Annotated in this window: 50 protein-coding genes (1 of these 50 running past the window's edge); 36 read left to right on the top strand and 14 right to left on the bottom strand. The window is 32.9% G+C overall.

Going from position 1 to position 57,671, the window contains the following annotated elements:
- The 7 genes from uxuA to C7954_RS05775 form a co-directional block, all read left to right on the top strand.
- Window positions 1-583, top strand: partial view of a mannonate dehydratase gene (gene uxuA, locus C7954_RS05805; protein ID WP_073158006.1) — the 3' portion only. The gene continues 458 nt to the left of window position 1, outside the view; 583 of the gene's 1,041 nt are visible here — the last part of the coding sequence; its start codon lies off the left edge, out of view; its stop codon occupies window positions 581-583.
- A gap of 108 nt (window positions 584-691) precedes the next feature.
- Window positions 692-2,311, top strand: coding sequence for a mannitol dehydrogenase family protein (locus C7954_RS05800; RefSeq protein WP_073158008.1), 1,620 nt, complete (start codon window positions 692-694; stop codon window positions 2,309-2,311).
- Between the two features lie 170 nt (window positions 2,312-2,481).
- Window positions 2,482-2,808, top strand: coding sequence for a hypothetical protein (locus tag C7954_RS05795; RefSeq protein WP_089723136.1), 327 nt, complete (start codon window positions 2,482-2,484; stop codon window positions 2,806-2,808).
- A gap of 60 nt (window positions 2,809-2,868) precedes the next feature.
- On the top strand, window positions 2,869-3,795 hold the full coding sequence (locus C7954_RS05790) for an AEC family transporter (RefSeq protein WP_073158013.1): 927 nt from the start codon (window positions 2,869-2,871) through the stop codon (window positions 3,793-3,795).
- 49 nt (window positions 3,796-3,844) lie between these two features.
- On the top strand, window positions 3,845-4,864 hold the full coding sequence (locus C7954_RS05785) for a LacI family DNA-binding transcriptional regulator (protein WP_073158015.1): 1,020 nt from the start codon (window positions 3,845-3,847) through the stop codon (window positions 4,862-4,864).
- A gap of 65 nt (window positions 4,865-4,929) precedes the next feature.
- Entirely contained in the window at window positions 4,930-5,391 is a 462-nt protein-coding gene (locus tag C7954_RS05780) for a universal stress protein (protein ID WP_073158017.1), read from the top strand.
- A gap of 118 nt (window positions 5,392-5,509) precedes the next feature.
- A complete protein-coding gene (locus tag C7954_RS05775; protein ID WP_073158019.1) occupies window positions 5,510-6,490 on the top strand; it encodes a Gfo/Idh/MocA family protein in 981 nt (326 codons plus the stop codon).
- 196 nt (window positions 6,491-6,686) lie between these two features.
- Here the strand turns inward: C7954_RS05775 and C7954_RS05770 are convergent, their stop codons facing one another.
- A complete protein-coding gene (locus C7954_RS05770; RefSeq protein ID WP_134059069.1) occupies window positions 6,687-7,127 on the bottom strand; it encodes a hypothetical protein in 441 nt (146 codons plus the stop codon).
- A 69-nt stretch (window positions 7,128-7,196) separates the two neighbouring features.
- Between C7954_RS05770 and mntA (C7954_RS05765) the strand changes: the two genes are divergently transcribed.
- From mntA (C7954_RS05765) to C7954_RS05755, 3 genes are read left to right on the top strand one after another with little or no spacing between them, the layout of a single operon-like run.
- Complete coding sequence (gene mntA / locus C7954_RS05765; RefSeq protein ID WP_081374541.1) at window positions 7,197-7,604, top strand: type VII toxin-antitoxin system MntA family adenylyltransferase antitoxin; 408 nt, start codon at window positions 7,197-7,199, stop codon at window positions 7,602-7,604.
- Window positions 7,597-8,013 (top strand): type VII toxin-antitoxin system HepT family RNase toxin, encoded by a 417-nt coding sequence (hepT, locus tag C7954_RS05760; protein WP_073158026.1) that lies wholly within the window; start codon window positions 7,597-7,599, stop codon window positions 8,011-8,013. Before mntA (C7954_RS05765) ends, hepT (C7954_RS05760) begins: the two co-directional genes overlap by 8 nt.
- Window positions 8,014-8,031: 18 nt before the next feature.
- Window positions 8,032-8,337 carry a PspC domain-containing protein gene (locus C7954_RS05755; RefSeq protein WP_073158029.1) on the top strand — a complete coding sequence of 102 codons (306 nt, stop codon included), beginning with the start codon at window positions 8,032-8,034 and terminating at the stop codon, window positions 8,335-8,337.
- A 19-nt stretch (window positions 8,338-8,356) separates the two neighbouring features.
- Here the strand turns inward: C7954_RS05755 and hepT (C7954_RS05750) are convergent, their stop codons facing one another.
- From hepT (C7954_RS05750) to C7954_RS05725, 6 genes are read right to left on the bottom strand one after another with little or no spacing between them, the layout of a single operon-like run.
- On the bottom strand, window positions 8,357-8,794 hold the full coding sequence (gene hepT / locus C7954_RS05750) for a type VII toxin-antitoxin system HepT family RNase toxin (RefSeq protein ID WP_089723137.1): 438 nt from the start codon (window positions 8,792-8,794) through the stop codon (window positions 8,357-8,359).
- Complete coding sequence (gene mntA, locus C7954_RS05745) at window positions 8,757-9,200, bottom strand: type VII toxin-antitoxin system MntA family adenylyltransferase antitoxin (RefSeq protein ID WP_134059066.1); 444 nt, start codon at window positions 9,198-9,200, stop codon at window positions 8,757-8,759. The genes hepT (C7954_RS05750) and mntA (C7954_RS05745) overlap by 38 nt, the downstream gene beginning before the upstream one ends.
- A 60-nt stretch (window positions 9,201-9,260) precedes the next feature.
- Window positions 9,261-9,455, bottom strand: coding sequence for a hypothetical protein (locus C7954_RS05740; protein ID WP_073158037.1), 195 nt, complete (start codon window positions 9,453-9,455; stop codon window positions 9,261-9,263).
- A complete protein-coding gene (locus tag C7954_RS05735) occupies window positions 9,448-10,830 on the bottom strand; it encodes a replicative DNA helicase (RefSeq protein ID WP_073158040.1) in 1,383 nt (460 codons plus the stop codon). The genes C7954_RS05740 and C7954_RS05735 overlap by 8 nt, the downstream gene beginning before the upstream one ends.
- A gap of 2 nt (window positions 10,831-10,832) precedes the next feature.
- On the bottom strand, window positions 10,833-11,855 hold the full coding sequence (locus C7954_RS05730) for an ATP-binding protein (protein WP_073158043.1): 1,023 nt from the start codon (window positions 11,853-11,855) through the stop codon (window positions 10,833-10,835).
- Window positions 11,856-11,883: 28 nt separating this feature from the next.
- Window positions 11,884-13,002: a DnaD domain protein gene (locus C7954_RS05725; RefSeq protein WP_089723139.1), complete on the bottom strand. Its 1,119-nt coding sequence runs from the start codon at window positions 13,000-13,002 to the stop codon at window positions 11,884-11,886.
- Between the two features lie 306 nt (window positions 13,003-13,308).
- Here C7954_RS05725 and purB point away from each other — a divergent pair, with 306 nt between their 5' ends.
- The 5 genes from purB (at window position 13,309) to C7954_RS05700 (ending at window position 19,447) form a co-directional block, all read left to right on the top strand.
- Window positions 13,309-14,607 (top strand): adenylosuccinate lyase, encoded by a 1,299-nt coding sequence (purB, locus tag C7954_RS05720; protein ID WP_089716908.1) that lies wholly within the window; start codon window positions 13,309-13,311, stop codon window positions 14,605-14,607.
- An 81-nt stretch (window positions 14,608-14,688) separates the two neighbouring features.
- Window positions 14,689-15,960 (top strand): adenylosuccinate synthase, encoded by a 1,272-nt coding sequence (locus C7954_RS05715; RefSeq protein WP_089716909.1) that lies wholly within the window; start codon window positions 14,689-14,691, stop codon window positions 15,958-15,960.
- 25 nt (window positions 15,961-15,985) lie between these two features.
- Window positions 15,986-17,278, top strand: a complete 1,293-nt coding sequence (gene purD / locus C7954_RS05710; RefSeq protein ID WP_073158054.1) for a phosphoribosylamine--glycine ligase — start codon at window positions 15,986-15,988, stop codon at window positions 17,276-17,278.
- 132 nt (window positions 17,279-17,410) lie between these two features.
- Complete coding sequence (gene cysE, locus C7954_RS05705) at window positions 17,411-18,067, top strand: serine O-acetyltransferase (RefSeq protein WP_073158057.1); 657 nt, start codon at window positions 17,411-17,413, stop codon at window positions 18,065-18,067.
- Between the two features lie 261 nt (window positions 18,068-18,328).
- Window positions 18,329-19,447, top strand: coding sequence for an aldo/keto reductase (locus C7954_RS05700; protein ID WP_133505707.1), 1,119 nt, complete (start codon window positions 18,329-18,331; stop codon window positions 19,445-19,447).
- 89 nt (window positions 19,448-19,536) lie between these two features.
- Here C7954_RS05700 and C7954_RS05695 read toward each other — a convergent pair whose 3' ends face one another.
- The gene (locus tag C7954_RS05695; RefSeq protein ID WP_134059063.1) at window positions 19,537-20,640 is read right to left on the bottom strand and encodes a DUF362 domain-containing protein; all 1,104 of its coding nucleotides are present in this window, start codon (window positions 20,638-20,640) and stop codon (window positions 19,537-19,539) included.
- 268 nt (window positions 20,641-20,908) lie between these two features.
- Window positions 20,909-21,820 carry a cysteine synthase A gene (cysK, locus tag C7954_RS05690; RefSeq protein ID WP_073158066.1) on the bottom strand — a complete coding sequence of 304 codons (912 nt, stop codon included), beginning with the start codon at window positions 21,818-21,820 and terminating at the stop codon, window positions 20,909-20,911.
- 259 nt (window positions 21,821-22,079) lie between these two features.
- On the opposite strand from cysK, the gene C7954_RS05685 reads away from it, so the two are divergent.
- The 3 genes from C7954_RS05685 to C7954_RS05675 all read left to right on the top strand — a co-directional run bounded on the left by C7954_RS05685 (window position 22,080) and on the right by C7954_RS05675 (window position 24,433).
- Window positions 22,080-22,421, top strand: a complete 342-nt coding sequence (locus tag C7954_RS05685; RefSeq protein ID WP_073158069.1) for a phage holin family protein — start codon at window positions 22,080-22,082, stop codon at window positions 22,419-22,421.
- A 45-nt stretch (window positions 22,422-22,466) separates the two neighbouring features.
- Window positions 22,467-23,099: a hypothetical protein gene (locus C7954_RS05680; RefSeq protein WP_073158071.1), complete on the top strand. Its 633-nt coding sequence runs from the start codon at window positions 22,467-22,469 to the stop codon at window positions 23,097-23,099.
- A 92-nt stretch (window positions 23,100-23,191) separates the two neighbouring features.
- Window positions 23,192-24,433 carry a GumC family protein gene (locus C7954_RS05675; protein WP_134059061.1) on the top strand — a complete coding sequence of 414 codons (1,242 nt, stop codon included), beginning with the start codon at window positions 23,192-23,194 and terminating at the stop codon, window positions 24,431-24,433.
- Window positions 24,434-24,498: 65 nt separating this feature from the next.
- Here C7954_RS05675 and C7954_RS05670 read toward each other — a convergent pair whose 3' ends face one another.
- Complete coding sequence (locus C7954_RS05670) at window positions 24,499-25,761, bottom strand: glutamate--cysteine ligase (protein ID WP_073158079.1); 1,263 nt, start codon at window positions 25,759-25,761, stop codon at window positions 24,499-24,501.
- Window positions 25,762-26,003: 242 nt separating this feature from the next.
- Here C7954_RS05670 and C7954_RS05665 point away from each other — a divergent pair, with 242 nt between their 5' ends.
- Window positions 26,004-27,170, top strand: coding sequence for a nucleotide sugar dehydrogenase (locus tag C7954_RS05665; protein WP_073158082.1), 1,167 nt, complete (start codon window positions 26,004-26,006; stop codon window positions 27,168-27,170).
- A 90-nt stretch (window positions 27,171-27,260) separates the two neighbouring features.
- Here the strand turns inward: C7954_RS05665 and C7954_RS05660 are convergent, their stop codons facing one another.
- On the bottom strand, window positions 27,261-28,604 hold the full coding sequence (locus tag C7954_RS05660; RefSeq protein ID WP_073158085.1) for a DUF2330 domain-containing protein: 1,344 nt from the start codon (window positions 28,602-28,604) through the stop codon (window positions 27,261-27,263).
- Window positions 28,605-28,915: 311 nt separating this feature from the next.
- On the opposite strand from C7954_RS05660, the gene nifJ reads away from it, so the two are divergent.
- The 5 genes from nifJ to cls all read left to right on the top strand — a co-directional run bounded on the left by nifJ (window position 28,916) and on the right by cls (window position 36,825).
- Complete coding sequence (nifJ, locus tag C7954_RS05655) at window positions 28,916-32,449, top strand: pyruvate:ferredoxin (flavodoxin) oxidoreductase (protein ID WP_134059059.1); 3,534 nt, start codon at window positions 28,916-28,918, stop codon at window positions 32,447-32,449.
- Between the two features lie 237 nt (window positions 32,450-32,686).
- A complete protein-coding gene (locus tag C7954_RS05650) occupies window positions 32,687-33,232 on the top strand; it encodes a transposase (RefSeq protein ID WP_073158091.1) in 546 nt (181 codons plus the stop codon).
- Between the two features lie 207 nt (window positions 33,233-33,439).
- Window positions 33,440-33,868: an MgtC/SapB family protein gene (locus C7954_RS05645; protein ID WP_073158094.1), complete on the top strand. Its 429-nt coding sequence runs from the start codon at window positions 33,440-33,442 to the stop codon at window positions 33,866-33,868.
- Between the two features lie 2 nt (window positions 33,869-33,870).
- The gene (gene lnt, locus C7954_RS05640) at window positions 33,871-35,322 is read left to right on the top strand and encodes an apolipoprotein N-acyltransferase (protein ID WP_089719945.1); all 1,452 of its coding nucleotides are present in this window, start codon (window positions 33,871-33,873) and stop codon (window positions 35,320-35,322) included.
- A gap of 87 nt (window positions 35,323-35,409) precedes the next feature.
- Window positions 35,410-36,825: a cardiolipin synthase gene (gene cls, locus C7954_RS05635; protein WP_073158099.1), complete on the top strand. Its 1,416-nt coding sequence runs from the start codon at window positions 35,410-35,412 to the stop codon at window positions 36,823-36,825.
- A gap of 64 nt (window positions 36,826-36,889) precedes the next feature.
- Here the strand turns inward: cls and C7954_RS05630 are convergent, their stop codons facing one another.
- Window positions 36,890-37,711, bottom strand: a complete 822-nt coding sequence (locus C7954_RS05630; protein ID WP_134059056.1) for a nitroreductase family protein — start codon at window positions 37,709-37,711, stop codon at window positions 36,890-36,892.
- A gap of 311 nt (window positions 37,712-38,022) precedes the next feature.
- Between C7954_RS05630 and C7954_RS05625 the strand changes: the two genes are divergently transcribed.
- Window positions 38,023-38,367 carry a hypothetical protein gene (locus C7954_RS05625; RefSeq protein ID WP_073158104.1) on the top strand — a complete coding sequence of 115 codons (345 nt, stop codon included), beginning with the start codon at window positions 38,023-38,025 and terminating at the stop codon, window positions 38,365-38,367.
- Between the two features lie 83 nt (window positions 38,368-38,450).
- Here the strand turns inward: C7954_RS05625 and C7954_RS05620 are convergent, their stop codons facing one another.
- Complete coding sequence (locus tag C7954_RS05620; RefSeq protein WP_089719941.1) at window positions 38,451-41,477, bottom strand: ankyrin repeat domain-containing protein; 3,027 nt, start codon at window positions 41,475-41,477, stop codon at window positions 38,451-38,453.
- Window positions 41,478-41,678: 201 nt separating this feature from the next.
- Between C7954_RS05620 and C7954_RS05615 the strand changes: the two genes are divergently transcribed.
- Window positions 41,679-43,298: a sensor domain-containing diguanylate cyclase gene (locus tag C7954_RS05615; protein ID WP_134059053.1), complete on the top strand. Its 1,620-nt coding sequence runs from the start codon at window positions 41,679-41,681 to the stop codon at window positions 43,296-43,298.
- Window positions 43,292-43,486: a hypothetical protein gene (locus C7954_RS13625; protein WP_208320673.1), complete on the top strand. Its 195-nt coding sequence runs from the start codon at window positions 43,292-43,294 to the stop codon at window positions 43,484-43,486. Before C7954_RS05615 ends, C7954_RS13625 begins: the two co-directional genes overlap by 7 nt.
- A gap of 137 nt (window positions 43,487-43,623) precedes the next feature.
- On the opposite strand, the gene C7954_RS05610 is transcribed toward C7954_RS13625, so the two are convergent.
- Window positions 43,624-43,809, bottom strand: coding sequence for a helix-turn-helix domain-containing protein (locus C7954_RS05610; RefSeq protein ID WP_134059050.1), 186 nt, complete (start codon window positions 43,807-43,809; stop codon window positions 43,624-43,626).
- Between the two features lie 664 nt (window positions 43,810-44,473).
- Here C7954_RS05610 and C7954_RS05605 point away from each other — a divergent pair.
- The 9 genes from C7954_RS05605 to C7954_RS05565 all read left to right on the top strand — a co-directional run bounded on the left by C7954_RS05605 (window position 44,474) and on the right by C7954_RS05565 (window position 57,605).
- Window positions 44,474-46,060, top strand: coding sequence for a hypothetical protein (locus C7954_RS05605; protein ID WP_134059047.1), 1,587 nt, complete (start codon window positions 44,474-44,476; stop codon window positions 46,058-46,060).
- 14 nt (window positions 46,061-46,074) lie between these two features.
- Complete coding sequence (locus C7954_RS05600) at window positions 46,075-47,454, top strand: molybdopterin-binding protein (RefSeq protein ID WP_134059044.1); 1,380 nt, start codon at window positions 46,075-46,077, stop codon at window positions 47,452-47,454.
- A 187-nt stretch (window positions 47,455-47,641) separates the two neighbouring features.
- A complete protein-coding gene (locus tag C7954_RS05595; protein WP_134059041.1) occupies window positions 47,642-51,568 on the top strand; it encodes a hypothetical protein in 3,927 nt (1,308 codons plus the stop codon).
- A 702-nt stretch (window positions 51,569-52,270) separates the two neighbouring features.
- A complete protein-coding gene (locus tag C7954_RS05590; RefSeq protein ID WP_134059038.1) occupies window positions 52,271-53,218 on the top strand; it encodes a tyrosine-type recombinase/integrase in 948 nt (315 codons plus the stop codon).
- Between the two features lie 290 nt (window positions 53,219-53,508).
- Window positions 53,509-54,327, top strand: coding sequence for a winged helix-turn-helix domain-containing protein (locus C7954_RS05585; protein WP_134059035.1), 819 nt, complete (start codon window positions 53,509-53,511; stop codon window positions 54,325-54,327).
- A gap of 1 nt (window position 54,328) precedes the next feature.
- Window positions 54,329-55,177 carry a hypothetical protein gene (locus C7954_RS05580; protein ID WP_134059033.1) on the top strand — a complete coding sequence of 283 codons (849 nt, stop codon included), beginning with the start codon at window positions 54,329-54,331 and terminating at the stop codon, window positions 55,175-55,177.
- A gap of 501 nt (window positions 55,178-55,678) precedes the next feature.
- Complete coding sequence (locus C7954_RS05575; protein ID WP_134059030.1) at window positions 55,679-56,155, top strand: hypothetical protein; 477 nt, start codon at window positions 55,679-55,681, stop codon at window positions 56,153-56,155.
- Between the two features lie 19 nt (window positions 56,156-56,174).
- Window positions 56,175-56,633, top strand: a complete 459-nt coding sequence (locus C7954_RS05570) for a hypothetical protein (RefSeq protein WP_134059027.1) — start codon at window positions 56,175-56,177, stop codon at window positions 56,631-56,633.
- A gap of 63 nt (window positions 56,634-56,696) precedes the next feature.
- Entirely contained in the window at window positions 56,697-57,605 is a 909-nt protein-coding gene (locus C7954_RS05565; protein ID WP_134059024.1) for a hypothetical protein, read from the top strand.
- Window positions 57,606-57,671 lie beyond the last annotated feature (66 nt).

Raw genomic sequence — 57,671 nt, 5'->3', positions numbered from 1 at the left:
TACAAAAGATGAATTAAATGATTTAATGACAGCTTATCAAGAAATTGATGAGGAAGATCTCTGGGATAATTTAGAGTATTTCTTAAAAGAAATTATTCCAGTAGCAGAAGAAGAAAATATCAAAATGGCAATCCATCCTGATGATCCACCATGGTCTATTTTTGGTCTGCCGCGAGTTGTAGTTGGCAAAGAAAATCTGCGCCGACTCCTAAATCTTGTTGATTCTCCAGCAAATGGACTTGATCTTTGTTCTGGTTCCCTGGGAGTTAATCCTGATAATGACATACCCGATATTATCAGAGAATTTGGAGACAGAATTCATTTTGCTCATGTAAGAAATGTTAAAATCACAGGAGAAGAGAGCTTTGAAGAATCAGCTCATTTAAGTGAAAAAGGTTCACTTGATATTTACGAAATTATGAAAGCCTACTATGATGTAGGTTTTGAGGGACCACTGCGTCCAGACCACGGCCGTATGATCTGGGGAGAAACAGGTAAACCAGGCTATGGTTTATATGATCGTGCTTTAGGAGCAACTTATTTGAATGGTCTTTGGGAAGCAATAAAAAAAAGCAGTAAATAAGATAAAATAAGAATCCTCTTTTAGCCTGTTTGAATTAAAAGAGGGTTCTTTTTTTAAGATTTTAATATTTTGAGTTAATTTTAGAATTTAAATGAAAGGAGTTTTACCATGTTAAAACTTAAAAAAGAAGAATTAAAAGATCAAGCTCAGTGGGAAGAAGCTGGAATAACCCCACCTCAGTTTGATTATCAAAACTTAGTTGATAACACAAAGGAAAACCCTGAATGGGTACATTTTGGTGCTGGCAATATCTTCAGAGCTTTTATTGCCCGCCTGCAGCAGGAACTGTTAAATGAGGGTGAGATTGAAACAGGAATTATAGCTGCTGAAGGCTTTGATTATGAGATTATAGATAAGGTCTACAAGCCAGCTGATAACTTAAGTCTGGTGGTTAAGATGTTTGCTGATGGCAAGTTAGAAAAAACTCTGCTGGCCAGTATTACAGAAGGACTAAAGGCTGATTCCAGCTTTGAAAAAGACTGGGCAGAGCTGAAAGAAATTTTTAGAAAACCCAGCCTGAAAATGGCCAGCTTTACTGTAACCGAAAAAGGTTACAGCCTGGATAATATGGAGGGCGAATTTTTCCCCTTTGTTCTTGAAGATTTTAAAGCTGGACCTGAAGGAGAGTTGAACCATTTAATGGCTAAAGTAACTGCCTTAGCTTATGAGCGCTTTAAAGCAGGTGCTTATCCTTTTGCTTTTGCCAGCATGGATAACTGTTCTCATAACGGCCAGAAACTGAAAGATGCTGTAATAACTATGGCAGAAAAATGGCTAGAAAACGATCTGGTTGAAGAAGGTTTTCTGGGATATTTAAATGATCAATCCAAAGTTGGATTTCCCTGGTCAATGATCGATAAAATAACACCAGGACCTGCAGCAGATGTGCAGCAGAAACTAAAAGAGATCGGTTTTAAAAACACAGAGATTGTAAAAACTAATAAAAACACAGAGATTGCGGCTTTTGTAAATTCAGAAGCACCGGAATATTTAGTAATAGAAGACAGCTTTCCCAATGGCAAAATTCCTCTAGATAAAGCAGGAGCAATCTATACAGACAGAGATACAGTTAATCAGGTAGAAACTATGAAAGTAACGACCTGCCTCAATCCACTGCATACAGCAATGGCAGTTTACGGCTGTCTCTTAGGCCACACATCAATTGCAGAAGAGATGGAAGATCAAGAAATTAGAGCCTTAGTTGAGCAGATAGGTTACAAAGAAGGTCTGCCGGTTGTTGTAGATCCGGGAGTACTTGATCCAAAAGATTTTATTGATGAGGTAGTTAACGAAAGATTAGTTAACCCCTATATTCCAGATACACCTCAAAGAATAGCTAAAGATACTTCACAAAAGGTGGCAATTCGCTTTGGAGAAACAATTAAATCTTACCGAAATGCTGAAGACTTAGATCCAGCAGATTTGGTTGTAGTACCCCTGGCAATTGCAGGCTGGTTACGATATCTTCTCGCAGTAGATGATCAAGGTAATGAAATGCCTTTAAGCTCAGACCCGATGCTGGATGAGCTAACACCGCAGTTAGAGGGAATTGAGATCGGCAATCCAGAAACTGTAGGAGATAAGCTGAAGTCTATCCTAAGTAATGAGAATTTAATGGGATTAGACTTATATGAAGTAGGTCTGGGAGAAAAAATAGAAAAATACTTTAAAGAGATGATAGCAGAAGAGGGAGCAGTTAGAGCTACTTTGAACAAATATCTTCTTTAAATCTTTTTAATTGAATAAAATAGGAGAGCCTGGTCATATTTGGTCAGGCTTTTTCTGATTTTTTGCTTTGCCTTAAGATTTAATTTCTGATATGCTATATTTAACTTTAACTGATAATTTTAGTTAATAAGAGGTGTATAAGGTGAATAAACATATTTTTAAATGATAAATTGCTTAACCGAAAAGAATTTCAAGAAGCTGGCAGAGAAACTATTTATTTTATTAATAAGTATTCTGCTGTTAATCCCAAAAAAGATCCACTTGGGATTTTTAAATTCAACAAACAGGGAGAAGAGGAAAATAAGTCGACAGTTTTTCCAGAAATGACAGTAGCTGAAAATATATTTTTTGGTAGAGAACCCTTAAAAAAATTTTTATTTTTTAAATCAATAGATAACCAAAAAATAATTGAACAAACAGCAGAACTGCTTAAACTAATTGATCTAGAGTTATATCCAACCCAGAAAATGCTGGAACTGACATCATTAGAAAAATAGTTAGTAGAACTCTTAAAAGCAGTCTTTTTTAATTTTATCAAAAATGGAGGAGTTTGATTAATGACAGATCTTTATCCAGTTTTAGAACAACTACTATTAATGGGGGTTTTAATTGCCCTTGGATTTTATTTAAATAAATCTGGGAAAATTAAACAGGCAGCAGAAAAAGGAATTGCTGAGCTGACAATAGATATTGCCTTTCCCGCTTTAATCTTCACAAATATTATTAAAGATTTTGATTTAAATATGTTGAAACAGTACCTAATTGTTCCTGTTTCAGCCCTAATAATAACGGTTATTTCAATCGCAATTATTTTTTTGATTAGTAATTTATTTGGTTATTCTAAAAAAGAAAAAGAAGAATTTACCTTTGTTACAGTTTTTAGTAATAATATTTTTGTTGGGGCACCTATTTGTTATGCACTTTTTGGGCCTCAAGGCTTGATCTTAGCGATCTTGTATGATTTTGGAATGCAGCTTATCTTATGGACTGTTGGAATTTGGATTTTGAAAGACAGCAGCCAAAATTCAGAAAGCAACTTTTTTGCTAATATATTTTCTCCACCGATTATCGGGCTTTTATTAGGTTTAACAGTAGTTTTTAGCGGCATTAGTTTACCAGGTGCTATTTCTAATATTACGGAAAGTATTGGAGGGATAACTGTTCCCCTGGCTATGATTTTTATTGGGCTACAGCTTGCTAAAAGTACAATTTCTGAAGTGATGGGCAACAAAAAAATTTATCTGCTTTCAGTATTGCGGCTTTTAGTTTTTCCAGGAATAGTTTATTTTTCTTTGTCGTTATTTCCCATTCAGGCTTTATTGCGGGGGGTAATGACTATTCTAGCGGCAATGCCAGTTTTTGCTAGCTCTTCTGTTATAATGGAAAAGTATGGTCATAAAAGTGATTTTGCTTCTGCAGCAATTTTTGCCACCATAGTTTTTATGGGATTTACTTTACCAATATTTATTTGGTTAACTGTATAATTTGAAAACACTTTCCAAAACAAATATAATTAGATTGAGGTGAAGAACAGTGGTTTCAATAAATGATGTAGCAGCAAGAGCAAATGTATCAATATCTACAGTATCAAGAGTAATTAATCAAAATGCAAATGTTTCACGTGAAAAGGAAGAAGCAGTCTTAAGAGCTGTTGATGAACTTGATTATATACCAAATGGGCTGGCTCAGGGACTAGTAACTAAAAAAAGCAAGTCAATTGGAGTTTTAATAGCGGATGTAGCTAATTTATATTATTCATATCTTGTGAAAAGTATAGAAAAAGAACTGAGAACAGCTGGTTATTATGCTGTTATTGGAAATACAGAATGGGAGGCTAAAAGAGAAAAAGAATACATCAGACACTTGATTCAAAGACAGGTAGATGGCTTTATTTTAGCCTCAACTTCTTTAAGTGAAAAATATATTAATCAACTGGCTGAAAAAGATATACCAATAATTGTTTTAGATAGAGAAATTAAATCAGATAAAATTGATATAATTCGGATTAATGATTATAAAGGTGGTTACCAGGCAGCTGAACATTTAATTGAATGTGGTTATGAATATTTTATTCATCTAAAAGGGCCTGGCTTTACAGTTACAGCCGCTGATAGATCAAGAGGTTTTAAGGATTGTATGCAGGAACATTTAATTAATGGTCAAAACTATGTAATGCTTTCTTCTTCTTTTGTTGAAGAAGAATCAGCTAAAAAGATGGCATCTTTTTTAGAAAAAAATAATTATAAAAATAAAAAAATCGGAATTTTTGCCGCTAATGATGCTTCAGCTTTTGGAGTTTTAAAAGAATTGAAAAGAAGAAGAATTAAAGTGCCAGAAGAAGCTGGTGTGGTTGGTTTTGACAATGTTAATTTTGCTGAATACTCCAGCCCGGCCTTAACAACTATCAATCGTTCTATTGCTGATGTAGGTAAACTTTCAGCAGAAATTCTTTTAGAAAATTTAAATAAAGATGAAAATGATGTTGTCAAGGCTCAAAATAAAAATTTAGATGTTGAATTGATAATAAGAGAAAGCACTGCCCAGGTTAATTAAACCCCCCCAAAAAAAGGATTTTTTTAAGCAATAGAGAACTATATATTTACAGGGAGGTCGATATTATGAAAAAAATTCTGGTAGCCGTAGATGGTTCTAAAAGTGCACAAAAGGCTGCACAAAAAGGTGCAGAGCTTGCTGAAAGTTTAGAGGCTGAGGTAACATTAATTCATGTTTACAAAGAGGCTGCTCAAATTCCAGTCAACCAGTTTAATGAAGTGGCCTCTTATCTATCTGCTGAAACTCTAGAAAATATTATGAAACAGCAGGAAGATACGATTAAAGAAAAAAGACAGAAAATACTTGATCAGGATGCAGAATTTTTTAAAAGAAAAGGTATAGAACCCGAAAAAGTATTACTTCATGGTGATCCTGCAGATGAAGTTTGTGAATATGCAGAGGAAAATGATTTTGATTTAATTATTGTTGCAGACAAGGGCCATGGAAAAGTTGAAAGATTTTTGCTTGGAAGTATTAGTGATAAGATTGTTAGACACTCTAGAAGAACAGTTATGGTTGTAAAATAATTATTTTTAGAGTAAAGATAATTAAAGATTTTATTAAAGCTCCCTTAAAAGGGAGCTTTTTTAAAAGAAATTAGGGGTAAATTAAAAAATTATTTATAACACGATAGGAGGAGTAAAAATGGACAAAATTTGTTGGGGTATTATTGGCTGTGGGGATGTAACTGAAAAGAAAAGTGGTCCAGCTCTGCAAAAAATTGAGGATTCTTCACTGGTGGCAGTTATGAGGCGTACTGGAGAACTAGCAAAAGATTATGCTGAGAGGCATAATGTTCCACGTTGGTATGATCAGGCAGCGGAATTAATAAATGATCCTGAAGTAAATGCAGTTTACATAGCTACTCCGCCGTCAACACATAAAAAATATACAATTATGGCAGCTGAGGCCGGTCTGCCGGTATATGTTGAAAAACCAATGGCTAGAAATCACAAAGAGGCTCAAGAAATGATTAGAGTTTGTGAGGAAAATGGAGTCCAGCTGCATGTTGCATATTATCGAAGAGCTATGCCTAGATTTCTGAAAATTAAAGAGTTAATAGATTCCGGTGCAGTTGGTGAAGTTAGAACAATAAATATCAGATTGACTCAACCAGTTAGAGAAGATGAAAAAAATGAAAATGATTTGCCGTGGCGGGTAATTCCAGAAATTGCAGGTGGGGGGAAGTTTTTAGATTTAGCATCACATACACTTGATTTATTTGATTACTATTTTGGCCCAATTGAATCAGCATCTGGTTTTGCAGTTAATCAGGGAGATTTTTATCCTGCTGAAGATAATGTTGTAATGAGCTTTAGTTTTGAAAATGGAATACAGGGAATTGGAAGCTGGACTTTTAATGCTTATCATGAGTTGGACCAGAATGAAATTATAGGAAGTAAAGGTAGACTTCTGTTTTCTTCTTTTAGTGAAGAAGCAATTATTATTGAAAATGAAGGTGGTAGGCAGGAGATTGAATTTGCTTATCCAGAACATGTTCAGCAGCCTCTTTTAACAAAAGTAGTAGCAAGTTTATTAGGCGAAGGGAAATCACCTTCTACCGGAAAGACTGCTGCCAGAACTACAGCTGTAATGGATAAAATTATAGCGGCTTACTATAATTAATTAGTATATTAAGATAAATTTTTAATAAAAGCTCCTTTTGATTTACAGCTTTTATGCTCACAGATTTTTCAGTCAGCACTGAAGAAGAGCTGGTCAGAATGAAGGCCTGGAGAGTCGAAGCAAAAAAAGAGTTCCAATTGACCAATCTCAGCCGAGAATTAACTGAAGGAAGGAGAGTAAAGCTCTCGAAATGACTTTAAGTTATCTGATATATTTTTTTAGTTATAATAAAACCAAGTGGCAGCAGTAAAGCCAGCTGAATAACAGGAACTAAAGCAATTGAAGTTCCATAAACAAGCGGCATAGTATCCTGATATTTCCAGCGACCAAGTTGTAGGGCATGGGCTTCAAAATAAAAAGCTGCTAAGGCCGAATATAAAGTTGAAATTATATAATCTTTTCGTTCCCAATTTTTCAAAAACCAACTGAATGAGTGATTAACAAAAGCGAGCATCAAAAAGAGTCCGAGTGCAATAAAAACATCACCAATTGTTGCTTGAATCATTAGTAATTGATGTTCAATAAACCCCTGGCCTTCCATTGAATAAAGGAAACCACAGGCGGTATATTCCCAAATTCCGTGTAAAACGAGTTCAACGGTTGAAAAAAGCGAAATTAATCTAAATGTTTTTGACAAAATATATTTCCCCCTCTGTTAATTTCTTGTGATTTGTTTTATAATTAAATTAGATAGGAGTTGATAATAATGAAACAGCAGGTAATTGACAAAATAATAAAAATAATAAAGGGCTATAATATTATTGAGGCTGTTTATCTTTTTGGCTCCCAGGCTAGAAATGGCTCTAAGGAAAATAGTGATATAGATATTGCACTACTTATTGAAGATAATTATACAGGAAGTTTCGGAGAAATAAAAGTAAAACTATATGAAGATTTAACAAAAAATGGTTTAGATAATATTGATTTAGTTATTTTAAATCAAGCCTCTGCTCTTTTGAAATATGAAGTTGTAAAAGAAAATTGTTTAATTTATAAAAAAAATAAATTTGATGCTGCTTCATATCAATCTTTAACAATTAGAAAATATCTTGATTTTGAATATTATTTGAAGAAAAATCAACAAAAATTTAAGGAGAGACTTTTACATGGTTAAAAAAGAGATAATACTCGAAAGATCTCAAAAATGTAATGAATACCTCAGTCAGCTGGAAGAAATTATTGAAGGTGTAGAATTTGATGACTTTAATAGTAAGCCATTATTATATGGAAGTGCTGAGAGGTTTTTACACTTGTCAATTGAAGCTTTAATTGATATAGGAAATCATATAATATCAGATAATAATTTAGGTAGGGTTAATGTGTATAAAGATATTGCATTAATTTTGGCAGAAAATGGCTATTTAACTGAAGAAGAAAAAAAATTATTTATTAAAATAATTGCCTTTAGAAATATTTTAGTTCATGACTATATGGATTTAGATCGAGATGTGATTTTTAATTTATTAAAAAATAATTTAAAAGACATAAGAGGAATTTTGAAATCATATTTAAAATTAATTTAAATAAAGAGGTGAAATTTTATGAAAAAACTATACCGCTCACGCGAAAATAGAAAAGTTGGTGGTGTCTGTGGTGGAATAGCTGAATATTTTAGTTTTGATCCTACTTTGGTTCGTTTGGGTGCAGTTATTTTAATTTTTATTTGGGGAGCTGGACTTTTAGCTTATGTTGTAGCCTGGGCCATCATTCCCGAAAGGCCAGCACATATAGATGTTGATTATGATGTCAGCTCAGAGCCTGTTTATGAAGATCAGAGCAAAGAAGATAGCAAAACTGACCAGAGCAAAAATGGTAGTGATGATGATCCTAAATATTATGATATTTAGCAGCAAAAAAAACTCCAGCTTAGCGGCTGGAGTTTTCTATGTTTTTGAGGTGTTTTTCAATTTTTCTAATATATTTATTGTAACTCTCAATAGTTTTTTGAATACTTTGATAGACTATTTGATCATCAATTTCTTCATATTCATGGACAAGTCTGTTTCTCAATCCAGCAGAAGGTGCGATCTCTTCAGCAAATTTTTGATCTACTATCTGACAATCACTTAATTTAATAAAAGAAGTGTAATAATCCACAGGAGGTTTATGGCCTGAGCTAATTATCAGATGTCCATTTATATCTGTGGCATTTTCAACTATTAGTTGGATTAATCTTTCTGCAGTCCGTTTAACAAAAAAGTTATCAAGATAATTTTCCATTGTATATTGATTGACTTCTTTCAGCTGTCCCAGATATTCGATCATCTTATTTAATTTTCGGCGCACGATGAGAGGATCGGTCATTAGTCGGGCTCCTTTCTAAAAAATTTTCAATAAAGTTTTGGTCAAGCTGATAAAATTTTTGGGCATCATTATGTTCAGCTGCTGCTCTCACCTGAAATTTCTCAAAGAGGCCTTTTTCATTTTGATAAAGCAGTTTACCCTCTAAAGCAACTTTAAATTTAATTAGGGGATCAGCGTGATTTAATAAGACCAGATCAACAGGATGGTGTTCAAATAATACAGAAAGTTGATTTAAAATCTGAACCTGATTCTCTTTAAGGTTTTTACAGTGACTGACTTTTACAGCCAGGTCGATATCACTATTTTTAGTAAAATTTTCTTCTTCGTAAGACCCAAATAAGATAAGCAGCTGCAGATCATAATCGTTTAGAATTTCTTTGATTTTATCAATTTTTTCTTTTTTCATAAAAGAGCCTCCTATTTGACAAAAAACGACAAAACCCGGGTGGTACACGGCACCTGTACGTTAAAAATCACTTTCTGGGAAAATTTCCTGCAGACGCCCTTTAAATTCATCTGGAGCATAATTCTGATAATTTTCGACTAAAGTCATAACCTTTTTTAACTGTTGATCACTGATCTCACCTTTTTCATTGAGCCGGCGGTAAGCATTAGCAAAGGAGAGCACCAGCTTTAAATCTAAACTATCAAGATTAGCCATGTGGAATCGTTCCTTCCAGTGATAGATTTTCAGGGTCAACAAAACGAATAAATTCTTCTTCGAAAAAAAGTGTAATTGATCCAGTTTGACCTGTACGCTGTTTAGCAATTATAATATTTGTATCACTTTCTGTACCTTCAGCTTCAGCCTCTTCTCTTGCTTTAGCAGAAGTGTGGGCATGACGGTAAAGGAAGATAACACCATCTGCTACCTCCTCGATATTACCGGAGTCTCTCAAATCAGATAAAACTGGTCTTTTATCTGTTCTGCTGGTAAAACTACGTGAAATCTGAGAAATTAAGATTACTGGAATATTAAGCTCAGAAGCTAAATTTCTAAGCTGCAGTACAATTTGACCAACTGCACGCGAAGTGTTTTGTGCATGTTCTTCCGGCAGCTGAATCATCTGCAGATAGTCGACAATTGCTAAATCAAGGCCATCCATTTGGGCCTTAAATTTCCTGAGGCGAGCTCTTATTTGAGCTGTATTAAGGCCGCGTTCATCAGAAATCATTAAGGGCAGTTCATGTAGGTTATCTAAAGCCTTGGAAATCCGCTGATCCTCTTCATCATTTGTTTCTCCCTGGGTATACTTCCAGGCATTAACCTGTGATTCCTGGATAACCATTCTGTCTACAACCTCAGCTGCATCCATCTCAAGCGAAATCATAGCAACTTTAGCCTTTCTTTTTAAAACATTTTTAGCAATATTAATTGCAAAGGCTGTTTTTCCCATTGAAGTTGAAGCAGCAATAACATTCAGGTGGCCTCTTTTAAAGCCGCCAATCAGATTGTCCAGAGAGATAAAGCCACTCCGCAGTCCAACATCAGCTTTTTTATGTTTGCGGTCCATATAGTTGGAAAAAGATTCCATTAAAACTTCTTCCATATTATAAATATGCTTTTCTAAATCACTGCTTTCATTTGTTGCCTGGAAAATTATTTCTTGAGCTCTAGCCTGATAATCGTCAATTGTTAAATTATTGGCCTGGGTTAATTCCTGCAGTTTATTTGATGCTCTTTGTAAAAGCGAGCGCTGGTAATCCTTTTTAATTAAATCAATGGTAGGATCAAGTTCATCTATAGTATTAAACCCTGAAGTAAGCCTTTCTATAATTTCCTCTGCCTGATCTACATAGTTTTGATTCTGAAGGTCAATTAACAGTTTTGTTCGTGATATTTGATTATCCTGTTGGTATTGTTTAAGCAGCAGATCAAAAATTATTTGAGCCTGTGGATCTAAAAAGTGTTTAACCTCTAGTAAATCGGCTACTTCATCAATTTTATCAGGATACTGCAGCAGGATGCCCAAAAGCTGGTATTCATTTTTATTATATCGATCATCTTTTTTAACATTGTTTAGTTCTGCTGACATAATTAGGCCTCCTGTCGTTCTTCAATTTTTTTAACTCTGACGTTACCGGCAAGTTCTAAATACTTATTCATTTCTAAAAGGCGCTGAAAAATGCGCTCTCCCATAACCGGAAAACGATTTTTTAAATTTTTGATTGAATAATTAGTTGATAAAATAATTGGTTTTTCTTCGCGATAGCGGTGATCGATTATTTGATACAGAGTAGAAGAGGCAAATTCCGTAGCCTTTTCAGTCCCAAGATCATCAATTAAAAGCACTGGTATTTGCTGAACAGTATTTAGAATTTGTTTTTCATCAGCTTCAGGACTGTCCTGGTTATAAGTACTTCTAATTTGCTGTAATAAATCTGAATAGACTATATAGCGAAAATGAATCCCTCGATCAATTAGAGCATTAGCAATACAGCCTAAAAGATATGATTTTCCACTTCCAATTGGGCCTTCGATAATTAAGCCCTGGCTAATTGCATCTGAATTGTATTTTTGGACAAAAGATGAAGCCAGACTATAAATTTTTTGAGCATTTTCACGGTAGTTCATACCACTTCCAGTTACCAAATCAGCTTCATAGTAGTTAAGATTGGCATTAGCAAAGGTCGCGCTGTGCAGATGCTGAGGAAGATTACCATTTTTTTGTTTGCGTTTTCTCAAATCATTTTTGGCACAGCTGCAGACCAAATACTGATTATTTCTATAAATTCTGCCTGTGTCATGACATTTTTCGCAATCCCAGGTTGGTTCTTTATAATCCAGCGGAATATTATGATTTTTTAAAAGTTCATGGTAATGGTCTTCCAGCTGTTTAATTTCTTTTTTTAATTCTTCCGCAGTATTTTCATTATCTTTTTCTCGGTTGAATAAGCTGACTTTTAGCATTTTATATTCTCTTTTGAGGGAGTTCAAATAACTATATGCCTGCTCAACATCAGGATATTGGTTATGAATTTTTTTTATTCTTTTTTCAGCTTCCATATATTTCTCTCGGGCCTTACCCTGAGACTTATTTGAATTAAATTGTAATGGCATAATTTATCCCCTTTCCAAATGGTGAACGTTACTCCTTATATTTATCGAAATCAATGAAAAAATCTTTCCATTTATAACTATCATTATCTTCATCTGCTTTATTCATTTTAGATTTTCCTGATTTATTTTTCTTTTTATTTTCATTTTCACTTTTAGAATCACTTTGATCACGAGTATCAGCTTCAGCTGCTTTGCCGTCCATTTCTTTCTGCAGCCAACGTCTAAAATCAGCTAGATTGCTGATCCCAAGTTCTTTAATTGGGTTAATAAAATTATCTTCAACATATTTTAAAGATGGCTGACCATCTCTTTTGCGGTGTACAGCTTCTCTAATAGCAGCCAGTGCCAGTTCTTTGCTTAAAGCCTGCTCTCCGGTTAACCAACTTTGAAAAGTTTTAAGCTGAGCAGTGTTAGAGGAAAATGATCTAATTCCATAAGCTCGGGCCAGCTCTTTAGTTTCTCGGTGCAGTTTATCCTGCTGCTGCAATTTTTCATAACTTGTAATTTCTTCCTGATACCAGTTATCAATAATTGCCTTTAAATAAGCATAAGCACCCTGCAGGTGGTCACTACCGCCCTGGCGTTTGAGCCATTTATCAACTCTCCGCACTAGTTCTTTTAACATTTGATTTTCAAAATCATTAAGCCAGCTCTTTATTTCTTCCCGCCGATGAATATTTCTGTTGGCAGGTGGTAAAAAAGAAATTAAAGCAGCAGCAATCTCGTTTTCAGAAGCTGAATTGCTGTTAATTAACTGCTGTCTGATTTCAGAACCGGTTGTAGAAGAATCGTTTTTTACTCGAGCTTTTTCTTTTTTCTTAATGATAGCATCTAAGTTTAAATAAGAATTAAAAAAGTTTTCTCCTTCAGCTGTCCTGCGGTTTATAACTCCCAGATTAGTCAGATTAGAAATTAGCTTCCGCAAATTTTCAATTTTAAGCCCCAGAGCACCAGCAGCTAGTGGAAGTTCAATCTCTATCTCATTACCCTGTTTAAGGTGTGTTAGAAGATAGAGTAAAACCTTAGTTTCATCACCAGAAAACTGTCGCAAAAAACCTTTTTCAATTAAGCTGTCACCTAAAGTTAAAAGCTGTCTGCTTTCATTTTCACTTAAATCAATACTTTTTTTATAATAATTATGTTCCATTATATCACCATTAACCCTTCAGAAATTTAACATCTGTTTTTATTATATCAGATTTGAAAGATTTTTTAAGAAGAATCTATAAATTTATCAGCTGCAGTTAATAATTATATGTGTTATTGCCTTAAAATTCAACTCCAACTGGCCTCGTATCTTGACAGCACCAACTGCATCTGCTAATATTAAACTGAAAAAAAGAGAATAGCTGAATTTATGGCTTATCAGCATTAAAAACGCTGAAATAAGCCTAATATTTATTTTAGAAGAAATATAATTTAAATATGGGGAAAAGAAAGGAAGATTATTTATATGCTTTCAAGATACAGCCGCGCAGAAATGGAAAAAGTATGGAGTGAGGAGCAGAAATATGAGATCTGGCTTGAAATCGAACTAGCTATTTTAAAAGCTAGAGCTGAATTGGGTGAAATACCAATCGAAGCAGCCGAAAAAATTGAGCAGGAAGCTGAAGTTGATCTCAAAAGAATAAAAGAAATCGAAGCGAAAACTCGACATGATATGATTGCCTTTATTGAGGGGATTTCAGAGAATTTAGGCGAAGAATCACGTTTCATTCATGAGGGAGTTACTTCTTCTGATATTAAAGATACAGCTCGTTCTATGCAGATGAAGCAGGCCTGTAAAATAATTTTAGAAGATTTAGAAGATTTACATCAAATTTTAGCTGAAAAAGCTTTAGCTGACAAAGATACAATAATGGTTGGTAGAACTCATGGAGTACACGCGGAGCCGATTACCTGGGGTCTCAAACTTTTAAATTGGTATCAAGAAATCGGAAGACAGATAACACGATTCAAACAGCTGCAGGAGGTAGTTGCTGTTGGTCAAATATCAGGAGCAGTAGGAACTTTTGCAACTATTAATCCAGAAGTGGAAAAAAGAGTCTGCGAAATTTTGGGTTTAAAAAATGCCTTGGTTAGCTCACAAATTTTACAGAGAGACCGTCATGCTGATTTTATCGAAAGAATTGCTCTGGCAGCTGCCTCAATCGAAAAATTTGCTACAGAAATAAGGAATCTGCAGCGGACTGATATTTTAGAGGTGGAAGAAGGCTTTCGCAAAGGTCAAAAGGGATCTTCGGCAATGCCGCACAAGAAAAACCCGATTGTTTGTGAGCGTTTAAGCGGGCTGGCCCGGGTTGTTCGAGGGAATGTAGTTCCGGCTCTAGAAAATATAAGCCTCTGGCACGAAAGAGATTTGACTCATTCATCAGTTGAGAGGGTAATTTTGCCTGATAGTGCAATTTTGTTAGATTATATGCTTGTTAAGTTCCAAGGAGTTATTGAGGAACTGGTAGTTAATGAAGATAATATGAAATTAAATTTAGAAAAAACATTAGGTCTAACTTTTTCGCAGCGTTTAATGCTGGCTTTGGTCGAAAAGGGTCTTCGTCGGGAAGAAGCCTATGAGCTGGCCCAGAGAAATGCAATGACTGCCTGGGAAAAAAAGACAGATTACAGAAAATTAGTGACTGCTGATCAAGAAATAAGTAAATATTTAAGTGAAGAAGAAATGGAAAGAATTTTTGACTGGCAGGCTTACTTAAAAAATATTGATCAAATTTTTAAAAGAAACGGGCTTTCAGAATAAGATAAATAAGAAAAGATGCACTTTACTAAAATCTTTGTTAAACTATAGTTAAGAGATAATAAATATGTGAGGAGAATTCAAATGTCTAATAAAATAGTTGTTGGTGCACAGTGGGGAGACGAAGGCAAGGGTAAAATCACTGATATGCTTGCTCAAACTGCTGATTTAGTAGTTCGCTATGGTGGTGGAAATAATGCAGGCCACACTGTAATAGTTGGTGAAAAAAAGTATGAGCTGCATTTGATTCCATCTGGAATTTTATATGAAGACAAGAAATCTGTACTTGGTGGAGGAGTAGTAATAGATCCTAAAGCAATGGTTGAAGAAATGGAAGGTTTAGAAAAGAGAGGAATTTCTCTAGCAAACCTCTATATCTCTGAAACAGCACATGTTATTCTGCCGTATCACAGAATGCTTGATGCTTTAGAAGAAAAACGCAAAGGTGACAGTAAGATCGGCACCACTGGTAAAGGAATTGGTCCCTGCTATACTGATAAAACAGCCCGCCGCGGCATCAGAATTGCGGATCTATTGGATGAAGGAAGATTTAGAGCCAAATTAGAAAAAGCTCTGGATTATCACAATGTGCTGCTAAAAAATGTTTATGGTGCTAAAAAATTAAAGGTGGAAGAAATAATCAAGGAATATCAGCCCTATATAGAAAAATTAAGACCATATGTAACTAACACTTCTTTACTTTTAAACGAAGCCCATAAAAATAATAAAAAAATATTTTTTGAAGGTGCTCAGGGAACATTACTTGATATAGATTATGGTACATATCCTTTTGTAACTTCTTCAAATCCAACAGCTGGTGGTGTTTGCACCGGCAGTGGGATGGGACCAACAACTATTGATGATGTGATTGGTGTGACTAAAGCCTATCTAACCAGGGTTGGAGCTGGACCTTTTCCTACAGAATTAGATAATGAGTGGGGAGAATATTTACGAGAAAAAGGACATGAATATGGTGTAACTACAGGTCGACCACGCAGATGTGGGTGGCTTGATATACCAATTTTAAAGCATGCAGTTAGAGTTAATGGATTAACAGAAATAGCTTTAACTAAAATAGATGTTTTAACCGGTCTTGATGAAATCAAAGTCTGTACTGCTTATAAGCATGGAGAAGAAATTGTAGAAGAATTTCCACCTTATTTAGAAAGTGAAATACCTTATGAGCCGGTTTATGAAAAATGGCCCGGATGGGAAGAAGACATTACAGAAATAAGAGATTATGATCAGCTTCCTGAAAATGCAAAAAAATATATAGAAAGAATTGAAGATTTAATTGGAGTTTCAGCCAAAATAATAAGTGTTGGACCAGGTCGTGAACAAGCAATCATTAGATAAATATATTATACGAGGAGGATCGGTTATGAAAGTATTAATAGTAGGGAATGGAGGCAGAGAGCATGCCTTAGCCTGGAAACTTTATCAGAGCGATCATGTAGATAAAATTTATGCAGCACCAGGTAATGATGGGATGTTTGAAATTGCAGAAAGAGTAGATATAGATTCAAATGACATAGAAAATTTAGCGAAATTTGCTCAGGAAAATGAAATCGGAATGACTGTGGTTGGCCCTGAAGAAGCACTTGTAGCAGGAATTGTTGATTACTTTGTCGAAAGAAAAATACCGATCTTTGGTCCTAAAAAACAGGCAGCACTGCTGGAAGGAAGCAGAGCTTTTGCGAAAGAAATTTTAAATAAATATAATATACCTACAGGTGAGTATGAGGTTTTTACTGATCCAGATACAGCACTTAATTATTTAAAAAATGCAGATTATCCACTTGTAGTGAAAGCTAATGGTCTGGCTGGGGGCAAAGGTGTCATAGTTGCTTCCAATTATCAAGATTCCCAGGACGCAGTGGCCAGAATTATGGAAGATAAGACCTTTGGGGATGCGGGAGATAGAATTGTAGTTGAAAATTTTATTGAGGGAGAAGATATTTCAATTTTTGCTCTAACTGATGGCCAGACAATATTACCAGTTACCAGTACAAAAGAGCATAAGGCTGTTTTTGAAGGAGAAGAAGGCCCAAATACCGGTGGAATGGGATCTTATTCACCTTCACCTTATGTTGACCAACAAATGATGGATCAGATCTGTAGAGAAATTTTAAGACCAACTCTGCATGCCTTAAATAGTGAAGGAATAGATTACAGAGGTGTAATGCATGTTGGGATAATTTTAACCGAAAGTGGTCCTAAAGTAATTGACTATAATGCCCGTTTTGGCGATCCTGAAACTCAGGTGATTATGCCCCTGCTGGCTGAGGACTTACTTGAACTGATGCAGAGAACTAATGATGTTAAACTAAAGTATAAAAAAGAGATTGAGATTTATGATAATGATGCAGTTTGTGTTGTTCTTGCTTCAGCTGGTTATCCTTTAACTTATAAAACAGGTTATGAAATTAAAGGTCTTGAAAATCTAAAACAGCATGATGACTTAATTGTATTTCATTCTGGAACTAAACTTGAGGATGGTAAGTACATTACCAACAGCGGTAGGGTACTTGGAATGACAGTGGTTGGTGAAGGCATTTTGAGTGTTATTGATACTGTCTATGATTATATTAATGAGGTAGAATTTAAAGACATGCATTATAGAACAGACATTGGTTTTACAATTTCTAATGTTCCTCAAGCTTCAGTTGAATAAAAGAGAAGCAAAATGAATAAATAAATTTGCATTTAACAGCTGGACTTTATATAATTAACTTGAGTAAATAACTTTGCTTTTAGGTCAGCATTAACTGTAAATGACTTTGGTGTGATTTTAGGGGGTAAATAAATGTTTAAAACACTTAAATGTGATATTAACGCAATATTTGATAGAGATCCAGCTGCTAATAATTTATTTGAGGTAATTTTAAGCTATTCAGGTCTGCATGCACTCTTGTTTCATCGTTTTTCTCACTGGTTATATAAAAGAGGTCTGCATACGATTCCTCGCTTGATTTCACAGCTGGCCCGCTTTTTGACTGGAATTGAAATTCATCCAGGAGCAGAAATTGGCTGTGGTTTTTTCATCGATCACGGTATGGGAGTTGTAATTGGTGAGACTACTGAAGTGGGAGATAATGTAACACTTTACCAAGGAGTAACCTTAGGTGGAACTGGTAAAGAAAGAGGAAAAAGACATCCGACTATTGGCAATAATGTAGTTGTTGGAGCCGGAGCTAAAGTTTTAGGTTCAATAACCATTGGTGATGATGCTAAAATTGGAGCAGGATCTGTAGTTTTAAAAGATGTTGAAGAAAATTCTACAGTAGTTGGAATTCCGGGCCGAGTTGTCAGCCGTGATGGACGCCGAGTCCATCCAGAACGGGACCTTGAACATGCTGATTTACCTGACCCAATTAAAGATAAATTAAGTGAATTGGAAACCGAGTTTTTAAAATTAAAAAAAGAAATTTTAACTAAAGATTCGTTTGAAGATGCAGGTTAAAAGTTAGACTAAAAATTTTATTTGATTTATTATAAATTAATGGCGGCTTTTTCAGAAGAGAAGAGCTGTCATTTTTTTCTTGATTTGATAGAGTAAAAGTCTGCCTGCAAACCTCGAGGGCTTGCCCCGAGGAGAGTCAAAGAAAGATGGGGAGGCAGACTGCAGCTTAGGTTCTCTTAAGTTCTGGTGAATCTTTAGTTAGACAGTTTCTATGTGGAAAGCAGTTTATAAGTTTAAATAATAGAATGAGAGGAATCGACTATGAAAAAAAGAGTACTCGGAAAAACTGGATTAGAAGTCAGTTTGATTGGTTTTGGAGGATTTCATTTAATAGAAATTCCAGCTGATAAGGCGGCACAATTATTGAATAAATATCTCAATCAGGGTGGAAATTATTTAGAAACTGCTGCTTCTTATGGTGATGGGGAATCTGAAAAAAAGATTGGCCAAATAGTAAAAGATAGAAGAGATCAGGTTGTTCTGGCAAGTAAAACTGGTGTTAGAGATGCCGAAGGAGCAATGGCAGAGATTGACCGAAGTCTAAAAAACTTGCAGACTGACCACCTTGATATAATTTTTATGCATGGAGTCCGAAATCAAGCCGATTTAAAAGAAATATTAAAGCCGGGAGGCTCATTAGAAGCAGCTAAAAAAGCAAAGGAAATGGGAAAGGTAAATCATATCGGAATTACTGCTCATGGACAGCCTGATGTATTAATTGAAGCATTAAAAACAGGCGAGTTTGAGGTGATGATGACTCATTTCAATTATTTTGATAAGTTTAATTTTCCAAAGCTAGAAGATGAACTTCTGCCTTTAGTTAAGGAAAAAAATATTGGTACACTTTGCATGAAGCCTCTGGCTGATGGATTTCTTTGGAAAAATGTAGAAGCAGCTTTTCGCTATGTTTTATCTCTGCCGATAGATGCTGTTGTTACAGGAATGAATAATCAGGAAATGTTGAAAATGGATTTAAAACTGATCGAAGAATATAAACCAATGTCAGATGAAGAAAAAGAGCAGCTTTTTTCTAATGCAGAAGAATTAGGAGATTATATCTGCCGTCAATGTGATAACTGCACTGTCTCTGAAAAATATGGGGAAAATATAAAGAATCTATTCAAAATTGAGGGCTATTATGACCGTCAGATGTATGATGGTAGGCCTAGAAATCCTGCTGATTATGCTTTGAGAGATCGTCTCCGATTCTGGTTTGGTAACAAAGAAATAGCAGGAGAAAGATATAAAAAATTAGAGATTAAAGCTGCTGATTTATTGAAAAGAGCTGCTGATTTTAAGGCTTGTAAATATGGGATTGATGTAAAAAATAAATTAAAGATTGTGGACTATAAATTAGGTGAAAGTGATGTTATGCAGTAGACTAAATTAAGGTAAAGTAATATTGATTTAAAAAGGCTCAGCAAAAATGCTGAGCCTTTAATTTGTTCAATTTTTCAGTTTTCATAATTCTATAAATCGATTAATTCGTATTCTCGGCTGCCCATTCCAATTTCAGCAGCATATTCTATTTGTTTAACTCCACCATCAGTACTGGGATGTACAGCTTTAAACTTATTGTCTCCAGGTTTTAAGTCTTTACCTGCAAGCATACCTTTTGCTTCAGCCTGATTAACTAAATCTAGAGAAGCTTGTTCTAAAGCTACCGGATCTTTAGAAGCCAAAATACCAATATCATTTACTATTGGTCGATCACTCCAGCCAGCACAGTCACAGTCAGGGGAAACATTGGTAATGAAATTGATATATATATTTTTTCTATCTTTAACAATTCCATATGTAAATTCAACCTGACGTTCTCCCATCCCTTCACTGGTAGATTCCCACTCAACAGAAATTGCATCTGTTGGACAGGTTACAACACATTCTCCACAGCCAATACAAATTTCATGGTTGATATAACTTTTATTTTTATTAATAGTTATACAATCTTCCGGACAATGTTTAACACACTGCATGCATTTAATACATTCTGATTCAGTTATCTCTGGTAATACTGCTGAATGCATCATCTGTTTCCCGGCTCTGCTGCCGAGTCCCATACCAATATTTTTAAATGTTCCACCAAAGCCTGACAGCTCATGTCCTTTAAAATGAGCCAGACTAATTAAGACATCAGCTTCCAGAATTTCTGAAGCAATTCGAACTTTGTCAAAATGTTTTAGATTAACTTCAACTTCAGTTGATCCTTTACCTTTCAGTCCATCGGCAATAATAATTGGTGCCTGGACAGTAGCATATGAAAAACCATTTGCTATAGCTGCATTCAAATGATCGACGGAGTTAGAACGCTCTCCTGTATACAGAGTGTTGGCATCAGTTAAAAAAGGTTTCCCTTTTAATTTTTTTGCTATTTTAACAATTTCTCTGGTAAATACGGGTCGAATGAAAGCTGTATTTCCTGGTTCTCCAAAGTGCTGCTTGATTGCCACAAAATCATCTTCAGCAATTAATTCCTGAAAACCTGCTTTATAGAATAATTTTCCTAACTTTTTAACAAGACTTTCACTATCCGATGAAGCCTTCATATCTGCTCTAAAAACTTTAGCTGTCATAATAATCTCCCCTTTTTTTGCTAAAATATTTTAAAATGTATTTTAATTATATGTTATTTTTTTTATAATAACAAGTTATGTTCATTTATGTTTACATACTGGTAGGTGAACATAAATGAACATAACTAAACATAGGAATAGCCCGGTAGGTTGGGGGTCCTCCGGGCCTTTCACAGGGGAAATTATTCTATATCAAATTATCATGGAAAACTTTTATTAAAAATATAAAAATCAAATAAAATTGCCTGTATACCAAAAAGAGGCATGTTTAGGCAAAAACACCAGTAGATAGGTAGCGCTCACCTGTATCTGGGGCAATGACTACTATTCTCTGTTCTTGATCAAGCTCTTTAGCTAATCTAAGTGCAGCGGCAACTGCAGCCCCAGTGGAAATACCGGCAAAGATACCTTCTTTAACAGCTAAATCTTTTGTTGTTTGAAAAGCTTCTTCATTTTTGACTTTTTCTACTCGGTCAATAACGTCAGTATTCAAGACCCCAGGGATAAAACCAGCACCAATTCCCTGAATCTTATGTGGTCCAGCTTCTTCTCCAGAAATAACAGCTGAATTTTCTGGCTCAACTGCTACTACTTTAAGATTATTAATGATTTCTTTTAATTTTTCTCCAGTTCCAGTGATAGTTCCACCGGTACCAACACCTGCTACAAAATAATCAATTTTACCATGAGTTTCAGTAATTATTTCTTCAGCAGTAGTTTTTCGGTGAATATCTGGATTTGCTGGATTATCAAATTGAGACGGAATGAAGCCGTTTCTCTCAGCTGAAATTTCTTTTGCTTTTGAAATTGCACCCTTCATACCTTCTGAGGCAGGTGTCAAGACTAATTCTGCACCATATGCTTTCAGCATTTTTTTTCTTTCTTCACTCATTGATTCTGGCATTGTCAAGATTACTTTATAACCTTTAGCTGCACCTACCATTGCAATTCCAATTCCTGTATTACCGCTGGTTGGTTCAACTAAAACACCACCTGGTTCAATTTCACCAGATTTTTCAGCTTCAGAAATCATATTAAAAGCTATTCTATCTTTGATACTGCCTCCAGGATTAAAACTTTCCAGTTTTAAAACAACTTCAGCATCTGTATCAGAAACTAAACTGTTTAACCTAACTAAAGGAGTATTACCAATTAATTCAGTTACATTATTAAAAATCATTAAAATTCCTCCTAAATTTCAAACGATTTTAAAGTTGATTACTTTACTTTGAATTATATTATAATATAGTATTTTAAAACTGTCAACTATATTTAGAAAAAAGAATATAAATTATATTTTTTAGCTGTAAAACTAAATTTTTAAAGGAAATCTTTCATTATTAGAAATAAAAAGGTATAATATAATTACTGTAGAATTAAATAAAATAAGAAAGTAATGAAATTTATAATTTATAGTATGAGATAAGGGGGGAATTTTAATGACTTACTTTTTTGCTAAAGTATTTTCAACAATGGTTGCTCTATTGGTAGCTGCTTATCTATTACCGGGAATAACTGTAGCAGGTATCTGGACAGGTTTTTTTGCAGCAGTTGTTTTAGGTTTTGTTAATGGTTTTATTAGACCTATTTTTACAATTTTGACTATACCTTTTACTATTTTAACCTTTGGACTTTTTTTGCTGGTGATTAATGCAATTATGATATCTTTAACTTCAGTACTTGTTCCGGGGTTTATGGTAAATGGATTTTTTTCTGCTTTACTGGCTTCAATAATTGTTAGTTTTGTTTCTAGTATTCTACACAGTATGTTCGAGGAATAATTAATTCAAAATCAATGGGATTTTTTGTTTAAGGGGGATTATAAAATGAGAAATAATAATTTTTTAATATTAACTCTGCTTTTTATATTAGTGTTTACAATGTCTGTCTCTGCAGATCAACTTAACTTGCAGAATGGACAGTCTTTAAGAGGAACTATTGAAAATAATAACGTTGAGATTAGAACTCCTTATGCTGAAATTAAAGTCCAGAGCCGTTTTCTTAAAAGCATAAAGAATAAAAATGGAGGCTTTGTGTTTAGATTATCTGAAAACAACCGTTTTACTGGTGAGTTGTTGAACAATATAACTATAGCATCTGATTCAGGAGAGAGAACTTTTAGTCCTGCTGAAATTGAGGTGGTTAGCTTTTCAAATACAAGTAGTTTTAAAAATAATAGAGGGGTTAATATAACAGCTACAAATGGTGATTTTTTCTTTGCCAATACTGTAGAGGACAGTGTTAGTATCAAAACATCACTGGGAAGTCCACTAAATATAAGGTATAGTAATATAGTCAGCATTGAATATCTTAAAAATGAAGACTTATATCTGATTAACAGAAAAAATGCTTCAGAGGTTAAAGCTAACTTTTCTCAACAAAGATTAATACTCTGGCCATCTGCTGGAGAAATTTTTGAGATGGATTTAAATTATCTGCAAAAATTAATTGTTAATTAGAGATAAAATTTGGAATTTAATCTTGAATTTGTATTTATAATAAGTTAGAATAAATTATGTTAAATTGTTTATATATTTTGGAGGGATAGTTGATGAGTCAAGAGTTTGGGAATAATGGGCCGGAGTATTACGATGAATATGAGATAGATTTACGAGAATATATAATATTATTGTGGAATAATAAACTCTTTATTGGAGCAATAGTTGTTTTAGCAGTAATTGCTGCTTTTGTTATATCTTCATTTGTGCTTTCACCTCAGTATGAAAGTGAGGCCAATATTATAGCTCCTAATTTTCAATTATTAAATGGTAATGTTGTTTCTAATGAAGATTATATAGCTGTTTTAACTGGTGATATGGTAATGAAAGAGATACTAGACATAGTCAACCAGGAGAGAAGTAAAGATAATGAAATTAAAATACAAGGATTATTAGATCGACTAAATTATAGTATGAGCGAAAATACTGACCAAATAAATTTTAAATTTAATTTTAACGATCCCGAAAAAACTCAGTCAATTCTAAAACAATGGATTAATATTTTTATTAATAGAATAGAAGAGTTTTTAGTTAATGAGAACAATTCTTATTATAAAAACATTGAAAATAAGGCTAATGCTGATTATAAAAAATATCAAACTGCATTAGAAAAATTAACTAATTTTAGAAGTGAAAATAATCTAAATTTTTTAAGAAAAAATTTAGATAATAAAGAAAGTAAAGTTATAAAATTAAATTTAAATATTATGGATTTAAAAAATGTTTTAGAAGCAGAAAAAAAAGAACTTGAATATATAACTTCAAGACTGGAAAATACTGAAAGATATTTAGTTCGTAAAAATTTGATAAGCGATGAATTTTTACAGAAACTTCAGGCTGTTAATTCTCAAACGAGTTTAATTAATTTACTAAATACAGAAGAAGAATTTTTGAATCCTGAATTTGAAAATTTAATTAATCGTGAGATTAATTTATCAACCAGGATTACATCAAAAGAGAATAATTTAGAAAATTATATTGAAGATCGAGAAAAATTAAATCAAGAAATTTCAGAACTACAGAAGAAAATTTCTGTTTTATCTAAAGAAAAAACAATAATTCAAGATGAATTAACGAATAGTGAAAAATCATATAATATTTCTAATGAAAAAATAAGATCACTAGATCAAGCTTTAGCTGAAAGAGAATTTAATTTTATAGTATTATCAACACCTAATCTACCTGAAGATCCAGTCAGTCCCAACACAAAACTAAATGTTGCTATTGCGGCAGTGCTTGGATTAATGTTGGCTGTCTTTATAGTTTTCTTTAAAGAATTTATGAAAGAAGAATAATTAAATATCAATAAAAAATCCCAGAAGGTTTCAACTATCAAAGTGAAATCCTCTGGGTTTTATTTTTAGTTTAAGAAACACCATTCCAGTGCTTTTTCTTTCCCCTTTTCTAAATTAGCTAGGGTTTTAAATTTAAGCGGTCCATATTTTAAATAAGTTTTTTCAAATTTATTTAAATACTTTAATTCAGATTTTGACGCATTATTTTTTGCTCTTTTTAAGATTTCTGCTATCAGCTTGCTTCTTTGATTATTTTTTTTATCATTAATCATTTTGTTATTAAAATTTAAGAAATCTTCCTGATTGTAGTTTAAAGAAAGCTGATATAAATAATCTAAATTTTCCTGGTTATAAAAAATATTCTTTAATAAAGCCACAAAAGAGAAGTTATAGGGATAAGGGAGAGCATCAGCAGCTCTGATTTCAATATATTTTTTTGTTCGAACATCCGGAAAAACCATTGAAAGAAAATGATCTATTTCTTCTGGATTATCATTTTCCATGACATTTTTTAGCGTTTTATTTCCGGTATAAATCAATTCATTGTCTTTTTTTCTGATAATTGGTTCTGTATTCAATAGATATGCTGCATAATCACTGTAGCCAAACTCTTTATTGAAAATTCCATTGATAGTTCCAGAACGCTGCTGGTCACATTTAGTCCAGATATCTTCTCTAATACTGGCATTAGCTGCTTTTTCACCTTCAAAAAAAGGTGTGTTATCAAAAAGGTAATAAATTAAAGGAGACAAAAAGTAGCCAACCCTCATTTTTTTAATATAATCTTTTTCATTGATATAATCAATGCTCATCTGGACTGAAGCAGTCCCTTTCATCATATTATGAGCATATTTGCCCTTATCTTTAAAATATTTATACATAAAATCATAGCGTTTTTTCGGTAATAAAGGAATATCCTTAATTTTACTTGCTGGCTGATATCCTAAAACAGCTATTTTTTTATCCCATTTGTTTAAAATAGATTTAAGCTCATCGATAAAATCAAGGTAAATTTTTTCTATTTGCTTTAAGTCAGAAAAGGGGATAATGCTTAACTCTAGCTGTCCACCTGGTTCAAGGGTAACAGCCTTATGCTCACTATTTAGTCCAACTAAGTGTTCTCCTTCATAAATTTCTTCCCAGGCATTATTTTTTGCTAATTCTTCCAGTAATTCTTCTATACCCATCTTTTCAAAATAAGAAAGAGCTGTTAAATCAGCATTTAAAATTAAATGTTCAAACTCTACTCCAATTTTATGACATTCTTTTTTGCTTTCAGCATTTTCAAAATAATTTACATATGTATTAATCTGGCTTTTATAATTCATAATCTGTCCTTTCTAAGATAATTTAGATGTTTTAAATTAGATTAAAGTTGATAAAATTACTTATATATTATTATATTATAAATAAATCAGCTATTTCCTGCTTTTGTAATGAAATTTTATCAGTTTGGGCTTTAAATAGCAAAATATGTCGAGTTTTTTGTTTGAATATCAAGGATATTTATAATAAAATTAGATTGGGAAATTATTCATCAATAAAATTTATATACAGGGAGAATGATAAAATGAAAATCACGGTTGCAGGCGCTGGTTATGTTGGTCTTTCAAATGCAGTTTTACTTGCTCAAAACCATGAAGTAACTGCAGTAGATGTAGTAGAAGAAAAAGTGGAGATGATTAATCGTAGAGAATCTCCAATTGTTGATGCTGAACTTGAAGATTATTTGACCAATAAAGAACTTGATTTAAAAGCAACAACTGATTCATTAAAAGCTTATAGAGAAGCAGATTATGTTGTGATTGCAACACCTACTAATTATGATCCAGATCAAAATTATTTTAATACAAGGACAGTTGAGGCTGTTGTAGCAAATGTGCTTTCTTTTAACGAAAATGCAGTAATGATTATCAAATCTACGGTGCCGGTAGGTTATACGGAAGAGTTGAGGGAAAAATTTGATACAGAGAATATTATTTTTTCACCAGAATTCTTAAGAGAGGGTAAAGCGCTTTATGATAATCTATACCCTTCCCGTATTATTGTAGGAGAACAGTCTGGTAGAGCAGAAGAATTTGCTAACCTTTTGATTGAAGGTGCAGAAAAAGAAGATATACCTGTTTTATATACAGATTCAACAGAAGCTGAGGCAATTAAATTATTCGCCAACACTTATCTGGCAATGCGGGTGGCTTTTTTTAATGAGCTTGACACTTATGCCGAGGTCAGAGATTTAGATAGCCGACAAATTATAGAAGGTGTTGGTTTAGATCCAAGAATTGGTGATCATTATAATAATCCTTCTTTTGGTTATGGAGGTTATTGTCTGCCAAAAGACACTAAACAGCTGCTTGCTAATTATCAAGATGTGCCAAACAATATTATGCAGGCTATTGTAGATGCCAATAGAACTAGAAAAGATCATATCGCTGAAATGATTATTAAACAGCAGCCGAAAAAGGTTGGGGTTTATCGCTTAACAATGAAGAAAAACTCTGATAACTTCAGACAATCTTCTGTCCAAGGTGTGATGAAGAGAATTAAAGCTAAGGGAATTGAGGTAGTTATTTACGAACCAACCCTCGAAGAAAATGAATTTTATAGATCAAAAGTGATTAAAGATTTGGATGAATTTAAAACAGAATCAGAAATTATTGTGGCAAATAGGATGGCTGCAGAGCTAGAAGATGTAAAAGAAAAAGTTTATACTAGAGATTTATTCAACAATAATTAGTTTAAAATGAGCAAGCATCTTCCTTTTTGCAAAAAGGAAGATGCTTTTTAAAATTCAACTCCATAGCTAAATTTTAGAGCTTGTTAAACTTTATTTATTTTTTAACCAAAAACGGCTTCTTTCATTATTTAATTTACCATCACTGCTGATTGCAATACCAGTATATGGAGTCCAGCCAACTATTTCTGTTACATAAAAAACATCACTAATATTTATTAGTACTGGCATTTTGTCTATGGGATCTCTCATTGTAATTTGCCCATCTTTACTGCTGTAACCTTTAACTGTAATCTTTTCTCCTTCAGCATCAAAGTTATTAACTATTCTATTTGTGTGGGCATTAAATAATGCTTTACCATTAATTGAAGGAGCTAACCAGGGGTGCATTCTACTTCCCATTCTCATTTCTACTACACCTGAGATAGATTCCATTTCTTTTTCACTTGGATAAGGATAATTAGCTTCAGCCTGGGAATCTATAAAAGTTGTGCCTTGATAAATAACCTCATTTTTAAGCAGCCCTTCTAATTTGCTGTCAACCAGCAGATCAGAATTAAAGTTTGCTAAATCATCTTTTATTGACCAGTTTAAAAGTTGAATGGTGGAACTATATGTTAACAGATCGTCATTTTTTTTGATGAATAGATCATGAATATCTGATGAAATGTATTCAACATCAAAGAGATTTAATTCAACAGTAGGATTTTTTTCATTAACTCTATTTTTGGCAATTCCACCATAGTTAATTAGGTTCTGATTTGTCAAAACAAGCAAGCTGATCTCACTGACGCCATGATCTGATTTGGTTATTTCTAAAGGATAATAGAGTTCATCAGTTTTAAATTTATAAGAGATTGCCTCATTTATTTCTGGATCAGGACTGACCTCAATTGTATCAAAAACAAAATAGTTATAACCGCGATTAATATAGTTATTGATTGTACTCTTTAGACTGTCCGAAATTTGAGGAGTCTTTTCCCCTTTTTCTTCTAGATGATTATTGACCCAGCTAACAAAGTAATCTTGATTTAAAACTTTAACTACAAGGATATCATGTGATCCGATAACTACCTCTTCTTTAATTTCAGCAGCAGGAGTTTTTGATATTTCGCTTCTAAAAACTGGCTGCCGTAAATTATCAAAAAATTTCTGAATAACAAATTCATTGGCTCTCCTTAGAACATCGCGGCTTGACTTTTTAACCTCAGGTTCAGCTGGTAGAGGCAAAACCTGTAAAATTTTAGTTGCTTCTGAAGCATATAATTCTGTAGATAAAATTAGAATTTCCTCTTCACCATTCCAGGCAATTAGAGCATCCTGACTTGGTTCAAAAATTCTGACTTCTGGAATATATGGTATTGATCCCCTGTCTGCAGAAGCAGCTGTTGGTAAAATCAGCAAAAATACCACCAATAACAAAATAGTTTTCTTCAATTTAATCCCCTCCCCATTTTATTGTGATATTATATAATTCTGCATCTGTCTATTTTATTCCTGCCTGAAACTTGGACAGCTAATAAAAAAAAAGAAGAATCAAGTTATCTTAATTATGGGTAAAAAAGCATGAAACTATTAAACAACACGCGAATATCAAGAATAAACTAATTTAAATAATTCTAATAATTTAGAATACAGATTAAAGCCAATAAAAGATGTTGAAAAATTTGACAGTAGAATTGTAAAGTATTATACTTAAAGAGGAAATATCAATATAAATTTAACTTATAATAGGAGGGAAAGTTATAATGGCAAAACAAATGAAAACGATGGATGGAAACACTGCTGCAGCTCATGTAGCATATGCTTTTACAGATGTAGCAGCAATCTATCCTATTACTCCTTCATCTCCAATGGCTGAATTAGTTGACTCATGGAGTGCAAATGGTCGTAAAAATATTTTTGACCAAGAAGTGAAATTAACTGAAATGCAGTCTGAGGGAGGGGCATCTGGTGCAGTACATGGGTCCCTAGCGGCAGGAGCTTTAACAACTACTTTCACAGCTTCTCAGGGATTATTATTAATGCTGCCTAATATGTACAAAATTGCTGGTGAACAATTACCTGGCGTTTTTCATGTTAGTGCACGTACTGTTGCTACACATGCTCTATCAATTTTTGGTGATCACTCTGATGTGATGGCTACTCGTCAGACTGGTACAGCTATGTTAGCTTCCGGTAGTGTGCAGGAAGTTATGGATTTAGCTGGTGTTGCACATCTTGCATCAATTAAATCAAGCATTCCTTTTGTACATTTCTTTGATGGATTTAGAACATCTCATGAGTACCAAAAAATAGAAGTTTTAGATTATGATGATCTAGCAGAATTGGTTGACTATGGTAAAGTTAGCGAATTTAGACATAGAGCATTAAATCCTGAGCGTCCTAAAACTATTGGAACAGCTCAAAACCCTGATATTTTCTTCCAGGCACGTGAAGCTTGTAATAGTTTCTACGAACCAATACCTGATATTGTAGAAGATTATATGCAGGAAATCTCTGAACTGACAGGTAGAGAGTATCATCCATTTAACTATGTAGGTGCAGAAGATGCTAAATATATTATTGTTGCTATGGGTTCTGCAACTGATACTATTGAAGAAACAGTTAAATACTTAGTTGACCAGGGAGAAAAAGTTGGTCTGATTAAAGTTAGGCTATATCGTCCTTTCTCTGAAAAATATTTCATGAAGGCTCTTCCAGAAACTGCTGAGAAGATTGCTGTATTAGATAGAACTAAAGAACCTGGTGCATTAGGAGAACCACTTTATGAAGATGTAAGATCTTTATTTTACGATCATGAAAAACGTCCTGTAATTGTTGGTGGACGTTATGGTTTAAGTTCAAAAGATACAACACCTACTCACTTTAAGGCTGTATTTGATAACCTTAAAGAGGATAAACCTAAAAATGGCTTTACACTTGCTATTAATGATGATGTTACACATACTAGCCTTGAACCAAAAGAACATATTAATACTTCTCCAGAAGGTACAGTTCGCTGCAAGTTTTGGGGTCTTGGTTCTGACGGTACTGTTGGAGCTAACAAGAATGCAATTAAGATTATTGGTGATAATACAGATAAGTATGCTCAGGCATATTTCTCTTATGACTCTAAAAAATCAGGTGGTGTTACAGTATCCCACTTGCGATTTGGAGACCAGCCAATTAAATCAACTTATTTAATTGACGAAGCTGATTATGTGGCCTGTCACAACGAATCATATGTAGATAAATTTGATATGGTACAGGACTTACACGATGGTGGAAGCTTTGTGCTAAACTGTACCTGGTCCAAAGATCAATTAGCTAAGAATATTCCAGCAAAAATGAAGAAGTATATAGCTGATCATGATATTAACTTCTATACAATTAATGCTGTAGATATTGCTCAGGAAGTTGGCTTAGGTCAGCGAATCAACATGGTTATGCAGACTGCCTTCTTTGAAGTAGCAGATATCATTCCTGTTGATGAAGCAATTGAATACTTAAAAGAAGCTATTCAGAAATCTTACGGCCATAAAGGTGATAAGATTGTTGAAATGAATTATAAAGCTGTAGACAAAGCTATGGACGCTTTAGTTAAGATTGATGTACCTGCTGAATGGTCCAGCGCAGAAGCTGCAGAAAAGGAAGAGGAAGAAGACGTGCCAGCATTTGTTAAAGATGTACTGAGAGTTGTTAATGCTCAAAAAGGTGATCAGTTACCTGTTAGTACATTTGTCGGCCGTGAAGATGGACACTTCCCTCCAGGACTATCTAAATACGAAAAACGTGGAATCGCAGTTAATGTACCTAACTGGTTAAGCGACAAGTGTATTCAGTGTAACCAGTGTTCATTAGCCTGTCCACATGCTGTAATTAGACCTTTCTTACTGGATGAAGAAGAAGCTGCAAATGCTCCAGAAGGATTTGAAACTCTGGATGCTCGCGGTAAGCAGTTAGAAGGCTTACAGTATAAGATTCAGGTAAGTCCTTATGATTGTACAGGTTGTGGAGTTTGTGCTGATGTCTGTCCTGTTGATGCATTAGAAATGACTTCATTTGCAGAAATGGCAGCCAAAGAAGCAGACAACTGGGATTATGCTATTGACGAAATTTCTATTAAGGATGACTTAATGGATCCTGTTAATATCAAAGGTAGTCAGTTCCAGGAACCACTACTTGAGTTCCACGGTGCCTGTGCCGGTTGTGGAGAAACAGCTTATGCTAAGCTTGTAACTCAGTTATTTGGAGACAGAATGTTAATTGCTAACGCTACAGGTTGTTCTTCAATCTGGGGTGGATCTGCTCCTGTATCTGTTTACTCTACTAACCCAGAAGGACACGGACCAGCCTGGGCTAACTCCTTATTCGAGGATAACGCTGAGTATGGTTACGGTATGTTCTTAGCTAATCAGCAGATTAGAGCTAAGATTGCTGACCTGATGGAAGAAGCAATTGAGCTTGACTTAGATGCTGAATTAACAGAACTAATGCAGGAAATGTTAGATAACTATAATGACGGCGAGAAAACTAAAGAAATCAAGAAGAAAATGATGCCTTTACTCGCTAAGTACAGCGAAAACGAAGTAATTGCTGAGATCGTGGACCGCAAAGAGTTCATTACTAAGAAATCTCAGTGGATCTTCGGTGGAGACGGCTGGGCTTATGATATCGGTTATGGTGGCTTAGACCATGTTATCGCTTCTGGTGATGATGTAAATGTATTAATCTTTGATACAGAGGTATACTCCAACACCGGTGGACAGTCCTCTAAAGCTACTCCAACTGCTGCAGCTGCTAAGTTTGCTGCTTCAGGTAAGAAGATCAAGAAGAAAGACTTAGGCCAGATGGCTATGACTTATGGTTATGTTTATGTAGCTCAGATTTCTATGGGAGCTAATATGAACCAGGCTATTAAAGCTATCGCAGAAGCTGAAGCATATGATGGACCTTCCATTGTAATTGCTTACGCTCCCTGTATTTCACATGGTCTGAAAAAAGGTATGGGCTGTAGTGTTAGCCAGGAGAAAGATGCTGTTAAGGCAGGATACTGGCACTTATTCCGCTTCAACCCAGAACTCAAAGAGCAAGGAAAGAATCCATTTAGCATGGATTCCAAAGAGCCTACAGAAAGCTTCAGAGACTTCATTCTTAGCGAGGTACGTTTCTCCTCCCTACAGAAGACATTCCCTGATCTTGCTGAGGAACTCTTTGAAAGATCAGAACAGGATGCAAAAGAGCGCTATCAGTCCTACAAGAGACTGGAAGAAGCTTATGCTCCTGAAGATGAAGAGTAATTCTAAAGAAAAAATAGCTTAAAAATAAATATAAAGAGCAAGGATAAAAGACCAGCGGGACGCCGCTGGTCTTTTTGCTTTTAAACGTACAGGTGCCGTGTACCACCCGGATTATGTCTTTTTGTGTCGAAAAATAAAATGATTTAAATTTTATTTTTATTGTAAAAATATTGAAATTATACAAATAAAAGTATATAATAAAATTAAAATGAACTAAAAAAATGGAGGGTGTATTAAATGGTTCGTAAAAAGAGAATCTGGTATCCCGGGGCAAAATATCACATAATAAGCCGGGGGAATAAAAAGAAAAATATTTTTTTAGATAAAGTTGATTATCAAATCTTTTTAGATATTCTAAAAGAAATGAATAGAAAACAACCCTTTACAATTATTAGTTACTGTTTAATGCCGAACCATACTCACCTTCAGGTAAGAACTTTTGATGTTGAGATCTGGAAAATCATGAAAGGAATCAACTGGCGTTATGCAAGATATTTTAATGAGCGATACAGCACAGTAGGTCACGTTTTTCAGGGGCGTTATGTTTCCAAAATAATAGAAAATAATTACTACAACTTAATTGTAAATCGCTATATCCACCTTAATCCGGTTAAAGATAAGCTGGCCTTAACCCCCAAAGATTATCGTTGGAGCAGTTATAGGACCTATTTAGGAGAAGAAAAAAGTGATTTAGTTGAAGAAAAAGAAATTCTGGACTATTTTGGTGGTGAAAGAAGTTTATACAATAAATTTATAATGCGATTTGTTCAAGACTTCAAATAATTTTTATAAAGTCTTTCTTATTTAAAATATAAGATGTTTAATTGGTGTCTGTCCAATACTTTTAGGGGGCGTTACAATTAAATTAAATAATCGAACAATTTGTAATGAGTTTTACTAAAATTAATCTAATTATAATGGAATTATTAAAGGATTGGTATTGATTACGAAGAATATTATATGTATAGAAATATTGTGGAGGTGAGGCAGTTGATTTTGAATTGGACAGGAATTTTTAGACTTGTATTAACGGCTTTTCTGGCAGCATTAATTGGTTATGATAGAGAAAAGCAGAATAAAGCGGCAGGTATTAGAACAAATGTTATTGTTGCTGTTATTTCGTGTGTGATTATGATTTTGTCAGTGGAAGTCGCTAAAACTGGAATTGGAAGCAGTGGAGTTGAAGGTGACCCTGCTCGCCTGGCTGCTCAGGTTGTAAGTGGAATTGGTTTTCTAGGTGCAGGTACAATTATTAAACAGGAAGATAAGGTTGAAGGTTTGACAACTGCGGCCAGCCTCTGGGGAGTAGCGGGATTAGGTCTGGCGGTAGGATATGGTTTATACGATTTATCAATTGCTGCAGCTTTGATTATTTTGATTAGCTTACAGGTAGCTCCTTTTTTAAAGAAACGAGTTTAGCAATGTTAGTTATTTTAACAATTTTATCAGCAGCGCTGTTAACAGCAGCCAATTATTATCCTGATTTATATTTTTTGAGCTGGATTGGTTTTTTTCCTTTCTTATATTTTATTTTTATCTTAAACAAGAATGAGCTAAATTATAAGCGAGCTTTTTTAGCCGGCTGGAATCTCGGCTTTTGGATTTTAATCTTTTCTTCAAATTTTCTTTATCATTCAATCGAGATCTATACAGAGGCTTCATTTTTTTTAATAATATTTATTTTAATCTTATTATTTTCATTACTTGCCTTTGTTTATGCAGTGTTCTTTATGATTTATTTTTATTTTCAGCAAAAATTATTTGCAGGTAATCAATTTAATCCATTTTTATTCGCAATTGTTTGGACTGTAATGGAAGTTGTTCGCTATTACTTATTTTATTTCTTTCCCCTTGCAAATCTCGCTTATACACAAGTTGAATTTTTATCTTTTATTCAGTTGGCTGAAATTGGTGGAATTTGGATTTTAACTTTTATTATGGTTTTAGTAAATGCCTTGATTTTTAAACTCATTTTTTATAGGCAAGCCAAAAATGCTTTTGTTATAGTTTTAATATTTTTGTTTATTTTTATTTTTGCTAATTATAGAGCAGAAATAGTTTCTGAAAATACAGGTCAATTTTTAGCTGATCAAAATTTTAAAATAGGAATTATTACAAGTAGAATTGATCAAAATAGAAAATGGAATTTAAGCCAGCTTGAACAAAATCTTAATCTAACCTTAGATGCTGCTTCAAATTTGGTGGGAGCAGAATTAATAATTGCTCCTGAAACAAATATAACCTTTGATTTCCATGCTAATCAAAAGTATAGAGAAAAATTTTTGAATAAAATAGCAGCAGAATTTAAAAAACCAGTTCAAATTGGATCGTTAGCAGGCAGAGATTCAATTAGTGGTCGCTTTAATAGTTCATTTTTAATTTCACCTGCCGGAAAAATCATTTCTCGTTACGATAAGAATTTACTCCTCTATTTTGGAGAAAGATTTCCTTTTGAGGATACTCTGAATAAATATATTCCTTATAATTTTTCTTCACTTAATGCCGGTCAGCAGCAGCATATTTTTAAATATAAGAATTTTAAATGGAAAACTGTAATCTGTTCTGAAATATTATATCCAGATTATGTCAAAGATGGCTCCAAAAATGTAGATTTTATAGTAAATCAAACTAATGAAGCCTGGTTTAAAGAGAGCCGACTGTTGAAGAATTTAATGTGGCAGGCAGCAGTTTTGCGGGCAGTTGAGAATAGAACTGTAGTCGTTAAAACAGGAAATTATTCACATAATGGAATAATTTATCCTTTGGGAAATTATGAAAAGACGATCTCAGGTCAAAATTATCATTTATTAAATTTAAATCAAGCTTCTAGAAAAGCTTTTAAAAAGCCATTCTTTTCTGATATAATCAATTAAGACAACGTTCAAAGAATCAAAAACACAAAAATAATCAGCCGAGCTATAAAAATATTATAATAAATAACCAAAATATTAGGAGTGCTTATGAATTTTCTATCATTTTTACCTACAGCAATAATAATTTTAAATATTATTTTTATTATTCTATTGATTTTTTTTGAAAGAAAAGATCCTACCGCTACCTGGGCCTGGCTTCTGATTTTAACTTTAATTCCAGTTTTAGGTTTTATACTTTATCTTTTTTTTGGTCTTACACCAAAAAAAAGAAAGCTTTATCAAAAAAAACAGCAGGAAGATGAGCTAAATAATAGAATAAAAGATGGCAATTGTCCACTAGAAGATCAAAAACTTAATTTTGGTCATTTAGAACAGAGTATAATGCGGATAGGATTTAAAAATGAAATTCCAGCAGAAATTGGATATAATGATTTAAAAATTTACAGCAGCGGTCAGGAAAAATTCAAAGATCTTTTTCAGGATTTAAGAGATGCAGAGAAATTTATTCATGCTAATTATTACATTATAAATGATGATGAACTGGGTAATAAATTTATAAGAATTCTATCAGAGAAAGCAGAAGCAGGGATAGAAGTGAGGCTTCTCTATGATAAAATGGGCTGTAGAGAGCTCTCCCGTTATTCGATTTTCAATTTAGAGGACGCTGGGGTTGAAGTCGTTTCTTTCGCTCCGTTTGTACTGGACATAAATTACAGAAATCATCGTAAAAATGTGATTATTGATGGCAAAATTGGTTATCTTGGAGGTATTAATATTGGTGATGAGTATCTAGGTTGTTCTGATCACTTTGGAGATTGGCGGGATACACATCTTAAAATCCAGGGAGAAAGTGTTAATAGTCAGCAGTACCGTTTTTTACTTGATTGGAAATTTGCTTCAGGTAATGATCTTTTAAAAGAGGAAAAGTACTTTCCAAAAAATAAAGTTAAAGGAAGATCTGCAGTTCAGATTGTAAGTAGTGGTCCTGATTCTAGGGAGGCAGAAATCAAGGCGATGTTTTTGAAGATGATTTATGAGGCTGAGAAGTCAATTTATATTCAAACCCCTTATTTTATTCCAGATCAATCAATGCTGGAGGCTTTAAAGATCGCAACAAGTTCCGGGGTTGATGTAAAAATAATGATTCCTGACCGGGGAGACCATCCTTTTGTATATGCAGCTAACAATTCTTTTGTAGGGCAGCTCCTGGAAGCTGGGGCCCGCTGTTATCGTTATACCAGAGGCTTTCTGCACAGTAAAACAATTTGTATTGACAGCAGAGTGCTTTCTATAGGTACCACAAATATGGATGTCCGGAGTTTTAAATTAAACTTTGAAATTAATGCCTTTATTTATGATAAAGAAAAGGCACGCTGGCATGATAATTTATTTGAAGAAGACTTAAAATTTTCTTCTGAGATAACTAGAGAAGAATTTAAAAATAGAGGTTGGACAATGAAATTAAGGGAATCTGTTTCCAGATTGCTTTCTCCAATTTTGTAATTTTATAGTTTTAATATAATTAAGGGACAGCAGAGCTGCTGTCCCTTAAAATAATTATAGATACTTATTTCCAGCTGATATCAGCTTTTTTTCTGGGAACTGTTCTAAAATATTTAACATCAGGATACCCAATAATTAATACAGTAACTAGTTCTTTCTCAGCTTCAATTTTAAGGAAGTTCCTAATCTTTTTGTCATCTTTAGCAGCTCTTAGAGTAAATCCACTGAATAATACACCTAGTTCAAGGGTATTGGCTAATAACTCCATATTTGCAGAAGCTAAACCAGCGTTTATATTTGATTTAGCAGATACTAAAATAACTGTTGGAGCATTAAAAAATAAGCGGTCACTGGTTTTAGTTTGATTTTTGAAATCCTGGTACATTTCAAGCCACATTTCCGCATACCTCTTAACCTTTATTGTTTCTGAATTTAAATTATTAAGTATATATTTTCCTTTTTCATTTAATTTTTCTAGGATTAGTTCCTTGAATTTATTAATATTTTTATCAACAACTGTAAAGGAAAGATCCTGCTGGTTGCCGGCGGTAGGAGTAAAGCGTGCTGCTTCTATAATTTTAAGTATTTTATTTTTTTCTACTTTTTTATCTTTAAATTGCCTAATGCTTCTTCTGAATTTGATAAAATTCAAAAGGTTGTCTGTTGAAATTGAAAATTCATCTTCATTATATTCTTTAACATCATCTAGATCATATTCATCAGTCGATACTGCATCTACAGGACAGACAGCAATACAATGACAACATTTAAAACAAGCTTCATTCTTTATTTTAGCTTTCCCATTTATCAACATAATATCGTCAACAAAACAATCTTTTATGCATTCACCACAACCGATACATCTATCTCTGTTTACTTTCATCATTAAAAAAAACTCCCTTTATATAAATAATTTATGTTAATTTGCATAATTGAGTATATAAATACCGATAGATTTTGTCAAATATTAAATAAAAAATGGAGGAAGGCTTTTTATTTTAAAAATTAATTTTTTATCATTCTTTAAACCATAAAAAAGCTTTAAAAAAATAATGAAAATAAAGGAATTAATTAAGTTATGTAGAATTAAATTATTATAAAAATAAAACAGGAAGAAAAGAATAATTTATAAGGCGGCTGCTTTTAAGGCTTTCGGGAGTTTTTTAATTATATTAATTTAAAAGAAGGGTGATTTTGATGAAAAAGTATCTATTAATTTTAATTTTATTTTTTGTTACTCTGAGTATATTTAGTAGTGCAGCAGTAGCAGCTGAAGGGGATATGTACTTTTTAAGGTATGATAAGGCTCAATTAATATCAGTTAACTTTAATACAAACTTAATTGGACGTTATTCAAAAAATGGTGATCAATATGATCCCTACTTAGCTTATGAAATAAAAAGTTTGACAAAAGATAATGGTTATAACATTGTTACTTTTTATACATCTTCTGCTAAAACAGCAACTGGAAAATATGTTTTTAACAGTAACTGGACAGAATTAAATATAAGTGGAAATATCTATGAGCGGGTATACTGGTAATTTTTATTATAAATTACTTAAGAGCAGGTCTTTAAAGACCTGCTCTATTTTTTGAGCTGTTAAAATAAGCTAGATATCTGCAGTTATTCTAAATAAGGATCTGCTGCCTCTCCCTGAATAAAATTACCATTTAAATCAACAAAACTCAGTTTAACTTTTTCCCATTTTTTAACTTCTGCTAATTCTTCCTCTGCAGCTCCAGTAAAGTAAGCAAGTTTAGCTCGGTCGACAAATAGTGGTGCTAATAATTCTGCAGTTACCGGGAATTTAAAGTATCCCTGGAAATTTTGGTGCAGTTTTGCTCCGTCTAGACCTTCCAGGAGATAATTATAAGCATCACTGCTGTTATTTAGAGCTTTTATCAATGTTTCTAAAAGAATAACTGCATCATTGTTGAACTTTTCAGTACTTTTATTATAATCAGCAGGATATTTTTCTGGCAAATCTTTTAATTTCTGGATACTCTTTTGAGCCAGATTAATATGTCCACTTCTGATTGCAAGCAGTCCATAATCAAATAATCTGGTAGAAAGGCTGGGTGCAGCAATATTATATTCAAATCCTGCAGCAGTTTTAAAGTAAGTATCTTCTTTATAATCTCCACCTGCATCTACACTGATAAAAGTCAGTCCAATCTGATCACCAGGTGATTTATCCTGTAGATACCAGAATAAATCATCATTATTATCTAAATATTCACCATCAAACAAGAGAATATGATCACCAACTTCCATTTCAGCTTCAGCAGCTGGAGTTTCAGCAAAAACTGCTTTTATTATCCATTGATTATTTTCTAAAACAGGAATAAAACCTAATTTGGTCTGTTTTTCCATATTCGAAATTTCTTCCTGTTGAGTCCGGAAAATATCTGCCAGCTGATAAACTTCAATAGTCCCCAAAAGATTATACAGCTGGTTAGTTTTTGGAATATTTTTTGCAGAAATTGGATCTGTTTTAATCGCTTCTAAATATTTATTATATCCCTGTTCAACAAAACCAATATTCATCAGTTCAAATCCTTCTTGATATAGAGCCTCTGCTTTTTCTCTTTTTTTCTGTCTGGCAGTGATCATTTCCTCTAATCTTTCGGCTCTATTTTCTGCCTGGGCTTTTTCTGCAGCGGCGGCTTTTTGCTCAGCTTCATAATCTTCTTTATTTGTCGCTTCAACATAATGCAGGCCTTTTTTGGAAAGTATGACCCACTCATCAGTTTGTTTTAAATAGCTTATTCCATAAATATTTCCCAAATTGATTTCCTGTCTTAAAATACCTTTTACCGGTTGATCTACATTATCTATTTCATCAATTATAAACTCATAGAATTTATCATCCTCATAAAGTCCAACCAGAAAGTTCTGATGGATTGCTCCTCCAACCAAATTGTTCATAGACCAGAAACTTTTAAATTCATCAAACTCTATATCTTTTAACTGATTATTTTTTAGATCATAAAGCTTGCCTTGTTCATTGCTGTGAAAGAAAGCATAACTGCTCAAGCCATCAAAATATAAATCATAATCATTATCTGCTAAAGTAAAAGCTTTTTGTGCTGCACCAAAATCATTAATCACTTCTAGAGTTTGAGTATTTACTAAAGTTACCACACTAGCATCCTTAGGAAAATCTATTAATCTCCCCTTAATTATAAAATATCTTCCATTAGGAGAATATTTTATTCTTCCATAAGAAAAGTCACCTTCAGAATTATTTTGAATCAGATTAATTTTTTCTAATTCTGTGATTCTTTTTTTAGTGTTTATTGACCACTGATCAATATAAGTTCCGTATCGATTATTAACTAAAATTGAAAAATAATTATTATCCGGACTGATAGCAAAATATCTGGCACTATAATCTCTGCCTGTATAAATGTTAGGTAGAGTTATGGTAGAATATAATTTTAAATTAGCTGTTTTATATATTTCAATTTTATTTCCTTTACGTAATGCAATTAGACTTCCATCAGGTGATAGTGCTAGATCGTCATTAGGTCGATAAGTAAAGCCCATTGTATCTACAAAAGTATTAAAATCATAGCTATCTTTTGCTTTATAAACACCATTTTCAAGCTGATAAAAACTAAATTTATGATAATCTCTTGCCTTCCCATTTGATTTTCCTCGATCATAATTTTCAATCAAAACAAGAGTTTCCCCATTTTGACTGAACAGAGCACCATCAAAACCACCCCGTCTTATATCTATATACTTATTATTTTCCAGATCATATAATTTTTCTATATCTTCTTTAGTTACAATTTCGATAATTTTATTCTCTTCTTTTTTTCTCTCTTCTCTAATTTTTGTAGTAACTGCAATTTTTTTAGTTTTATTTTTAGCACTGCTGTTAGATTGTCCATTTTTATCAGAATTACCAGTATCAGCAGCTAAAGTCTCTCCAGTTTCTTCTTCCCATTTACTTTTAGCCTTATATAATTCTGCCAGCAGCAGAGGACTAACTTCATTTTCCTGTGCTATTTGGTAGGCATTTCGTCCCTTAGAATCTGTAATAGAAATATCTGCTCCATTATCCAAAAGTAGTTCCACTACATCTTTTCTATTTGCTAGAGCAGCAGTAAGCAGTGGATATAAGTAATCTTCTCCCAGTAACTTTTCTGCTGCTTCAGCCTTGAAGTCTTGATTAGAACTTTTACGCTCATTAATAAAATTCTGATTAAAATTTACCATTGGATCTGTTATTTTATCAACTAAAACTTTATCGTTAAGATTAGGCACCGACTCGACTAATAATTCAAGCACCTCAATTTCTGCCCCATAAAGTATAAATTCTACCAGATTAGCACTTTCTACCTCTGCTCCATAATCTAAAAGAAGCTGAATAATCTCTTTATCCCGCTTATATCTTGCTGCAAAACTTAAGGCATCTCCTCGATAAGCGACCATCGAATTTGGATCTGCTCCCATCTCTAAATACTCTTTGATTAAATCATAATCCCCCTCTGTTTCAATAGAATCAATAAATTTCATTTGGACCATATAAGGGTCTGGATTCTCTTCTGCTAAACTACTGCTTGTAATCAAAATTAAAAATAAAAAGGTTAAAAACACTGTTCTAAAAAATAAATAATCACTGTTTTTCTGTTTCACCATTTGTTTTCCTCCTCAAAAAATATTATATATATTAATTCAAGATTTATTAAAATAATCCTTTATTATTATTTTAATAATAGACCATCTGGAATTTATCTTAAATAAGCTCAATTTAAAGAAATAAATACAGGGTTTTAAAAGTTAATGTAGAATCAATAATATAAGTATTATTACTAAAATGATGTCTGAGATGAGAAAACTATGGAAAGAGATGATCAATTAATGAAGAATTTAATAAATAAATTATCAATTGGAGTTGTAATTGCTGACCAACAGGGCCAGTTTTTATTTACTAACCAGACTATTAGAGAGATGACTGGATATACAGAAGCTGAAATTAAAACAATGAAAGACTGGTACAAAAAAGCTTATCCAGATCCGAAATCTAGAGAGAAAGCAAAAAGATATTTTGAGTATGATCTAGAAAATAATATTCAGGATCGAACATATAAAATTACAACTGCTGCTGGTGATTATAAATATTTTAATTTCCGTTATTCACAATTAGATGAAGAAAAAATGCTTTTTGAGATTATAGATATTTCTCACCGCATACAGCAAAAGCAGGAGTTAAAAAATCAGAATATAATTTTTGAGAATTTCTTTACTAACTCATTGGAAGGAATCATTTTACTGAACTCAGAATTTAGGATATTGGATGCCAATAATAAATTTGAAGAAATATTTGAGATTTCAAAAAGTGATATTAAAAATAAGCTTGTTTTGAATGTTGTTGATTTATATGAAGAATCAAACAATATAGAAAAAGAAATCAATGAAATTTTGGCAAAAGAAGATTGGGAAAATGAAGTAAGATTTAAAGTTGATAATAAAATCAAATACTGCAATGTTCATATTTTTTCTGTAGATAATAAAGAACATGACAGACTAATATATGCTGTGGTTGATGATATTACTGAGAGTAAAGAAAGAGAAAAGGAATTAAAGGAAGTTAAGGAGAGACTTGAATTGGCTGTTTCTGGTGCTACTATCGGAATTTGGGACTGGAATGCAGCAGAAGAATACATTCATTTTAATGAAAACTGGGCCCAGATGCTGGGATATGAACTTTCTGAGCTGGAGAATAACCTTAATACCTGGCTTAATTTAGTTCATCCTGATGATAAGGAACAGGCTTTAAAAGATTTAGAAGATCATCTAGAAGGTAAAACTGAAAAATATTATAATGAGCATCGATTAAAAACTAAGTCAGGCAGCTGGAAGTGGATTAGAGATATTGGAAAAGTGACTGAAAGAGATGAAGCTGGAAATGCCATTCGGATTGTAGGAGTTCATATTGATATAGACCGAGAGAAAAGGGCGGCAGCAGAAATTGAATACCTTTCCAATCATGATGAACTAACAGGTCTTTATAACAGGAGATACTTTAATGAAGAACTTAAGCGCTTGAGTAATTCTAGAAAATATCCAATTAGTATTATTGTTGGAGATATAAACAGGCTGAAGGATATCAATGATAATTATGGTCACAGCATGGGCGATAGATATATTGAACTAACAGCGGAAGCTATAAAAAGTAGTTTAAGAACAGAGGATATTGTTGCCCGAATAGGTGGAGATGAATTTGTAGTGATTCTGCCTGACACTAATTATAATGCAGCTGAGGAGGTAACTGAAAGAATTTTGGATAGGATAGAAGAAGTTAATGAAAAAGAAGAATTGCCTGAACCTTTGAGTGTTGCACTGGGTTTTGAAACAACAGATTGTAATAACCATAATCCCAGTGCTAAAAATATTAAAAAATGTTACAATAAGGCTGATGAAAAGATGTATGAGCAGAAGTTTACAGGTAGATGCTAACTGATCTTCCGAACAGGTATTATATACTACTTACGTTTTCCGTAATGCACGATATAGATAAGTTATTTGCTGATTTTTTAAAGGTCGAGATGTCTGGAATTGTCTCCTATCTGGAAACTGAGTTTGCAGAAGTAGAAACAAATACAGAAAGAATGGATTTAAATTTTAAACTGGAAGATGGAATCTGATGAGTGTAGATTAAATCACTATAGTTTTCACTGTACAGGATTAATTTAATATATTTACCATCACAAAATCTGTGTTTTTACATTATCTAGTAATATCCGTAAAATCTTATTGAGCGTTTTCTGTAAAATCTATTTTATCATCTACATCTTTCAACTTCATCTTTAGGTTTCTCTTTTTCAGGATCTTTTTTCTTTTTGTTTCTAAAAACTTTGCCTGCAGAACCAATAAGTCTTTTTTTCCACTGATAAAACTGACTCTCATAAATACCATGTTTACGGCAGAGCTCAGAGATATTATCATTTTGAAGGAAGAAAACGATCATGTCAAGTTAACTGGCATAATTTAAATTACTACAAAAAACTTTTGGGAATCTCTTCGACGGGCTTAGAAACATTATATTCAGCTTTACTTATATAGAGTAAAATATTGATATTGTAAGTTTTATTTTTATAAAATTTGCTTATGATTATGATAAATTACCCATTTGGGTAATTTATTTTTTATATTAATAGTAATATAATTATGGTAATCTATGATTTTATCCAGTGACACAGAGAGCGATTTCCCGTGTTCCCGTGACGAAAATATACCAGGTATTAGAAGGTTTCCAGTCTACTTTCTATGACTGTCTGGATAGAAAACCCAGTCAAAGATAACTTAAAAACGATAAACTAAAACTAAAAATAGCTAAAATACAATGGCAGCATAGCGGCCGCTATAGGAAGCCAGGCAAGACAGGAATTTTTAAATATATAACTGTTTACCACAACAGAATCAGAATGTATTCGGCGTTAAATTATAAAAGTTTAGAAGATTATGAAAACGACAGGAAATTGCCTAAACTTTGTGTCTAATTTAATGGGGGAAGCTTATATAATTTAAAGAATTGATTTTAGATATAGATAAAATTAGGGCCTTTGAGCCCATGAAATATAAAGGATTATTTAGCCGAGAATATACCCAAATAAAAAGGAGGTTAGATTTTATTGTTTAAAAAAACAAGTATTTTCAAGTTATATGTTTTATGTTTCATATTAATATATGTCTTTATAGCGGCAGTTAATGTTAAGGCGGACTCTATAGTATTAAGTGAAGTAGAGTTAATTAGTAATGATGTTTCAGGACCTGGGGCTAATAATAGTATTCTTAATGATGGTTTTAAGTATAATGGGAATTTTAATTATACTAATAGAAATGAGATGGATAAATATAATTTTCTATTCAATATGGGGCTCAATACACAGGAAGATAGAATCAGTGAAGAGCAAGATCTATTAATTTCTCGTCTTAAAGCCAGCATTAGCAGCAAAGACAATTCATCAGTATTTAACATAGGTGATACTTTTGAATATTTTGATCAATATGTGTTAAATAGTTCTTTGAAGGGAATTTCTTATAAATACAATAGTCCGAATAATGGGAACTTTAAATTTGTTTTTGGTTATGATTATCCGAGATGGGAAAATATTTTTAATGATGACTATCAGGCAGTTTCAAGAAAGAGTTGGGGGATGAATTATAATAATAGGCAAAATGAGAAGTTTAAGTGGGGTTTAAGTCTATTAAAGACTAATGATGAGAAGGGTGTTAATGATAATGATATTCTCTATGATAATGATATCTATGGCTTTAATTGGGAATATTATCCAATACAAGGGCTCACTGTAAAAGGTAGTTCTGCATATGGGGATACTGAAGAATCTGAAAATAGTAGTTTTTCAGGAACTGCTCATAAAATTAAAATATTTTCCAACGCTAAAGAGGGTAGAGCGTCAATTGATTATGAACGTGTTGAACCCGGTTTTAAGACTCTTTTAGGTTCGGCTACGGCAGATAGAGTAAAATATAAAGGTTCTCTACTTTACCGGTATAGTGAGCGAATTAATTATAATTTTGATTATATCTATTTTTATGATAATTTGGATGGAACAAAATCTTCCACCACCTATTATCATAAACCGGGGTTAGGAGTTAGTATTAGACATATTTTTAATAGGCGTTATGCTTCAACTTCATTTAAATATAATTTGAATAAAAAAGAATCAGACGATATGTTAGTAAAGGATAACAGATATACTGTAAACTATCGTGATAGATTTAAACTGCTAGATATGAGAATAAGTATGAGTTATTCAGATCAAGAATCAGAGCTAGGTGATGATTTAAAAAAAGAGGATGAGTTAACCTCTAATATTTCTTTAAGTACAAGAAAAACTATAAATAAATATATACTAAGACCTACTCTTAGATTTGGATATTTTAATAATGATAATGAGACTGAGGATATTAGTAATAGTAGTTTTGAAAAATCTTTTGAACTTGGTCTGGATATACCAGAGAGTAGAATTAATTCAAGTATTAGATTTGGGGAGAAGGAAGACAATAGAGAAGAGGAAGATATCAGAAAATTATTCGCAAATTTTAGTTTTTATTATAGACCTTTATTTTTAGAAAAATATAATCAGGGACGTATATATTTAAGATTAAAGTATAATGACTTGAGTTATAGCGAAAATTCTGATAAAGATATCAGAGAAAATAGCATTTCTAGTGGAATTACTATAAACTTTTAAGGAGGTGTGAAAAAATGAAAAATTTCATTATTATCTTATTAATTATGTTGATGATTTTTTGCCCACTGGAGGCAGAGGCTTTCTGGTGGTTATTTGGCAAAAATCAGGATCAGGTGAATATAAGCTATTTATATATAAATGGAATTTCTTATGATGAAAGCGGCCAGGAGATTACACTCTACCAGGATTTGCTTGAAGATGGATTGATTAATATACAGGGCAGAGCAGTTATCAGAAAGGGAACAATAGGAAGTGTCCTGGTTTCAATAGATGGTAAAGAGACATGGGATAGTGCGGAACTTTCAGATGATGGTGCATTCCAGTATTATTTTAGTCCTGAAATTGGTCGGGAATACGAGATATATATAGAAGCTATGGAAACAGCAGGTAGGACAAATGAAGTTGATGAGACTTATAAAAAGGTAATTGTTTCGGAATCTAATTACCAGCAGGTAATTGAAGAAAGATTAGCTGAAATGTTTACTGCCTATGAAATGCAGAATATTAATAGTTTTATGGAATATGTTAGCTGGGATTTCGTAGGTGGAGATGTTATATTAGAACAGGCTTTAAATAAAGATTTTAGTAATTTTGCTGATATCGCGATTGAATATAATCTAATAAATCTGGCCATTAATAATGATGGTATGATTTCCATAGTACTACAATATGATCGGAGACTAATATCAAATAATGACGGCAGTACTTTAGCTGATAGCGGTTTAACAGAATTTGTCTTTAATTTGGAAGAACAGGGACCTGTGCTTTATAGTATGAGACATCCTCTGATATTTGGAGTCAGTGATGCCTCAAATGTAGCCTCCGGGGTTATTAATTCAGCTGAAAATGAGCAGGTAATTGCAGTTGATGATCAGGGGAATATTGAATTGAAATCTATTGATGAAATAGTGAATGAGACTGCTGAAATGAACAATGAAGATGATAACAGTGGCGGTTCAGAAATGCCTGCTTATGAAAGTGGAGAAAAAAGTATAGCTTCAGTTTTTTATGATGGAAATGGCAACTGGTATAATCAAGGATATCGTTTTTCTGATGGACAAATACTGGAGAGATTTACCGGATATTGTGATTTTTATATTGAAACAAATATAATATTTTTGAATGACGATGTCAGGGTATTAGAATTAAATGAAACAGATATTAATAACGTAACAGAATTACCTGAGACTGGTTATGTTGAACAATGGGATTTGCCTTACGGTATTACATGGGATATATGTTATGGCCTTTCTTTACCAGACGGTAATTATGCAGTTGTTTATTTTGAAGAAGCTGAAGAAGTAAATAGTGAGTATGATGCAGATATAGGCGAGGTATTTTATAGAATTAGATTTAAATACAAATATCGAGATGATGGAGGCAGGCAGTTTTAACTTTTCCATAGTTTTAACTTTTCCATTATGAATAAAAGGGTGTTTAAATAAATCAAGAGGAGAGGAGTAGTGCTGCTTAATTTTTAATAGGCACTTACTCCTTTCCCTATCTATTTGAAATTAAGAAAATAATAGTAGAAGGTATTTTGTTAATAATTAGATTCCTGTTGCTAAGGAGGTTTTTTAAATGAGTTTTAACAAATTATTTTTAAGCTTAATATTATTAATTATACTTTTCTGCAGTCTAATTCAGCCTGCTGCAGCTCTGTCAGACTTAGCAGGAGAAGGTCTGGATATTGTTGCTGAAATAGCTAATAGTCAGGATGCAGCAGCTGGAATAAAAAATTTTTCAAAGGACCAATATAACGACTGGTTGTGGGAGGCAGCAGGTGGTTATGAAAATTTAATTACTGGTAATCTTGGCGAAAGCCAGATAAATCAAATCAAGGGAAAATTTGATACTATTCAGACCGTTATAAATGGTATTACTGAGTTTGCTCTGGCTGTGGATGCAGGCAGATATGATGAAGCTCTCTATCAGACTTTAGAGACAACTGTAAATACAGTGGATCATCCCCTGGTCAATGCTACCTGGGCGGCGGCGAAGTTAACCTACCAATCTCACCAGATGGTAAAAGACACAAAGGCTGAAACAGAGATAGCCAGATTATTCTACATGATGCATAAGGATCGGCGCCTTTTTTCAGCTGAAGAGGGAGAGATGAAACAGATACCGGTAAATTCTGATACAGTGGATTACTTTTTCAATAAATATATTGTCACTGACCCTTCTGGACGAACAATGGTAAGGGCCTATGTAGAGCAGCGTCTGGGAGAAGAATGGCCGGAAGAAAGCTGGGGCAGCTGGCTCAACAATTTACGTACTATTGGAGCCGGAATCGATACAGCTGAAAATGAAGAAGTGGCTGCCCTTACTGGTAAATATAAAAATACAGCCCGTAACTGGATCAGACAGTTAATGGAAGATGTTAATCTGGAAGCACAGAGGTGGTATAAAGAAAAGGAATTAAATAAATTAATGACTGAGTTCGAAGTATTTTCTCAGGAATTTGGTGAATTTAGTTCTAATATTGGTGATATGATCAGTGCTTTTGCGAAAATAAAGGAAATTCAGGCTAGGGAAGATTCATATAGAGAAATCCTGGTGGAAAGCGAAAAAAATTATATCCTTGTTAATAAACAGTTTAACAATATAAAAAACACGGATAAAAAACGCTCGGTTTTCAGTGAGTTATATAGTGAAACAGTAAAATGGGAAAATGAATTGACTCCTAAACGCCGGGATATCAGCTGGGCTGGCATGAAACCTCTGGCCGATGATTACTTGCTCCATATACGCAACTGGCATGAGTTGCGGATTAAAATTTTTGAAAATTTACCACCCATGATAAATGAACCGGCCGCAGCCTATGAAACAACTACAGAATATAAAGTAGAAAAAATACCCAAAATATTCACTATATTAATATCTGGTCTGCTGGAAAAACCTGAATTTATTAAAAATAAAAGCTATATCGAACAATTAAAGAGTGAGTATCTAAGTAAATTAAAAAATACCAGCAGTACAGATCATTATCGGGAGGAAATCTGGGGACATAAAAATACACTGGTGGATGTTGACGGTCTCAATAGGATAATTAATTATGAATGGGGACCTTATTATAATCAATGCAATGAAGAATTAAAATCAATTTCTTATGCCTGCGAGAGACGGCAAAAATTATATAATCGTTTCATAAAAGGAGAAAATATTTCTGAAGCCAGTACAGAAGATCGAGAAGTTGTAAAAAGGATCAGTGAAATTGCTGAAGCTCAAGTTTCTCAAATAATCAGTAAATATGATTCCAAATATAATAAAAACCCCGGTGATTTATTTCTAGATGATGGGGGAAACTTGATAAATCATCCTAATCCAAAAAGAGTAATTGAATATAAAAAAAGTGTTCTCTCACGCGGACTTGTAGTTCAAGCCAAAGAAGCGGTTAATGAAGCTGTAGTCAGACCGGCAGAGATATATTTAAGAGAAACCGACCGCTCATTCAGAGATAGACATAATGCTGTCATTAGAAGAATTAGTTTCAGAAAACAGCAGTATGACAGTATAGAAAGTAAATTAGATAAAATAGAAGGCATATTGATTGAGCCAGGAATTAGTTATAGACATGGCAGAAGAAAAGAAGTGGCTTTAAAAGATAAGCTTTCTTTTTCAATTACTGATTGGTTAGAAAGTGACCGAGAGCATTATATGGAGATTTTTTCATATTCTCCTGATATAAATATTTCTTCACACTTTGTAGATATCAGTTCCCAACTGGAGAACTATATAAGTTCAAGAGGACTCTCAATATCTTCTGATGATTTAATGGAGAGGGAAATGAGGCTTCGTAAAGTTAAGAGCCAGGTAGAGTCTGTAGAAAAAATATGGAGAACAATTGAGATTCCCAATGGCAAAGAAGAAGAGGAAATAAAAGAACTGGTGGATAAGGATTTTTCGGTTAAAGAACTGAAAGAATTAGGAATAGAAATAAATCGTCTGTTAGAAGAAAGTAAGCAAATATCTCCTGTATTTGCTAAACTCAATGCTGCTTTTGTTAATTATGCTGATGATTTTCAGCGACATATTCAGTGGGTCAGAGATACTGCCTACAGAATAGAACTATTATTTGAGGACCTTGAATCCTCAGGTTTAATTAAAGCCAATTTTATGTTGAATCTTCCCGAGGGTAATGCCTATATAGGTGAAAATGCTCAGAATAAACAAAAAAGTGAATTTGATGGTATGATATTAACGGCTAAGCCATATCCACACCTGATGAAAGAAAGTGAAATAAGTGGTTTGAAATCTGATATAGAGCTTATCAAGAAGAAATTTACTGAGTATAATGTTTACAGTTTTTATAATACTTATGCTAAAAATTCATTAAAGACATTAAATGATATACTTGATTTAAAAATAATTTCGGATAGATCACACCCACCTATTAAGGGAGCAACTGAAGATATAATCGTTCATCCTGCCTATATCTTGCAGGGAAATACTGTGGAGGCCCTGGCTCAAGCTGGAAATTTCAAAGTAATAAAAGAGAGTAATCTTACAGAAGCAGAAAAGATATTGGCTGAGGCAGCTGAGATTGTTGAAGGAGAAATAGATGAAAATTATAGATTAATAAAAGAAAAAGAATTTATCGATAATATCAGAAAAATTTCTAAACTGCTTCCTTTAACTGCAGAGGTGAAAAGTTTTCCGGCTGCTAAAGAGGCCTCCGTTGGGGGAAGAGTTATTATTAATGAAAGTGGCGAAAAAGTAATGCAAGAAATTAAGTACTTAATAAAAGAGGAATCCCTGGAATATCTTGCAGATTATACACTTGCTGTAAGGTATAAACAATTTGCCCAGGATTTAAGAGATGTCTTTTATAAATATAACCACAGGGCTCAGGAAGAATACCGCAAGAAAAGCGAAAGATTAATTCCCTATGATGAGCTGGCATATAGAATAGAAGGAGCTATTGATTCAGTTGAATTTTTTATTAGAGAAAAGGATTATGAAAATGCTTTGCTTTATGAAGAAGAATTGGAAAAATTAAAAATGGAACACAGAGATTTACCGGGAGAGGACCCCGGCAGTAGATGTCCGGAATTACTGGAGAAATTGAAAAAATTGATTAAAGAAGCAGAAAATTTAGTTAGTAAAAATGAGGAGAAATCAAAGCAATCATTAAACAAAATCAATGCTTTTTATAAGGAGTTTGCTTATCGATATCAGTCCAAAGATGAATATGGTGTTTTGAGTCTGCTGGCTGATGATTGGGAATCTGCTGATGGCACTACATTATGGGATCTGGAAGAAACACTTATCCGCAATTTTAGGGTTTTTGATAATATAAGTTTCCAGATTACAAATCTTGAAATTGTAGAACAAAAGGGTAATAATCAGTATCGTGTCACTTATCAATTAAAAATAGTAAGTGAGATATTTGATAGAAATATTCGTCATGAAGAAAGTTCTTCTGTAAGAGAGATTGTTGAGATAAAAGAAAATGGTTCAGGGCAGATATTAAAAACTCTAGGCGGGCGGTTTTGGCGAGAATAGGTGCAAAAATAATAGCTTTAAAAAAGTCTCCATTTGGAGGCTTTTTTTCTTTCATAAATAGAAAAGCTCTAACTTTAATAAAGTTAGGTGAAATATTCAAATTATTGTGATATAATTAACAGATTACTACAGTTTAAAGTAAAATTAGGTAATCAAACTATAATTATGGAAACTTTAGTCCAAAAACCCCATCCTAACAAGAATAAAAAATCTTGACTTTTCAACCCAAATAATGTAGTCTAGAAACTACGGAAGGTTTGCAGGATCAAAAGTGTTAATACCCAAAAAGTCAAACACTTTTCAAATTTTAATACTGGAAATCTTACTTAAATAACTCTAAATATTTTCTAAAAATTGTCTTTTTTTATTGTCGTCAAGACAGCTTACTTACCAACTTAAACAGCTCATAAATGCTGTCAGATCAATGAATATAATTTTTTCTCATAAACTCCTTGACGATAATAAGAGTAGCTGTTATAATATTTATTGTTGCTTAAGAAAAGTTTCAGCGTGCGCCCGTAGCTCAACTGGATAGAGCGATTGACTACGGATCAGTAGGCTGAGGGTTCGGCGTGTAAAGCCCGTAATGACGGGGATTTCCAAAAAATACAGGCTTTCAAGCCGTCTGATCATTTAGGTTCATTCAACTTAATAAGAAGTTCAAATTAGTCCTGCGAATTTATTAAATTCGGAGGTTTTTTTATGCCTAAAATGAACCTAATTAAGTACAGTGATCGGATGACGGTGGAAGAGGCTTATGAAAAATTTATTAAGTTTTGTAGGGCAAAGGATTTGAGTGAAAAAACATTATGGTATTACAATAATAATTTCAAAAGATTTAATAATTTCTTGCTGGAAGAAGATATTGGTTTAATTAGTGAAATAAATGGTGAAGTCATGACTGATTATATTCTATTTCTTAAAGAAGGCGATAGAACAAATAGTTCAATTAATACTTATTTAAGAGCAGTAAGAGCTTTTTTGTATCATTTAATGGATCTGGGTTATTTAGAGGAGTTTAAAATTACATTACTCAGAAAGACAGAAAAAATAAAGATTACCTATACAGATGGTGAGTTAAGAAAACTACTTAAAAAACCTGATATTAAAAATTGTGGTTTTGCAGAATATAGAAACTGGGTTTTAACAAACTGGCTTCTAGCTACAGGAAATCGTTCAAGGACTGTTAGAAATATTAAGATTGGTGATCTTGATTTAAATGATGGTTATGTAGTTCTCCGGGAAGTAAAGAATAAAAAGCAGCGAATAATTCCCATAGCAAAATCGCTGATAGTAATCCTACAGGAGTATCTGACCTTTTTAAATCAAGATAAAGACCAGTATCTTTTCTGTTCCATTTATGGTGAGAAGTTAACTGCTGAAGGGATTAGTTCTGCTATTCCTACTTATAATCAGAAACGAGGAGTAGATAAGACTTCTATCCATTTATACCGCCATACCTTTGCCAAAAGGTGGATTAAGAACGGTGGTGATATCTTTAGGCTCCAGAAAATCCTGGGCCATAGCAATATGGAAATGGTAAGAAAGTACGTAAATATGTACGGTGAAGATTTAAAAGAAAATTTCGAGGAGTTTAATCCAATTAACCAGTTTGTTAACACTAGAAAAGAGCACATTAAATTAAAGTAGATTGAATTTGTATATAAGATAGAAAGAGCAATTTGTTTATCTTTCTGTTAGGATGGTGGAGCTCTTATAGTAGTATCCTTTCAATAATATAAAAAGCTGCTGGAAAAAGCTATATAGAAAATCAAAAATCTAAAAAATTCGTGACCCCAACTATTAGTATAACAATCTAAAAAGAAAAACGTTCGGAGCCCCACCCCCTTAGAAAAAGTGAGAGAAGAAATTTTTGATATTAATATTCAAAATATTAAAACTTTTATTTTAAAAATCATATTTGAGAAGGAGGAAATTAAATGTTTACAAATCAGAGAGATTTTGAGTACTTAGTTGGGGTGATTCAGGGAGATGGAAATGTTAGAAAAGATCATAATTTGGTTCGGATTTCAATCCATGCTGAAGAGCAGGAGTTTTTGAGGACAATTTATGAGTTAGGAGCTAAAACTTTCAATGTTAAACCTACGATTCATACTGAAAAGGATGGTACAATGAAAATCTTGCATTTTAAATCCAAAAAGCTGACAAGATTAATTTCTCAGTATAAAGATTCAACAACAGGTTTGTGGTCAATCCCAAAGAAATTAAATTATCCTGAAGAGTGGCTGGCAGGAGTGTGGGATACTGATGGATATGCTAAGTTTGAAGAGGAAAGATTAGAGTGTATATTTTCTCAAAAATCTAATCATAATATTGATTTTGTTAAAGCTGCTTTAGAAGAGGTGGGAATATCACGCTATAATGTGAGTACATTTGAAGATGATAGATGGGAAGAATTAACTGAGACAGATTATTTGAGAATTTGGAGTATTGATACGGAAGTTTTTGCAAATAGAATTAAACTAAAGTTTCCGAAGAAAAAGCAAGCTGTAGAAGCTGCATTGGATCACGGTGAGTTTTATGCTTATCGCCCGAGAGGAGATTTTAGAAAAGAAGTTTTAGAACTCATTATGGCAGAAACTGATTTAAGTAATAAAGAATTAGCAGAAAGACTAGATACTTCTGGTAGTCAGATTACTCAAAAATTGGCAGAGTTATTTAATGAAGGTGAGATATCGAAGACAAAGAAAAATGATAGCTGGAGTTTAAATAGCAATTTAAAAATTGAGGAGTGGTAAAATGGCTAACTGTATCTGTGGTAAGAAGCTAAAACCGGGGCAAAAATATTGCTCGAGAGAATGTGGCGGCAAAATGCATTTGTTAGAGTGTAAGATTATTGATCAGAAGTATTTTAATTATGCTGTTGGTGTTCTACATGGGAAAGGAATATTTTGCAAAAAAGGAACTGTTGTTACAGAGGTTGATCCAGGAGAAGCCCCTTTTGCTCAAATTTTAAAGGATAATTTAGACAAGGCTTTTAATATACAGCCGAAGCTTTATGAGGTTATTAGAAAGGATAATAAAAGCAAGCGTTACCAGTTAAGTTATAATAGTAAATCCCTTCAAGATAAATTAAAAGAGATTTTTGGCGAGTTTCCTAAAAATGATATAGAAGTAGATTATCCAAGAGAATATATTGCAGGCTGGTTTGATATAACAGGGCTTACTTATAAAACAGCTTCAGGTGAAGATTTATTTATGATCACTACTAAGAATAGAGGTAGTTTGAGTACAGTCATAAAAGAATTGAAAAAGTTAGGTCTACATCATATTTATATTCAACATAAACACGGAGAGTATCTAGCTATAAAAGAAGAGTCAAGAGATGATTTCATTAATAAGATTCCACAGAAAAATCCATATAGAATACCTTCAAAAAATATTGAAAGGACTTCTGAGTATCGAAGAAGAGGTGAGCTGCAAGCGGTATTAATTTATTATTTATACCTAGATGATAACCTTGAAGCAAAAGAATTGGCCGAGATAATTGGAGAAGATAGTAGTACTATTTCTGATAATCTAGCTCTTTTAAAAAAGAAAAAGATTGTTGATTTATCAGAGCGAAGTACAACCTGGTCAATGAATTAAATAAAAAAATTAGCTTAACTCTTGAAAAAGTTATTAGAAAATGTTAATAAAAATTGAATAAGGCTCTCTCTTTTTAGACCTATTTTAGCAGCTGTAATAATTGCTAAAGTGGGTCTTTTTTTATTGCCAACTTATTAGCTTGTTTTATCCCATCAATATAAAAAAATAGCTGATAAAAGCTTGATTTAGAGAAAAATTTAAGAGTAAAATAATTTTTTTGCAAATTAATTTAATTTTTTATTAAAAAAATAGTTGTTGATATAACAAGGTTTAAGAGTATTATTTGAGATTATTAAATAAGAAAAAATAAAAAAATAATAATCAAAGTATAGAAAAAGTAATCAATTAGACATAAGCTATATTTAGAATTTAAATTCTTGGAAAGGAGGAATTTTTATTAAAGAATTTCATAAATGTGTAAATCCTTATTTAAATGAGTTTACAAAAATATCTATTCCGAATAGTCGAGTCGACAAAGTTTATTCATTTGTAAAAAATATCGTGAGAGCAAAAAAAGATGATGAAAGTTATTTTAGAGATAATAATAAAATGAGTAAACGATTTTTGACAGGAGTTTTAGGTGAAGTAGCTGTAGAAGAATTAATACATAAGCAATTTGTTAATTGGACTGTTGGTGCAGCCAAATTTTACAATAAAGCAGATTTAACAAAACTTAATTTAAATATCGGGATTAAGACCGTTGAGATGGGTAAATTACCTGTAATACATAAGAAACCAAAACGCCCGGAAATAATCAACTTGAAAGTTAATGATCATTTCTTTTATATATGTGGTCTAGCCACTAGAGAAACATTATTGAAGTATCAAGATGATGATGGGATTTTGAGTCCAGCACTCAGAAAGAAGGGTAATAAGACAGCCTTTTATGGGTTTTCAGAGCTGATTAAATTCAATGATTTTGCTGAATTGATTAAGGCTTATTACACAGATTTATTTATTAGCAAGATTGCAATATAAAATACAATGGAGGTAAAAGATGACAAAATTCAATAAGTACAGAGAAATAGAATATAAGGGACAACTCGTTGATTTTTATGTAAATGAACTGCGTGAATATGATGATGTGACAATGTTGTTAGAAGATCTGGTTGAAGTGCTTGGTTATGTTAATGAAAATGAAATTATAGAAAAGCTGTTAAATGAAAAATATCTTTTAGATTATGTTTATCAGGGTGAATTAAATGGAAAAACTAAGCTTTTTATTGGTAGATATGCTATAGACAATCTTGCTTTCAATGATTCTTTAAATCCAGGGTTTGAAGACTTAGGCGATCTAGCAATTAATGTCTATCGTTCTTTAAAAATTTATGATTTACTCAAAAATGAATATGATCAGATTATAGAAAATTTAAGTGACTCACCAGTTTATAAAAAGCATTTATATACAAATGAGAATAGGGATGGGAAATATGAAAGGTTATTATACACTGATTAAAAATGAAATTAAAGGTACATTTTACTTTAACATAAAAAATAAAATGAAAGGTGAGATTGATAGATGATTAAAAAAATGTCTGGAAGCAATCAGACGGAGAAAGCTGTAAATATGATGTTAGAAAAAAAGGCGGAGGTTCTTAAAGATCAATTTAAAGAACCATGGATAAAATTTAATAATGGGAAATTTGTTGAGTTAAGACCTATTAATTCTAGAAATTTTAATTGGCTAAGATATCATTATTATGAAACTTATAATAAAACAATAAAAGATGATACTTTGAAAACAGCAGTTGAGACATTTGCAGCAATTGCGACAAATCGAGCTAAAAAAGAAAAGCTTCATTTAAGAGTAGCAGAAGATGATAGTGCTATTTATTATGATTTATGTAATGATAAATGGCAACAGATTATTATAAAGCCTGGAAGATGGGAGATTTTAGAGCAAAAAGATTCTCCGATTTTATTTAAAAGGTATCAGCAAATGAACGAACAGACTATCGCAAAAAAATCATCAATAGAAGACGTGAAAAAACTATTAGATTTTGTGAATATTGATAAAAAATCACGAGAGGCTATGTTTTTATTGATTTATATAGCAACTGATTTTATTCCCAACATTCCACATGCAGTTTTACATTTAAAAGGGATTAAAGGAACTGCGAAAAGTAATTTATCTCGGATAATTAAACGAATTGTGGATCCAGCTACCCCTGAGTTAATAACATTGAATAAAGATTTAGAACAAAATTTAGCTCACAATTGGCTCCCTTTCTTTGATAATATATCTAGAATTAACAAAAAAGAATCAGATATACTTTGTCGAGCTTCTACAGGGGCTGGAATTGCAAAGAGAAAGTTATTCAAAGATGATCAGGATATCTTTTATAATATTAAACATTGTGTTGCAATGAATGGGATCGGATACAATATACCTAAATCAGAGGTAACGTCAAGTATTTTGTGTAAATAAATTAATATCTTTCTTCAAATAGTTGAATTAGTTTTTCTCGAGCAGCTAAAAATCCTTTTAATCTTC

The sequence above is a fragment of the Halanaerobium congolense genome (assembly GCF_004366375.1).
GTDB lineage: Bacteria > Bacillota > Halanaerobiia > Halanaerobiales > Halanaerobiaceae > Halanaerobium > Halanaerobium congolense.
The sequence above is the reverse complement of the archived record's forward strand: the minus strand, read 5'-3'. Positions and strand labels throughout refer to the sequence as shown.

What these genes read in the sequence shown, in the direction of transcription:
- C7954_RS05790 (WP_073158013.1), top strand. Translation starts at nt 2,869, where the DNA reads ATGACAGATCTTTATCCAGTTTTAGAACAACTACTATTAATGGGGGTT.
- purD (WP_073158054.1), top strand. Translation starts at nt 15,986, where the DNA reads ATGAAAGTATTAATAGTAGGGAATGGAGGCAGAGAGCATGCCTTAGCC.
- hepT (WP_089723137.1), bottom strand. Translation starts at nt 8,794, where the DNA reads ATGACCGATCCTCTCATCGTGCGCCGAAAATTAAATAAGATGATCGAA.
- C7954_RS05585 (WP_134059035.1), top strand. Translation starts at nt 53,509, where the DNA reads ATGTTTACAAATCAGAGAGATTTTGAGTACTTAGTTGGGGTGATTCAG.
- C7954_RS05610 (WP_134059050.1), bottom strand. Translation starts at nt 43,809, where the DNA reads ATGATCGTTTTCTTCCTTCAAAATGATAATATCTCTGAGCTCTGCCGT.
- C7954_RS05755 (WP_073158029.1), top strand. Translation starts at nt 8,032, where the DNA reads ATGAAAAAACTATACCGCTCACGCGAAAATAGAAAAGTTGGTGGTGTC.
- cls (WP_073158099.1), top strand. Translation starts at nt 35,410, where the DNA reads ATGAATTTTCTATCATTTTTACCTACAGCAATAATAATTTTAAATATT.
- C7954_RS05800 (WP_073158008.1), top strand. Translation starts at nt 692, where the DNA reads ATGTTAAAACTTAAAAAAGAAGAATTAAAAGATCAAGCTCAGTGGGAA.
- cysE (WP_073158057.1), top strand. Translation starts at nt 17,411, where the DNA reads ATGTTTAAAACACTTAAATGTGATATTAACGCAATATTTGATAGAGAT.
- C7954_RS05650 (WP_073158091.1), top strand. Translation starts at nt 32,687, where the DNA reads ATGGTTCGTAAAAAGAGAATCTGGTATCCCGGGGCAAAATATCACATA.
- hepT (WP_073158026.1), top strand. Translation starts at nt 7,597, where the DNA reads ATGGTTAAAAAAGAGATAATACTCGAAAGATCTCAAAAATGTAATGAA.
- C7954_RS05700 (WP_133505707.1), top strand. Translation starts at nt 18,329, where the DNA reads ATGAAAAAAAGAGTACTCGGAAAAACTGGATTAGAAGTCAGTTTGATT.
- C7954_RS05590 (WP_134059038.1), top strand. Translation starts at nt 52,271, where the DNA reads ATGCCTAAAATGAACCTAATTAAGTACAGTGATCGGATGACGGTGGAA.
- C7954_RS05695 (WP_134059063.1), bottom strand. Translation starts at nt 20,640, where the DNA reads ATGACAGCTAAAGTTTTTAGAGCAGATATGAAGGCTTCATCGGATAGT.
- C7954_RS05685 (WP_073158069.1), top strand. Translation starts at nt 22,080, where the DNA reads ATGACTTACTTTTTTGCTAAAGTATTTTCAACAATGGTTGCTCTATTG.
- lnt (WP_089719945.1), top strand. Translation starts at nt 33,871, where the DNA reads ATGTTAGTTATTTTAACAATTTTATCAGCAGCGCTGTTAACAGCAGCC.
- C7954_RS05740 (WP_073158037.1), bottom strand. Translation starts at nt 9,455, where the DNA reads ATGGCTAATCTTGATAGTTTAGATTTAAAGCTGGTGCTCTCCTTTGCT.
- C7954_RS05780 (WP_073158017.1), top strand. Translation starts at nt 4,930, where the DNA reads ATGAAAAAAATTCTGGTAGCCGTAGATGGTTCTAAAAGTGCACAAAAG.
- C7954_RS05620 (WP_089719941.1), bottom strand. Translation starts at nt 41,477, where the DNA reads ATGGTGAAACAGAAAAACAGTGATTATTTATTTTTTAGAACAGTGTTT.
- C7954_RS05735 (WP_073158040.1), bottom strand. Translation starts at nt 10,830, where the DNA reads ATGTCAGCAGAACTAAACAATGTTAAAAAAGATGATCGATATAATAAA.
- C7954_RS05630 (WP_134059056.1), bottom strand. Translation starts at nt 37,711, where the DNA reads ATGATGAAAGTAAACAGAGATAGATGTATCGGTTGTGGTGAATGCATA.
- C7954_RS05615 (WP_134059053.1), top strand. Translation starts at nt 41,679, where the DNA reads ATGGAAAGAGATGATCAATTAATGAAGAATTTAATAAATAAATTATCA.
- C7954_RS05730 (WP_073158043.1), bottom strand. Translation starts at nt 11,855, where the DNA reads ATGCCATTACAATTTAATTCAAATAAGTCTCAGGGTAAGGCCCGAGAG.
- C7954_RS05580 (WP_134059033.1), top strand. Translation starts at nt 54,329, where the DNA reads ATGGCTAACTGTATCTGTGGTAAGAAGCTAAAACCGGGGCAAAAATAT.
- mntA (WP_134059066.1), bottom strand. Translation starts at nt 9,200, where the DNA reads ATGAAAAAAGAAAAAATTGATAAAATCAAAGAAATTCTAAACGATTAT.
- purB (WP_089716908.1), top strand. Translation starts at nt 13,309, where the DNA reads ATGCTTTCAAGATACAGCCGCGCAGAAATGGAAAAAGTATGGAGTGAG.
- mntA (WP_081374541.1), top strand. Translation starts at nt 7,197, where the DNA reads ATGAAACAGCAGGTAATTGACAAAATAATAAAAATAATAAAGGGCTAT.
- C7954_RS05595 (WP_134059041.1), top strand. Translation starts at nt 47,642, where the DNA reads ATGAGTTTTAACAAATTATTTTTAAGCTTAATATTATTAATTATACTT.
- C7954_RS05725 (WP_089723139.1), bottom strand. Translation starts at nt 13,002, where the DNA reads ATGGAACATAATTATTATAAAAAAAGTATTGATTTAAGTGAAAATGAA.
- C7954_RS05600 (WP_134059044.1), top strand. Translation starts at nt 46,075, where the DNA reads ATGAAAAATTTCATTATTATCTTATTAATTATGTTGATGATTTTTTGC.
- C7954_RS05565 (WP_134059024.1), top strand. Translation starts at nt 56,697, where the DNA reads ATGATTAAAAAAATGTCTGGAAGCAATCAGACGGAGAAAGCTGTAAAT.
- C7954_RS05570 (WP_134059027.1), top strand. Translation starts at nt 56,175, where the DNA reads ATGACAAAATTCAATAAGTACAGAGAAATAGAATATAAGGGACAACTC.
- nifJ (WP_134059059.1), top strand. Translation starts at nt 28,916, where the DNA reads ATGGCAAAACAAATGAAAACGATGGATGGAAACACTGCTGCAGCTCAT.
- C7954_RS05625 (WP_073158104.1), top strand. Translation starts at nt 38,023, where the DNA reads ATGAAAAAGTATCTATTAATTTTAATTTTATTTTTTGTTACTCTGAGT.
- C7954_RS05675 (WP_134059061.1), top strand. Translation starts at nt 23,192, where the DNA reads ATGAGTCAAGAGTTTGGGAATAATGGGCCGGAGTATTACGATGAATAT.
- C7954_RS05665 (WP_073158082.1), top strand. Translation starts at nt 26,004, where the DNA reads ATGAAAATCACGGTTGCAGGCGCTGGTTATGTTGGTCTTTCAAATGCA.
- C7954_RS13625 (WP_208320673.1), top strand. Translation starts at nt 43,292, where the DNA reads ATGCTAACTGATCTTCCGAACAGGTATTATATACTACTTACGTTTTCC.
- C7954_RS05715 (WP_089716909.1), top strand. Translation starts at nt 14,689, where the DNA reads ATGTCTAATAAAATAGTTGTTGGTGCACAGTGGGGAGACGAAGGCAAG.
- cysK (WP_073158066.1), bottom strand. Translation starts at nt 21,820, where the DNA reads ATGATTTTTAATAATGTAACTGAATTAATTGGTAATACTCCTTTAGTT.
- C7954_RS05680 (WP_073158071.1), top strand. Translation starts at nt 22,467, where the DNA reads ATGAGAAATAATAATTTTTTAATATTAACTCTGCTTTTTATATTAGTG.
- C7954_RS05670 (WP_073158079.1), bottom strand. Translation starts at nt 25,761, where the DNA reads ATGAATTATAAAAGCCAGATTAATACATATGTAAATTATTTTGAAAAT.
- C7954_RS05775 (WP_073158019.1), top strand. Translation starts at nt 5,510, where the DNA reads ATGGACAAAATTTGTTGGGGTATTATTGGCTGTGGGGATGTAACTGAA.